The sequence below is a fragment of the Collinsella sp. OM08-14AT genome (genome assembly GCF_003438115.1).
GTDB lineage: Bacteria > Actinomycetota > Coriobacteriia > Coriobacteriales > Coriobacteriaceae > Collinsella.
The window spans coordinates 1-57,671 of sequence record NZ_QSTE01000015.1 but is presented as its reverse complement, the minus strand read 5'-3'; the positions used below and the strand labels follow the sequence as shown (position 1 = coordinate 57,671).

Sequence of the window (57,671 nt, the reverse complement as noted above, 5' to 3'; positions counted from 1 at the left end):
ACGTTCAAAGACGGTCATGTTGAGGACGCAACCAGCTACAGCGGCTATTTCGCAAATAAACTGGATAACGGCACCACTGATGTCCACAAGACCTGGCCGTTCTCGCAAGTTTGTGACACAGACAAGATTGCAAGCGTACAAATTGGCGATACGGTCATTCCCATGAATTCGTAACGCTACGCGGCTCGTATATGCACCCGGTTCCGCACTTCGCGTCTAAAGATGCGCTGTCATCGAGCAGCGTGAGCGCAAGGCCGCCCGTATGGTCGGCTGGGAACACCTCGTTGCGCTAAAAACCACCACGAAGGGGACCGGCACCTTTGTGGTGGTTTTGCTGACTCGTCCGACCTGTCCCAACGGTTTGTCTCAATCTGTAACAGGTAGGGCCCAAATAATCGGTTAGCTGTTACAGATCGAGACAGACCACGGATGCTCGGCCGAAAATCTCAATCTGTAACAGGTAGGAACGATTTTGCCCCTTAGATGTTACAGATTGAGATATTTGACAGCTTGAATCGGCATCGCCTACAGCGCGGCGACGACCTTGTCGCCCATCGTCGTGGTGCCGAGGATCTTATCTGCCGGGGTGTTGACATCGGCGATGTCACGGGTGCGCCAGCCCTCGTCGAGCACGCGCGCCACGGCGCTCTCGATCCACGCGGCTTGCTCGCCCATGTCGAGCGCGTAGGTCAGCAGCATCGCCACCGACAAGATTTGAGCCAGCGGATTGGCCACGCCGAGCCCCGCGATGTCAGGAGCGCTGCCAGCGCTCGGCCCAAACAGCGATACGCCATCATCCAGCGAGGCAGAGGCAAGCATACCGAGCGATCCGGTAATCTGAGCCGCCTCATCGGACAGGATGTCGCCGAACATGTTCTCCGTCACCACGACGTCAAAGTCTGCCGGTCGACTGATGAGCTGCATGGCGGCGTTGTCGACGAGCAGGTCCTCAAGCTCCACGTCGGAGTACTCCTCGTCTTGCACGCGATGCACGATCTCGCGCCACATGCGGCTCGTCTCCAGCACGTTGCGCTTATCAACGCTCGTCACCTTGCCGCGACGTTTGCGCGCCGCCTCAAATGCCTGGCGCGCAATGCGCTCAATCTCGTACTCGCGATACTCCATCACGTCGACCGCACGCTGACCGGCCGCACCCGCAGCGCCCGCGCAGGTCACGGATGCGGGCGCCAAAGTCCCACGGCATGTTGTAGCCCATCGTATCGGGGATGTTCACGACCGTGGCACCGGCCTTTACGGCCGCCTCGATAATGCGCACCAGAAACTCCTGATCGGAGCGGCCGGCATCCTCGGCATAAAACTCAACATCGTCAACGAACTTGCGAGCATGTTTGACGGCATGGATCGCTCACTCAATTGCCCTTTCCTCAGTCATATGGAGCTTGTCGCGCAGGTGACTGGTGCTCACACCCAGCCCTGTATGGATACGGGGCCTCTGGGCCGTTTTGAGCGCCTCTGCAGCCACTTCGATATCCCTGTCGACAGCGCGCGTCAGGCCGCATACCGTGCATCGGTCGCCCGCAATCTTGCCAATCTCCTGTACGGAGCGAAAGTCACCAGGACTCGAGATGGGAAAGCCCGCCTCGATAACGTCCACGTTCATGCGCACCAGCTGGCGGGCGATGAAGAGCTTTTCCTCGGTATTCATGCTGGCGCCCGGCGACTGCTCACCGTCGCACAGGGTGGCGTCAAAGATTGTGATTTTGCGGCTTATATGTTCCTCCTGATTGACCGTTTTATGACAGATGGCTTTCAGGAGAGAGAGAAGGCCTAGAGATAGAAAAATACCCATGTCGCTCATCACGCCTGAAAGCGGCAGACGATAGCGCACCCGGGTACAACAAATCGTTATAGCGAGATTACAACCCTAGCGCGCTATCCAATCTAGTAGCGCTAGGCCTAGGAGCTGTTGCGTGTTCTTAAACATGTTGGGCTCCCTTCGGCCTCGGGTAGAACTACATCGCGCTAAAGTACAACACAAGTAAAACCACCACAAGGGTGTCTGTCCCCTTCGTGGTGGTTTCGTTGACTCAAAAGCAAGAAACCCCGTCCCGCGCGAGGCAGAACCGGGTTTCTTTAGCAATGCTTGCTTTGTTCAGGCAGTAACTAGCAGTTACTCAGCCAGGAAGTCACGCTGGACAGCGGGATCGACCTTGACGCCAGGGCCCATGGTGGAAGACACGGAGATGGACTTGACGTACTTGCCCTTAGCAGAAGAGGGCTTGACACGCAGGATCTCGGTGTACAGGGCGGCGTAGTTCTCGACGAGCTGCTGCTCAGAGAAGGACTTCTTGCCCAGGGGCACGTGGCAGATGCCGTAACGGTCGGCACGATACTCAACGCGGCCGGCCTTGAGCTCGGAGACCATCTTGGCGACGTCCATGGTCACGGTGCCGAGCTTGGGGTTCGGCATGAGGCCACGGGGACCAAGAATCTTACCGATGCGGCCAACCTTGGCCATCATGTTCGGCGTGGCGATAGCGGCGTCGAAATTGATCTCGCCCTTCTGGATCTGGGCGACGAGCTCGTCGGAACCGATGATGTCGGCGCCGGCAGCCTCGGCCTCGCGGGCCTTCTCGCCCTCGGCGAAGACGGCAACACGAACGGTCTTGCCGGTGCCGTGGGGCAGGGAGATGGAACCACGGATGTTCTGGTCAGCCTTACGAGTATCGATGCCCAGACGGAAGTGGGCCTCGACGGTCTCGTCGAACTTGGCGGTATCAAGCTCCTTGATGAGCTTGGCAGCCTGAAGGGGGGTGTAGAGCGTGGCGCGGTCGATCTTCTCGGCAGCGGCGTTATAGCTCTTACCATGCTTAGCCATGTGCATTACCTCCTGTGGTTAAACGGGCGTGAGCCCTCCCACATCGTATCGTGTGCCCTATTGCACACATATAACGGGCGCCCCGGTCGGAGCACCCGTCATTACCTAAAGAAATCGCTACTCAGCGATGGTGACGCCCATGGAGCGGGCGGTACCGGCGATGATCTTCTTGGCGGCATCAATGTCGTTGGCATTGAGGTCCGGCATCTTGATCTCGGCGATCTTGGTGAGCTGCTCCTGGGAGAGCTGACCAACCTTGTCGGCCTGGGGCTTAGCGGAACCAGACTTAAGGTTCAGCTCCTTCTTGATGAGGTGAGCCGCCGGCGGGGTCTTGGTGATGAAGGAGAAGGACTTATCCTCGTAGACAGAGATCTCAACGGGGATGATGTCGCCCTTCTTGTCCTGCGTCTCGGCGTTAAAGGCCTGGCAGAACTGCATGATGTTCACGCCAGCAGCGCCCAGGGCGGGACCGACGGGAGGAGCGGGGTTAGCTGCTCCAGCAGGAATCTGGAGCTTAATGACGTTGGCAACCTTCTTCTCAGCCATGGTCATTCCTTTCGAATCACGAGTGTGAAGTACTTGCTATATCGTAAGCACGCACGTGTTAGAAGCACTCCTGAGATGAGCAGTCACAGAAGAAGCACGCTCGCGCGAACGGACGATAACTTAAGCGATGACAGCGACCTGGTTAAAGTCGAGCTCGACCGGCGTCTCGCGGCCAAAGATCATCAGCGTGACCTTGAGCTTGCCAGCCTCGGTGTTAACCTCGGAGACCTTGCCATCAAAGTCGGTAAGCGGGCCATCGGTGACGCGGACGGACGTGCCGACCTCAATATCAACCGAGGTGCGCTTGGGCGAATCGCCCTTACCGGGACGACGAGTCATCTTGTTGTACTCGTCGCGAGAAAGCGGAGCGGGCTTGCCGTTGCCGCCCAGGAAACCGGTGACGCCAGGCGTGTTACGAACGCACGTCCAAGCATCGTCATCCATCTCCATGCGGACCAGGACATAACCCGGGAAAATCTTGGAATCCTTGGTCTCACGCTTGCCACCCTCTTTAATCTCGGTGACGCGCTCCATAGGAATCTCGATATCAAAGATACGGTCCTGCATGCCCATAGTCTCGATGCGATGCTCGAGATCGGACTTAACACGGTTCTCGTATCCAGAGTAAGTGTGAACGACGTACCAACGCTTAGACATGGTTTAGCCCCTCAATCCAGAGAACAGAGCAAGAGCCTCGCCAAAGCCAGCATCGAGCAGAGCGATGACGACGCCGACGACGATCAGAGAAGCGCAAACGACGACCGAGTAGTTCACGAGCTCCTTCTTATCGGGCCACGTGACACGCTTCATCTCGGACTTGACCGAAGCGAAATACTTCTTGGTGCGGGCGAAGAAACCAGGCTTCTCGTTCTTCTTGGACTTCGCAGCCTTCTCGTTCTTCTTGGCAACGGCCTTCTTGGCCTCAACCTTGGAGTTGGCGGCAGCGTTGTTGGCAGGTGCCGGCTGCTGAGCCTTCTTCTTGTTCTTCTTGTTGGCCATTTGGGTTACCTCCGCGCAATGCGCTTATACATGAGTAAACCGTAAGCCCCCAATTGGGAGCTTACGGAATAATGACTGGCACGCCAGGAAGGACTCGAACCCTCAACACTCGGTTTTGGAGACCGATGCTCTACCAATTGAACTACTGGCGTATGTGACTAGAGACTAGCGAGTCTCTTTGTGCAGCGTGTGGTGACGGCACCAGGGGCAATACTTCTTGATCTCCATACGATCAGGCATGGTCGACTTGTTCTTGGTGGTCGTATAGTTGCGGCGCTTGCACTCAGTGCACGCAAGAGTAACTAGAGTACGCATGTATCCTGAACCTTTCATTTCCGCCCCGTACGGGCACGAGTTGTTACTTTATCAGCTCCACGTAAGTGCTGTCAATGAAAACCTCGAGTCAATTGGTTCTCGGTGGATCCATTCATATTTGGAACACATCAATGAAGCCATCGAGAGCTAATCGACGGTGCATCCAGGACCATTATCAATCCTCTCGACACCAGCAACGGCTCAATATCCATCGCAGAAAAGAACCCGGCACCCATATAAGTGCCGGGTTCTCTAAGTCAGCTATATCAAAGAGCTAATTTACTCAATGATCGTGGAGACGATGCCAGAACCGACGGTGTGGCCACCCTCGCGGATAGCGAAGCGCAGGCCCTCCTCCATGGCGATCGGGTGGATGAGGTCGCCCTCGATGGTGATGTGGTCACCAGGCATAGCCATCTCGGTGCCCTCGGGGAGCTTGACCGTACCGGTAACGTCGGTGGTACGGAAGTAGAACTGAGGACGATAACCATCGAAGAACGGGGTGTGACGGCCGCCCTCCTCCTTGGTCAGAACGTAGATCTCGCCGGTGAACTTGGTGTGCGGGGTAACCGAACCGGGCTTGCAGAGAACCTGGCCGCGCTCGATGTCCTCGCGCTTGATGCCGCGGAGCAGCAGACCGACGTTGTCGCCAGCCTCGCAGAAGTCCATGGACTTACGGAACATCTCGATACCGGTAACAACGGTGTTCTGGGTATCCTTGATGCCGACGATCTCGACGGGCTCGTTGAGCTTGAGCTCACCGCGCTCGACACGGCCGGTAGCAACGGTACCACGGCCGGAGATGGTCATAACGTCCTCAACGGCCATCAGGAACGGGAGGTCGTTGTTACGAGCAGGCGTCGGGATGTACTCGTCGACAGCGTTCATGAGCTCGCGAATGGCGTCCATCCACTTGGCGTCGCCCTCGAGAGCGCCCAGAGCGGAACCACGGATGACGGGGATGTCGTCGCCGGGGAAATCGTACTCGGAGAGAAGCTCACGGGTCTCCATCTCGACGAGGTCGATGAGCTCGTCATCGTCAACCATGTCGCACTTGTTCAGGAAGACGACGATGTAGGGAACGCCGACCTGACGGGCGAGCAGGATGTGCTCGCGAGTCTGAGCCATGGGGCCGTCGGTAGCGGCGATGACCAGGATAGCGCCGTCCATCTGAGCAGCACCGGAAATCATGTTCTTGACGTAGTCAGCGTGGCCCGGGCAGTCAACGTGAGCGTAGTGACGGGCAGCAGTCTCGTACTCGACGTGGGAGACGGAGATCGTAATGCCGCGCTCGCGCTCCTCGGGAGCCTTGTCGATGTTCTCGAACGCAGTGAAGTCAGCCTTGCAGCCCTCGGTCTCGGAGAGAACCTTGGTGATGGCAGCGGTCAGCGTGGTCTTGCCGTGGTCGACGTGACCAATGGTGCCGATGTTAACATGCGGCTTAGTGCGCTCAAACTTCTCTTTGGCCATAAAGCCCTCCTCTTAACAGGTCGTCCCCGGACGGGACTTTGCCTTTATACCATAGTGGCCTCTCAACATACTATTGAGAAGCCACCGTGTTACCTATGGTAGCGGTGACTGGATTCGAACCAGTGACGCCACGGGTATGAACCGTGTGCTCTAACCAACTGAGCTACACCGCCGGATGGAGCCTGCAACCAGACTTGAACTGGTGACCTCTTCGTTACCAACGAAGTGCTCTACCGACTGAGCTATACAGGCACTTGACGGGTGGGAGCTATAGGATTCGAACCTATGTAGGCAGAGCCAACGGGTTTACAGCCCGTCCCCATTAACCACTCGGGCAAACTCCCAATCGTTCAAGTATCCGCAGGTTCTTTGGTCTTTTGGACCGCCGCCCCCGCGAACGAAAAAGATAATACGATGCAACCTTGGGGGCTGTCAACGAAAACCTCTAGATACACGGTTCCGGGCGTATCTATATACCTTTGACCTGCGGTTTTGTTGAGTTTAGATATGAAGGACGGTGGATTTACATGTAGCGGTGACATTTCCCGAGGGAACACTTTGTCACGGTGGAGTGAGCCTACAGGATATTACTTCGGTAACGACTCATTTGCACCTATATATAGGTCGAGATCGGGCTTCCGCGGCAGATTCGGGTGTGGATGGTTAAGGCCGGTCCGGCCTTTGTCTCGATCTGTAACATCTAGAGAACATTTTCTCCCCTATCTGTTACAGATTGAGATATTACGCAGAGACCCCAGCTCGCGTCTCATCCTGTAACAGTAAGAACGGTTTTCCGCCCCTTCGTGTTACAGATGGAGACATTTCTCAGCTAACCCGACTCTATATCTCAATCTGTAACATCTACGCCAGTATTCTGCTTCTACCTGTTACAGATTGAGACAAATGGGCAGGGCCCATTCTTTCATCTCGATCCGTAACAGGTGGGAGCGAATTGGTCGCCTTGGTGTTACAGATGTAGATGAACCAAAGACGGGATGGACGACTAGTCCGAAGGCGCATCGACCTAAAAGAAACAGGCCCGAGCCTTGAACATACCGAACTTGAGTCTCGAATCGACGACTGGCAGACCGCTGCGCAGGCAAACAAATTCCCGAGCGATAAGATTCACCAGCGACGCCATTTTGATTTGACCGGCAGCAGATCTTCAACGAACCGACCGGTCCATTCATTTGGCTCCAATCCGCGAATCTCGAAGATAGCCTCGAAATCCTCCTTGCTGAGACGATGGCCAAAACGTGTATTCAACCACATCTCGGATTCTGCCCGCCAGTTTTTTTCGCGAGCCGGAGTCATCGAGCGAACAATCTGGGAAGACACGTCGGCCCACTCTCCATCGTCATCCTCATATCGCTCTCTACCGAGAATGCTTTCGACCTGGGGGTCGAGCATGCCGAAGAGACTCGAAATGTCACGTCGCCCGCTCGGCCGCTTGACGGGAACAGGGATAACATCCTCGGCAAAAAGCTCATCAAGCGGAATATCGACCCCATCCCAGCCGAGACCGATAAAAGGGCGCTTCGAGATATCATCTGGGTCCGAGAAGCGGATATGCAGGCACTCAGTCTCGAGGACCCAATTGCCCACCAAGACAAGCTTCCCGTAATGTGGCATCGGAGAATCCAGCCACGCCACCGCGTAACGTCGTTCTTCGGTCGACGGAAACTGATCGATATCGATAATTGTCGGCATCTCAACGCCCCAATCAGAAAGCAACTGGAATCTGGGGCTACTCCGTTCCCTGGATCACGGTCAGCAAATCCTCATAGCTGTGCACCACGTCATAACGCACGTCCTCGTCCGAGAACTCATTGAAGAGCTTGCGGGCGCAGGCGATCTTTCCGCGCTCGATATCGCGCAGCGTGAGGCTGTCCATGCTGCCCTTGGTCTCCGCGACGAAGAACACGTGGCGCACGCTCCCCTTCTCGAACGCGATGGCCCAGTCGGGCGCGTAGTTGCCCACCGGCGTCGGAATCTTGAAAGACCGTGGGAGCTTGGCGTAGACCGCGACCTTGCCCTCTGCAGAGTCGAGATCTCGTGCGAAATCGCGCTCACCCTCGGAATCCCAGAACACGTAGTCCTGGATGCAGCGGCTCGTCTCCAGCGCACGGCCGACGTTCTCGGGCATGCGCTCGGCAAAGATGGTGGAATCGTACCGCTCGTCAAGCTTGTGGTACGCAATGTGGTCGACCACCATCGTCGCCTTCTCGGCAAGGATGCAACGGGAGACCTTGGCGATAAACTCCTCGGGGTTATCGCGGAACATGCGGAACTTGACGGGGGCGATGCCCTTCAGGATCGCCGCTGCGCTTCTGCGCGTAATGCGCGCAGCGGTCGCGACTTCGCCCAGCAGGTCGTACGTCACGCCAGAGGCGTCCTCGCCCACCTCGTAGTCGCGCCTCGTGGTATCGCCGAACGATTCGCCGCGCTCAAGATTCTCCCGCGTCTGGGTCGAGCGCTGCGCGGCGGTCGTCATGACGTAGGACGCCTTGGCCACAAACAGTTCGCGGTTAATGCGGTCGATCGCCTTGGCGCGCAACTCCTCATCATCGAAATCGACGGTGTAGGAATGTTTGGAGTTGATCTTGTTCCACAGCTCCTGGAACTCCGCCCGCGCGAAGTTGGCGTTGAGCGGGTTTTCGCGAACCTTGGGCTCGTTGCCGTTACGGATGTAGTCGTCGAGCGCATGCTCGTCGTAGACGCTCATCACCAGCGCTTCGATATCCTTGCGATAGGCATAGAGATGCTCGGGCAAGTCGTCATCGGTAACGGACGTGAGCCCCGATTCCTTGAACTTTTGCGTGGGCACGCCCTCGCGATCGATGAGGCCGTGCTGTACGAGCGCGAAGTAGACATCGTGCGCGTCTTCCTGCGTGAGCGCATAAGTCTTCTCCTCGTCCGCCTGAACGGCAAAGCCCTTGAGGAACTCCTCCGTGACCGCCTTGGGACGCTCACGCAGGGCATCGTTGATGTCCTTCTGCAGGGACTTCGTGAAGTCGCTGTAGCTCTCGCTGGCGATGACGGTGAGCGTGTTGACGCGCTGCACCTCCTGCTCGCCCAGCGCCTCCAGGTCCTGTCGCTCGCCCTCCCGGTTCACGCACAGGCGCAGGCCGCGGCCCACCTCCTGGCGCTTACCGGTCTCGGAGTCGGAATGCTTGAGCGTGCAAATCTGGAACACGTTGGGGTTGTCCCAGCCCTCGCGCAGGGCGGAGTGGCTAAAGATAAAGCGCGTGGGCTCATCGAACGACAGCAAGCGCTCCTTGTCCTTGAGGATGAGATCGTAGGCGCTCTCGTCATCGGACTCATCGCTGTTGCGCTTGAGCTTGGAGTCGATCAGGCGACGACTCCTCTTGTCAATGGAGAAGTATCCCTTATGGGTCTCATGTGCATCGATGCCGCGCAGCCATTCCAGATAGCGACGGCGCGCCTTCCCGAGACCCGCATCGAGCGAGGCGTCAAGGTTCTGCTGCCCGCGGCCGTACTCGTCGATGGCGCGCGCGTACTCCTCCTCAAAGATTCGGCCGTACTCGCCCAGGCCCTCCTCGCCGTCATCATCGTAGACACGGTACTTGGCGACCTCGTCGATAAAGAAGAGCGACAGGCACTTGATGCCGCGCGCGAACAGCGCCTCCTCCTTCTCCAGATGGCTTTTGATGGTCTCGCGGATCTGCACTCGGCGCATGTCGCGATCGGAAGAATCGCCGTAAACGTCGCCGCGGCAGAGCTCGATGCCGTTGAGGAACTTGACGTAGCCCAGCTGAACATCGCTGTCCGGGACGATCTCGGACACGGTGAACCCGTCGCGGTACGCCTCGAGCTCGCCGGACGCGGGATAGATGTCGTCCTGCTCGTAGAAGCCCTGCGCACGTTTGGAGATGGACCCCGAGGCGTTGAGTTTCTTGAACTCGATGACCGCCTGGGGCGGCTTATTCTTGGAAATCTTGATGTCCTGAAGATACAGGTAGCCGTCGGTTCCGCGCATGTTCTTGAGTTCGAAGCCCTTGACCTCGATGCGCTTGACCAGGCGCTGGTTGAATGCGTCAAGCGCATCCAGCACGTAAACGGCATCATGGGTAACCTTGTGGGTGGCGGAATAGTTGAGACACGCGATGGGACGGAAACGGGCGATGCCGGCCTGGGTGGCATTGCCGCCCATCTTCTGCGGCTCGTCCAGGATGACGATGGGGTTGTTGGCGGCGATCACGTCGATGGGGCGACGGCTCGCGAACTCATCGCGCTCGGAATACATGATACGGGCCTCCTTGGAGCGCCCGCCCTCCTTCATGGACGTATTGAACGCCTGCATGTTGATGACCATGACGTTGATATCGGAACTCGCCGAGAACCGGTCGATGTCGCCCAGGCGAGCGCTGTTGTAGACAAAGTAGCGGATGGCCTTGCCGTACTGCTCAAAAAAGTGCTGCTCGGTATTCTTGAGAGACTTGTAGACGCCCTCGCGAATGGCAACGGACGGCACCACGATGATGAACTTGGTCCAGCCATAGAGACGGTTGAGCTCGAGCATGGTCTTGGTATAGACGTAGGTCTTGCCCGTGCCCGTCTCCATCTCCACGTCAAGGTTTACCGGAGCGGGACCAGTGGCAAGCGACGAAGACTCGACGATCCGATTGCGGCGCTGTACCTTGTGAATGTTCTCGAGCAACGTGGCGGACCCAAGGGCGATGGGGGCATTCGCGTAGCCTTCAGATGCCTGGACCTGCGTCTCAAAGCCCGGCAGCGCCTCGGTGCCGTCGCCGTCCGCCGCGCGACCAAGGTCGCGCAGATAGGGCGAGGCGCCAGAGTTAGGCTGACCGGCGAAGACATCGGTCACCGCACGAGCAGCCTCAGTCTGATAAGGCTGGATTTTAAACTTGAACTGCATCCGGATCTCCTAGATCACCTTACGGATGGTGTCGGGACTGAAGGTTTTGAAGAGCTCCTCGAGGTTTGCCACGGCGGCATCGTTGGAAAAGCATGCGTCGCGGAAGACGGCGTAGAGCGGGCGCTCCTTGGCGATGGCCTCCAATGCCACGGTATCGACATCCTCGTCAAAACAGGCGATAAGCTGGCCGCCGTTGACGTCGAAGCACGCCTTGCCGCCGATTTCGCGCTCGACGATCTTCGCGGAGTACTCGATGCGAAACGCCGGCAGGACCTGGAAGAGGAGGTCAAGCGGCAGGGCGTCCTCAGCGGAGTTGTCGGTGAAGAGGTCGAGCGCGGCTTGCTCGTACTGCCCCGGCGCGGCGTACTCGTCCTTGAAGCAGGACTCATCCACGCGCAGCACACGGAAGCCGATGTCGGGCACGGGCTTGGGCTCGGCGCCAAGCTCAAGCTGCCTGCTGGCCTCATCGACCTCGGCCCTGATCTTCTCGCCTGCGCGGCGGATGCGCTCCTCGCCGACGTTACAGATCGTGGTGTAACCTTCCTTTCCTGCTTCGGTTGCTTCATCAACAACCTCCGGAAGCTGGACCATAATGAACCGACGCTTGCCACCGTCAGCAGCGTTCAAAGACATGACGGCATCGGCCATAGTCGCTGAACCAGAAAAGAAGTCCATTACCAAGGAGTCTTTTGAAGAGCCGATTTCAAGAATGCGGTTCATGAGAGCAGGGGGCTTGGGAAAGCTCATAACGTTCGATCCAAATAGCTCTTTAATTCGCTTCTTTCCATAGTCGTTGTTAAACTCCGCATCAGCCTGAAGTGACTTTGCCATCGTGAAGGCGGCAGAACCTTCCTCAAGATAATCCTTACGATACACACGCCACTCATTACCACACGGTTCGCCGAATAAATAGTTATTCTCTGATTGAATTTTCGATTTTGACCAAGTCCAACAAGTTGGAGTTCCGTCTGCGGCAAGCGGGAGACGTTCTACTGAGTGAGCTTCATCTTTCTCAAGGGCAACCGAGCCATCAGCCGGGGATATCCATAAAGGAAAGTAGAGGTTTGGACGTGTTTGCGGATTAAAGCTTTGATTTCGATTTCTTAAACCAATTGCCCTATATGAGCCCTTGTCATCTTTTCGGTCGTACTCAGACAACATCCTGGAATCTTTGGGGATTAGGTTTAGCGAGTTTCCACATGTATAGTTTTTGACCCAGATAAGGACCGGCTCGATTGTTTTAGCAATATAACGGTCAAGATTTCTACCACGAGGATTGACCTGCACATACAGCTTTCCCACATAATTGCCCGAGCCGAACAGTTCGTTACCTATCTTAAGCAGATTTTGCTCCTCGTTGTCATCAATCGAGATGAAGATCGCGCCATCATCGCTCAGCAGGTCCCTGGCCAGCATCAACCTGGGGTACATCATTGAGCACCAGTCGGAGTGGAAGCGGCCGTTTGACTCAGGGTTGGCCACCAGGCGGCCGCCCTCCTCGTCGTACTCGCCGCTCTCGGCATCGTATTCCGCGCGTGTCTTGGAGAAGTCGTCGTCGTAGACGAAGTCGTGGCCCGTGTTGTAGGGTGGGTCGATGTAGATCAGCTTCACCTTGCCGGCGTAGGTCTCGCGCATGATCTTGAGGGCCTCGAGGTTGTCACCCTCGATGTAGAGGTTCTCGGTGGTGTCCCAGTCCTTGGACTTCTCGGGGCAGGGGCGCATGGTCTTCTTGATGGGGCGGCGCGCTTCGAGCTTGGCCTCGCGCTTGCCGGGCCAGGTGAACTGGTAGCGTTCCCGCGGACCGTCAACGACCTCGCCGGAGAGGTCATCGCGCAGGGCATCGAAATCGACGGCAAGCGTGACCTTGCCGTCTGCGTCCATAGCTTCGGTCACCGCATCGGGGAAGAGCGCAGCGATCTTGGCGATGTTCTCCTGCGTGAGGTCGGGAGTCTCCTGACTGATCTTATCCATGACTGCTACTCCTCCTCAAGCCGTCTAAGCTCGGCCTGTTTCCGTTTCATCTGTGCAAACAGCTCGTTCTTTCGAGCTATTTGACGTTCTCTGCGGACCTTGGTATCGAGCGCGAAGACCTCAGCGCGCAGCCCGTCTATTTTCTCACGGCGATCAATTCTCGCCCAGACGTCGTGACCATCGAATTCTCCCAAAGCGACTTGAGCGAGCATGGAATCCCACACCATGTCGAGGTCGAAACCGTTCAAGGCAAGACGCTCGATATCCCGTGTCTCCAGCAGACGGCCCTCCTCGCAAATCGCGATATCGCCGGATCCGCTGTCGACAATCACTGCCTTGTTGGGCGTCGCGTTGCTCACCAGGCGCACGGCGCGCTCGGGCACCCGCTCGCCTTTGGGATCGATCCTTAGCACGAGTATCTCGTGCACCGCCTTGCCGTCGGCGATATTGGTCGTTGCCGGTTTGATGGAGTTTGCGACGACAATCGCCGCCACGCCGCCCGTAAGGTCGCGCCGGGTGGCGGCATCGACGTCCATGTGGCGGTAGAAGGCCTCTTTGGGCAGACGCCTGCCCACCTCGGTTGTTGCCGGAAGTCCTAGCATGGTTTTTTCACCACCAGGAAGCACACCAGCTCAAAGTCGTCGATACCCTCGATGTCGTTTTCCAAAAAGCCGGTCGTCCCGCCGCTGAAAAAGCTGTCGATATCGGACTCGTTTTTGCCCTCGACGATGGAGCCGATCGCACTTGCCAGCAGATCTGTTTGGGCGGCCATGTCGCGCCCGTCTTCGGTCTGGGCATTGTAGGCACGGCACAGGTCTTCGACCGGCTCCTTGACGCCTCGGCAGATTCGCCTCATCTCGTCCAAGATGTCCTTGGGCGTGGCGTAGCCATGCAGAATCGACCCATCCTCGCCAACGTACACCAGGTAGAAGGGGTGGATGGGATTGCCGGAAAGGCGATCGATGTTGCCGTTCGCGTTGCGCAGCACAAATATCGTGCCCGGCTCTTCGCCGGCGGCGACCGCCTCGATGCCGTATGGGACGTTTTCGATATCGGGATGCTCCTTCCGGTACTCGACCAAGTCCATACGGAAGTCGTTGAGGCCGAGGTCGGTGATGGAGATACCACTCTGCGCGTCCTCAAGGTCGACGACCTCGTCCTTCATGCGCTCGAGCTGCTGGCGACGGTATTCCAGGTCGCCCTTCTCGTCCTCGTTGATGTAGTCGTCGTCGCCCGTCGACGCCATAACCAACGCATGCATCTTGTTCTCCACGCGCGCCTTGAGGTTGATGTACTCGTCGAGCTCAACATCGGGCCAGAAGTTGATGAGCTGGATGCAGGCGTTCTTGGAGCCGATGCGGTCGACACGGCCAAAGCGCTGCACGATGCGCACCGGGTTCCAGTGGATGTCGTAGTTGATGACGCAGTCGCAGTCCTGCAGGTTCTGGCCCTCGGAGATGCAGTCGGTCGCGATGAGCACGTCGATGTCCTTGCCCTTGAGCCTCGGATACGCGACGTCGCGGTCCTTCGACACGGGACTGAAGCAGGTGATGACTTCGTTCATGTCGTTGCGGACGCCCTCGACCGAGCAGCGGGCGCTCTGCGAGCCGCCGGCGACCTCCGCCACCTCGAGCCCGTAGCGATCCTCGACATAGGCGCCGATGTTCTCGTAGAGGTAATCCGCCGTGTCCGCGAACGCCGTAAAGATCAGCAGCTTCTTGTTGCCCGGGTTTATGGGGTTCTCGACCTTGTCCGCAATAACGCGCCTGAGCTCGGCCAGTTTCGCGTCATGCTCGGCATCGATGGGAACGATGAGCTGGCGGATGTCCTCGAGCGCCTCGAGGTCCTTGAGCATATCGCGCTCCCAGCTGATCCAGTCCATGTCCTCGAGCGAGAACCTGCTCTTGGTGCCGACCGTGAAGTCGGTGTCCCCCTCCTCATACTCAAAGGTCTCGACGCCCTCGACCGACGCGCCGGACGCGCCGGCGCGATAGCCCTCAATAACCTTTAGATTGTGCCTAATGACCTCGATGATCTTGCCCAGCGTGATCTCAAAGGCGTAGACGGAGCTCTCCAGGCGCTTGAGCAGAATGGAGGACATGAGCTTGACCATTCCCTGCTCGCGGCCGCTGGTGGGAGGGCGACCATGCTCATCGGCGTACTTGGGCGCCGCGCTGGGATGGAGATAGACCGTGGGCAGGTAGACCGCGAGCGTGAGCGAGGCGAGTGTGTCGGCTATCTGCGAGTAGGTGCCCGCCTCGTCCGAGGTGGCCAGACTCGGCCGCAACGATACCGGCTTAAGCCTCTTGGGGAACGGGCCGATCGCGGATACATCGTAGTAGCGCTGCACATGTCTGCGCGAGCGCGCGACGGTAACGCGGTCGAGAATCTGGAAGAAGTTGAAGTCGAGCCGATCCGTCAGCGCCGTCGTGGTCCTATCGGCCGCGGGCAGCTCGGACCAGTCGCGAAACGCCCCCTGCGCATCGCGGAATACCTGATCGACCGGCTTGTCGAGTCCGAGCTTCTTCGACCACGCATCAGAATCGCCCTGATAGGCGAGCTTGAGCTGGTTGTGCAGATCGCGGAACCTGTTGTTGACGGGAGTGGCCGAAAGCATCAAGACCTTCGTCTCGACTCCGTCCTTGATGACCTTGTTGAGGAGCCTCTCAAAGCGATTGCCCTGCGTCTCGTCCTCGACCTTGGACGAGGTGTCTGCACCGTTGCGGAAGTTATGGGACTCGTCGATGACGACGAGATCGTAGGCGCCCCAGTTGAACTTCTCGAGGTCGTTGCCCTCGACCGTCAGTCCCTTGTCACGGGACAGATCGGTGTGGTAGAGCACGTCGTAGCGCAGGCGATCGGCGGCGATGGGGTTGTTGACGTAGTTCTTTTTGTATGTGAGCCAGTTGTCGGAAAGGCGCTTGGGGCAGAGCACGAGCACGTTGCGGTTGAGCAGCTCATAGTACTTAATGACCGCGAGGGCAGTGAACGTCTTGCCCAAGCCGACGCTGTCTGCGAGGATGCAGCCGTTGTAGGTCTGGAGCTTGTTGATAATGGCAAGCGCTGCGTCCTGCTGGAAATCGTAGAGCAGGTTCCAGACTTTGCTCTCCTTGAAGCCGGTCCCCTCTTTTGCAAGGTCATCCACCGAGACGTCCTCGAGGAACTCACTGAAGATACGGTAGAGCGCTGCGTAGTAGACCAGCTCGGGCGGGTTCTCGCGATACATTGTGGAGATGGAGTCGATTACCGCTTGGGTAACGTCCTCAAGCTCGCCCGAATCCCAGGCGGCATTGAACTGGCACAGGTACTGGCGCGCCATGTCCCCCGGGATACCCATAGTCATGGTGAGCTGCTTGCTGGGCGTTGTGCCCAGGGCGGACGTCGTCAGGCCCTCGATAGGCTGGAACGCCGCAGGCTCGGCACTGTCAACGACGAGATAGCCACCGGCCGCGCGATTGGCGTCCCGGTATGAGCGAAACTCTGCCTTCTGCCTGATCCACTCGGCACATTCGCGAGCGACGGCCTTCTGCCTGAGTTCGTTTTTGAGCTTGATCTCGAGGTCCGTGCCGCCGATGCTGCTCTCGCGGCCCATGCGCGGGATGTAGTATTCACGCTGCTCCTTTTGGGCCTTGACGGATAAGAACGTCGGCTCCGTATAGATAAATCGAAAGGAATCGCAAGACTCCAGCTGCTTCTTGAGCTCGCCATATCCATAAATCGAGAACAGTGCCGCGGCAACCGAAATACGGTCACCGTTATTGATTGCTTCAATAAGACCATCTTTAAGCAGCTCGTTTTGGTTATCAAAGCTCTTCAGGTTCATAAAACGCCTTTCGAATGCAGCGTCTGGGAACAAAATGCTCGGCGCCGCTTCTTGCATCGCTGTCGAGCCTTATCGGCACTTAAGCTATCAGTCTAAACCGAGACATGCAAAACGCCTTGCGGGGATGTCAATTATTCGGTCAGCGCGGTACCACAAGTATGGGGATTGGCGTGCGACTTTCATCTCAATCTGTAACACCTAGACCGATATCCCTCTCCTGTCTGTTACAGATCAAGATAAATGGACCGATCCTCGACCTTTCGTCTCGATCTGTAACAGCTAGAAACGATTAAGCCGTCTTGGCGTTATAGATTGAGACAAATTGGGGAACGAGACGGACGTCGAGCCCGATAACTCACCAAAATAAGAAACGGGCTCTGCTCCACAAGGGAACAGAGCCCGAAACTCTCATGGAGCCAGTGACAGGAATCGAACCTGCAACCCACTGATTACAAATCAGTTGCGCTACCGTTGCGCCACACTGGCACGCTTGGCGCTTTCGCGCGAAGCCAGTTAAGAATAAAGGAATTACGGACGGGGCGCAACAGACCCTTCGACCGATCACATCTCAAAACTATTCGTCAGAACGAATAGTTTTAATTACAATGGAATAGAAAAACTATTCGTTCTGGCGAAGGGTTTCGCGATGTTAACTACAAAGGAAGCAGCCGAGCTGCTCGGCATCACCCCGCGCAGGGTGCAGGAGCTCATTAAGAACGGCGCGCTGACCGCCCGCAAGGCTTCTGGCGTGTGGCTTATCGACAAAGACAGCGTAGACACGCGACTCCGCTCCGCAACCAAAAGAGGGGGACGGCCTCGTCGCGGGCATGGGAAAAGCGAAATCGCATTTACCCTCATGAACCGCACGCACGAAGTGGCCCAGCTGGTCTACAGCAGATCACGGAAAGACTTCACCCACATCGGCGCCGACGTCGATCGTGCCCACGCCCCTATTGGAGTTTTTACTCCCAGCAAACCTGTATCGCTCGACTCCTTCCGCATCTGGTGGCGCGGCCGCGGTATCCCGCTCGCACGCATTGGGCTAGCCTCCCTGCTTGCAGAAGCCGCAGTTGATGTTCCCGATGAACTCGTACAGCGAAATCTTGGCCTCTCCTTATCCGACCAGTATTGGATTAGACCCCAAGGCTCCGGTCTCGCGTGGAAAGATATTAACTTCTTCAATAATGCTTTTGACGACGTCTCTCTGTCCATCGCGCCCTTCGCCCCAGAGGGTAAGGCAGCTGCTGCAAAGCCCGACAACACCTCGGACGGCAATCTTCAAAAGTATTGGACGTGCGAGGGTGACCGTCGAATCCTCCACAAAGCAGGTGCACATCTAAACCAGGAACCTTATAACGAGCTGGTGGCGACTGCACTTCACCGTCGCATCCTAAACGCTTGCGATTATGTACCCTATTCGCTCGAAGGCGCAGGTACTTCTGCCCTGAGCACATGCGATGTCTTCTTAACTGACGAAGAAGAATATGTCCCTGCGTTCTATGTAAACCAGCACGCAAATGCGGACGACCGGATAACCGACTACGAGCGATATGTAGCAAACTGCGAAGAGCTCGGGGTGACAGGCGTCAAGGATGCCCTTGACCGCATGATTGTATGCGACGACATCATCGCCAACTATGACCGCCATTGGCGTAACTTTGGCCTTGTACGAAACGTCAACACGCTAACCTGCAGACCTGCCCCCATCTTCGATTCGGGCTCATCGCTCTGGTGCAACATTTCTCTTGAGGAGCTTCGGGCAGGAGAGCACAGTTTTACCAGCGCGCAGTTTCATTCAAGCCCCGCGAAACAAATGCTGCTTGTTGAGGATATGAGCTGGTTTGACGGCGACAAACTCGAAGGCTTCGTTGACGAGGCACTCGAGATTCTGTCCAGAAACGACGCGCTCACGGCAAGGCTGCCATATCTAAAAGAGGCACTTACATGGCGCCTCCGTAGAATGATCGACATCGCTGAATGGAGTTAGCGAGACAGCGTCGCACCGTCAGCTCCCCTACCTCCCGCGGAGGGCCTTGAGCTTTGCCAGGGCATCGGGGCTCAGGCGGCTGCCCAGGGTCATCTTGATCTGCGGAGCTTCCTCTGCCTCGTGAACGTCGTTATCGATCTGCTTGATCTCGTCCACCAGCATGCGGCTCGAGATGCGCGTGACTCCCTTGCCCATGACGACGGCCTGGATCGTGCCGTCGCTCGACACCACGGAGCACGCGCGACCTTCCTCGCGCGCCTCAATGCAGAGCTTCTGCACCACGGTATCGGCAGAGACACCCGTCGGCGAAAACTCGATGCGCACGCCACGGGCCGGCAGGTTGGGGCGCTCGCTGGAGATATTGCCCGCACCGTCGAACACGATCACGGCCTCGTAGCGGCCCTGGGCAAAGGCGGCGACGTCGTTGATGAGGGCGGTGCGCGCCATATCGTGAACGTCGCTGGAATATGGATCGTCGGAATGGTCGTACACGAGCTTTTCGTAGCGCGGCGTGCAGTGGATCACGTTGTAACCGTCAACCACAAGCAGCTCGGGCTTGTTGGAGTGCACCGTCGAGACCGGATCGGCGATGGCCTGCGCAAACGCATTGCCGCCCACGCCATAGGTCGCGGCCGAAACAATCGGCTTGGCCGAGCCCTCGCCAAAGCGCTTGGCCTTGGACTTGGCGCGGTTCTTCTTGGACATGCGCTACTCCTCCCCCATGAGCTCGCCGGCGTTGCGACGCAGCCACTCAAAGCACAGCGCCGTGGTCGCCTGGGCAACGTTGAGGCTCTCGGTCATGCCGCGCTGGGGAAGCTTGGTTAAAAAGTCGCATTTCTCGAGCACCATACGCGAGATGCCATCACCCTCGGAGCCCATGACGAGCGCCACGCGGCCCTCGAAGGGAGCATCCCAGCAGCTGCCCTCGGCGTGCTCGGAAGCGCCGCCCACCCAAAAGCCAGCGGCCTTAAGATCGTCGAGCGCACGGGCGATGTTGGGCACCTGCGCGATAGGCAGATGCATGACGGCGCCGGCTGAAGTCTTGTAGCTGCCCACGGTCACGCCGGCGGCACGCTTGTTGGCGATGATGACGCCCGCGGCGCCCACGACCTCGGCAGAGCGCACGATGGCGCCAAAGTTACCGTCATCGGTCACATGGTCGAGCACGATGACGAGCGCCGGACTGTCGCCCGCGCGGTCGAGAATATCGGCGACATCGGCATAGGGGAAGTTGCCAACCTCGAGCGCGATGCCCTGGTGAGCGCCATGGCTCGACAGTGCGTCGAGCTGCGCGCGCTGCACATACTTAATGCGGACGCCCGCGGCGTTGAGGTCGTCGACCAGACGAGACAGAGCGGCATCGCGCTCCCCGCCCTCGGCAATGAGCGCGCACTTGACGGGAAAACCGGTGCGCAGCGCCTCGGCGGCAGCACGACGACCTTCGATAAACTCGCCCTTGGGAACCTGGACGTTATCGCGGCTACGCTCGCGCTGGCCCTTGGGAGCGGCAGCGCGGTCGTTGCGGCGAATCGGACGCGAGCCAGAAGCAGCCTGCTTGCCCCCACGCGATGCACGCTTGCGATTGTCGGCCATATAACGGCCTCCTTAAATAGATAACGAACAAGAATCGACCGTCCGAGCCACGGCACCTTGCCTTTCAATCGTCGGGCATGACCACCAGGTCTATGCCCTCCTCTTTCAAGGCAATCTGCCGCACCTCGAACGGTCGACAAATACTAGAGACTCTTAATACGGGTGCCAGCGGCAGTATCCTCGATCGTCAGCCCGAGGTCCTTGAGCTGGTCGCGGATGGCGTCGGCCAGATCCCAGTTCTTGGCGGCGCGGGCCTCGGCGCGGGCCTCGAGAATCTTGGCAGCGGCCTCGTCCACGTCGTCACCCGTGTAGGCGACTAGGCCGGCGGCAACGCCCAGCAGGCCCAGCGGCAGCTCGACCTTGGGCTCGGGAAGCTCAACGCCAAATGTGTCGAGCAGCTCGACCAGCGTATCGGCGGCGGCAAGCGCGGCGGCCTTGTCGGCAGCGTCGCCCGCCTGCTCCAGGTACTGGTTGCACTCGGTCACAAAGCCAAAGACGGCGCCCATGGCGCCGGCGGTGTTAAAGTCGTCGTCCATGCACTCCTTAAAGGTGGCACGGGTCTCGGCGGCCTTGGAGGCAAACGCCTCGGATGCTGCCTCATCGGCGTCGGCCGTCGCATGGTTCGCGGCCCAGCGCAGGTTCTCGACCGTACCGGCGATACGCGTGAGCGAGTTCTCGGCACCCTCCAGGCGCTCCCAAGAAAAGTCGAGCGGCGAGCGATAGCTCGTCTGCAGCATCAGCAGGCGCAGGGCGGCAGCGGAGTGCTGCTCGAGCACCTCGGCCAGCGTAAAGAAGTTGCCGAGCGACTTGGACATCTTCTCGCCGTCTACCAGCAGCATGCCCGTGTGCATCCAGGTGTTGGAGAAGCCCTGGTGCCAGGCGCAGGTGGCCTGGGCGCACTCGTTCTCGTGATGCGGGAAGGCAAGATCGGAGCCGCCGCCGTGGATGTCGATCGGGGTGCCCAGGTAGCGGTGCACCATGGCGGCGCACTCGGTGTGCCAGCCGGGACGGCCCTCGCCCCAGGGGCTCGGCCAGCTGGGCTCGCCGGGCTTGGCGGCCTTCCACAGGGCAAAGTCGAGCGGGTCGTTCTTGTCCTCGTTCTCCTCGATGCGCGCGCCAACCATAAGGTCGTCGATGTTGCGGCCCGAGACCTGACCATAGTTGGGATCGCTGCGCACGGCAAAGTACACATCGCCGTTATCGGCTGCGTAAGCGTGGCCCTGCTCGATAAGCGTCTTGATCATGGCGATCATGGGGCCGATCTCCTTGGTGGCGCGGGGGCGCACATCGGGATCGAGCACGTTGGCGGCGCGCATGACGCCGATGAACTTGTCGGAGAACTCCGTCGCGACCTCGGCAGCCGTACGGCCCTGCTCGTTGGCGCGCTTGATGATCTTGTCATCGACATCGGTGAGGTTCTGGGCGAACGTGACCTCGTAGCCGCTCGCGATGAGCCAGCGACGAATCACGTCAAAGCTGATGAACGTGCGGGCATTGCCGATGTGGATGTTGTCGTAGACCGTGGGGCCGCACACGTACATGCTGACCTTGCCGGACTCGATGGGCTGGAACTCTTCCTTTTTATGGGTAGCGCTATTGTAGATACGCATTCGTTACTCCTTAACGGTTTTCTGTAGCAGGCAGACGGCCCAGGCACCGATTCCCTCGCCCTGGCCTTCCCAACCGAGCTTTTCGGTCGTAGTGGCGGCGACGCCCACGTTTTCGACGTCAACGCCCAAGGCATGGGCAAGGTTGGCGCGCATGGCATCGCGGTGCGGGGTGATCTTGGGCTGCTGACAGGCAATGGTGCAATCGGCATCGACAAACTCAAAGCCCAACTCGCGCGCATAGTCCATCACGCGAGCGAGCAGCACCATCGAATCGGCACCCTCGTAGGCGGAATCGGTGTCGGGGAATAGCTTGCCGATGTCTCCCCCGCGGCAGGCGCCCAGAATGGCGTCGGCCAAGGCGTGCGCAAGCACATCGGCATCCGAGTGGCCCAGCAGGCCGCGCTCGTAGGGAATGTCGACCCCGCCGATGATACATCGACGCCCCTCCACCAAACGGTGGACGTCGTAGCCGTGGCCAATGCGCAGGTTACTGAACATGGGGAAGGTCCTCTCCCTCGGCCATACGGCCAAGCAGAATCGCGGTTACGGGGCGCAGGTCCTCGGGCACCGTCACCTTAAGGTTATCGCGCGGGCTCTGGACGCAGCGGACGCGCCCACCCATGCGCTCGACCAGTGACGAATCGTCGGTACCGATAAAGCCCTCGGCAATGGCTGCAGCGTGGGCGCGCTTCATAGCATCGACGCTAAAGATCTGCGGCGTCTGCGCGGCCCAATAGAGCTCGCGCGGCGGCGTCTCGACGATATTGTCGCCGTCGACGATCTTGAGCGTGTCGATCGCGGGCTGGCCGCACACGACGCCGTCGAGCGAGCGGTCACCCACAAGCACGTCGATCGCGTGATCGATGGCCTCGGTCGTGATGAGCGGACGGGCGCCGTCGTGGATGGCGACATATTCGAAACCCGCCGGTACCGCATGCACGCCGGCACGGGTGGAGTCCTGGCGGGTATCGCCGGCATCGGCAAAGCTGATGGGCGTGCTATACGAATACGGGCTGATGGCCAGGCGGCGCATCTCGACACGACGCTCGGCAGGACACACCACCACGATGTGACCGACCTTGTCGCTACGATCGAACGCACGGATAGACCAGCTCATGAGCGGACGGCCCGCCACGTTAACGAGCTGCTTGCCGCCGGGATTTCCAAAGCGCTGGCCGCTGCCGCCGGCAACGACCACGGCGCATACGGGAGCCATTATGCGTTCCCCTGTTTGGTGCCCTTCATGCGGTACAGGGAGTCCGCAAGAATGGCAGGGTTGTTAACGCCAAAGTCGCCCAGGCGCTCCGGATCCTCGCTGATGTCGTCCATGAGCTCCTGCAGCGATCCATACTCGTCGACGATTTTCTCGGCCACGCCGTCGCGCACGACGGACACGCGCGAAAGCGTGCGCAGGCCCAGCGGTGTCATGACGGAGTCCTCGTCCAGGTCGTCGTAACCCAGAACCGCCGCCACATGCTGTGGGTCGGACAGGTCCTTAGGTGTCATACGGCTTAGGTTGGCGCGAATCTTCTCGGCATTAGCCTCGGAAGAATCACTTGCGTAGTCGCGGATCATCAGGTCATACTCGGTATCCATGCTGGAGCCCGCGAGCTGCTCGAGCTGCATCTGCACGAGCTTGCCCTGGTTGCCCAACTTGACGATGCAATCCTTAAGCTCGGTCTTTGCCTGCTGCATGATCTCGAAGCTCGAGAAAATACCGGTAATGTCGGCGAGCGTAACGTAGTCGTCGAGCTCGAGGGCCGTCAGGCGCAGCAGGGAGCGGTCGAGCGACTGACGGGTAGTCTGGAGCGTGGCGACGAGCTGGTTGACCGAGCTCATGATGGTGGTGACGGGCTGGATCTCGTAGCTCTTGCCGTGAACGTACACGTTGACGACGGCACGACGGGCCGAGACCGAGATCACAATGGCATCGGTGAGCACCGACATGCGAGCGGCGGTGCGATGACGCATGCCCGTCTCGCTCGTGGCAAGCGAGGGATCGGGATTGAGATGGAAGTTGGCGCGCAGGATCTGGGTGAGGTCGCCGTCGATGACGATGGCGCCGTCCATCTTGGAGAGCTCGAACAGACGGTTCGAGGTGAACGAAATGTTGAGCGGGAAGCCGTCGTTACCGGCAGCGAGCACGTTTTCGGTGTCGCCAACGCAGATAAGGGCGCCCAGGTGACCGGCGATGATCATGTCGAGGGCAGTGCGGATCGGCTGACCAGGTGCCGTCAGACGGATGGCCTGTTCCATACGCTTTTGCAGCTCGTTCTTATCCAAGGCATCGCTCCCATCGTATACGCTCCATAAACGCTAAATAGTTTCTCACGGTTTGTCCCCGCGGCGCTCGCGAAATCCGATGCTTACAGAATGAGCGAACACCGCTAAGATAGCTAATTTGGGACGGGCTCTTTTGACTACCCACTCAACCATGTGCCAAGGTTAGTCTTTATGTTGCTCCCCCAAGAGGTACACGCGGGCCCGCCCGCAGAGAGGGAGCCAGACTATGGGACTCGCAGAGCTCGTGCTGCTCGCCGTTGGCCTTTCGATGGACTCCTTTGCCGTATCCATCTGCAAGGGCCTTGGCATGAAGAAGATCAACCTTAAGGTCACCGTAGTGCTCGGCCTGTTCTTTGGCAGCTTCCAGGCCGGCATGCCCGTGATCGGATGGGCGCTTGGCAGCCAGTTTATGGGCATCATCGGCCCCATCGACCACTGGATCGCCTTTATCCTGCTCGCCTTCATTGGCGGCAAAATGCTGTGGGAGGCCTCTACCGAGGACGAGGATGAAGGCGACGGCAAGGATGCCGAAAAGATTGACCTGGGCGAGTACCTGATCCTCGCCATCGCCACCTCAATCGACGCCCTAGCCGTAGGCATCTCATTTGCCGCGCTCTCGGTCGACATCATGCCCGCCGTGTCGCTCATCGGCATCACGACCTTTATCTTCTCCGTCGCCGGCGTAGCGATCGGCCACACCTTTGGCGCGCGCTACGAAAAGCCTGCCACCATCGTGGGTGGCGTCGTGCTCATCTTCATCGGGCTTAAGATCTTGCTTGAGCATCTGGGGATTCTCGCGATATAAAAAACGCCTCTCATAAGCTCAACGTCAATGTAGAGGTCTCATGCAGAGTTTTGCATAATGCCTTTTCGTGCAGACTTTTGCATGTCATACTGATATGCAAAAGTCTGCACGTTAGGAGATCACCATGGATACCCTTCCCATCACCACACCGCGGCAAGCTGGCATCTATGTGCGTCAGGCACGCGAGGCTCAGGGTCTCACCCGTGCCGCCCTCGCTAAAAAAGCCGGTGTTTCGGAGCGCCTGCTCGCATCGCTCGAGCTAGGAGACGCCACTGGCATTCGACTCGACAAGCTGCTGACGATTTTCAATGCTCTTGGACTAGCACTCGCCGCTCAAGGGGATATCGGCGAAGCAAAAAATGAGCGACCAGTCGACGCTCCGCATGCCAATCCGCTGCCTCGCAGCATCCCCAGGCGCCATCACACTCAACGTCCCCATCATCGCAACAGTCGTAGTACCGCCATTCCGGCTCTTGCAGATGCCCCCTTTACATCCGCACTTTACGACGAGATATTCGCCGATTTCGTCATGTCCAATCTCGGAGTCTCGATTGCCGCAAACGCATCTAACCAAACCAAGCCCGAAGGGAAATAGCCAATGGCCAGAACATCACTTCGGACCATTATTTGCGGCGTACCTGCGGGAACGCTCACGCAAGATGAGAACGGTCTTATCAGCTTTACCTACGATCATGACTATGACGGGCCAGCCCTATCGACCAACATACCCGTATCGAATCGCACATACGGACAACAGGTCATGAATCCGTACCTGTTTGGCCTTCTACCCGACAGCGAGGACCAGCGAAAAGCGATTGCCGCCGAATTCGACGTTAGGCCCAACAATCCCGTTGCGTTGCTCAGCCATATCGGACTCGACTGTCCGGGCGGAGTGCAGTTTTATGCCGAAGAAGATGCCGACGCCGTCCTGCATCGCGCTGGCGATTACCGCCCTATAGACGACCACGAAATTGCTCTCCGCCTCAAGTCGATCAGAGATGACCGCGATGCATCGTGGATGGGTCTAGATGAAAGTTGGTCACTTGGAGGCAACCAGGGCAAGTTCGCGCTCGCGTTCATTAACGGCCGCTGGTGCGAATGCATGGGCTCCTCGCCCACGACGCATATTTTCAAAAATGGCGTTAACGGATTTAAACTCGAGGCTCTCAATGAGTTTGTCTGCATGAAAAGCGCCCAGCGAGCCGGTATCGCAACGGCAAACGTCGAATATCGTATGTTTGAGGACGAACCTACCCTCATTGTTGAGCGCTATGACCGCGTGAAAGTCGAAGACGGAACGATCAGGCGCCTACATCAAGAAGACCTCTGTCAGGCACTTGGGGTGATGCCCGCCCAAAAGTACACGGCAGACGGCGGCCCGACCACACGCGACATTCAAGAGCTCCTCGTAACTACGAGCCACCATCAACTTAACCTGCATCTGTTTACGCAGATACTGTTCTTCAACGCCATTATCGGCGCACCGGATGCGCATGCGAAAAACTATTCCCTGCTCCTTGGAAACGACGGCGCAGCCATGATGGCTCGAATGTACGATGTCGCTTCGGGCTTGGCGTATGAGAGCATGCGACGTCGGGCACGCCTTGCTATGAGCGTTGGCGGCGAAAATCGTGTGGGGCGCATCGGTCCAGGTGCTATCCGCCGATACCACGGTATGGGCGACCCCGCGCTGGAGACGGCGCTCACCGATGCCGGGCTATCCGAGAAGTTTTGCTTTGCGACCATGATGGACCTCGCCTACGAGGTACCCATTTGCATGGAAGAGGTCATGGACGAATACGCCGACCTGCCCGGCATGGCGGACCTGCGCGATCATATGCTCGGCCCCGTCCGCGAAAACTGCCAGCGAACCCTCGACCTCATCAGGGCGGATATGGGCTAGACGCCAATCAATTTCCCATTTCTTAAAAGAAGAGAGGGGACACCTGTCGCAAAAGACCGGGTACCCCCTCTCGTAATGTCATTTGCAATCCGCTAGCACGTGGCTCGGACTGCTGCTAGCGCAACCTTTACGCAGCGAGACGCTTGAGGACGTCGATGAGCAGCTCGTAGAAGCGCTCGGCAGAAGCGAGTTCCATGCTCTCGTCCGGGGTGTGGACATCGGAGAGCGTCGGGCCCACGGCGATGGCGTCCAGGCCGTGCAGGGCCTCGGCAAACAGGCCGCACTCAAGGCCGGCGTGAATGGACTCGATGCGCAGCTCGGAGCCAAAGAGCTCGCGATAGCTCTCGACAAAGACGTCGCGGACCGGCGAATGCTCGGCATAGCTCCAGCCGGGATACTCGAACTCAAACTTGGCGTCGAAGCCCAAGACATCGGCCAACGTCTGCAGGCGGTCCTTGAACTCGTTCTGTAGCGAGGTGATCGAGGAGCGCGGGGACAGCATGATCTTGACCTGGTCGTCAGAGGTGGCGACCACGCCGATGTTGGAGGAAACCTCGACGGAGCCGTCGGTGGCGACGTTGCGGCGAATCACGCCGTTAGGGGCAAGACGCAGAGCGCGGATGAGGGCAAGCGCGGACTTCTGGTCCATGGCCTCGACCTCGGCGTCGTCGGCAATCTCGACGGTGCAGGTAAAGCCGGGGTCGAAGACCTCGAGCTCGGCAGTGACGTCGGCAATGATATCCTTTGCGATCTGGGCCGCGGCCTCGGCGGCAGCGTGGTCGGCGTAAACCAGCTCGGCCTTGCACTCACGGTTGATGGCGTTGTCCTTAGTGCCGCCGTTGAAGCTGACGATGGCGGGCTCGCCGGCGACCATCAGGCGGTCGATGATGCGGGCCATGATGAGGTTGCCGTTGCCGCGCTCCAGGTGGATATCGCTGCCGGAGTGACCGCCCAGAAGGCCGGAGATGTCGAGCGTGAGGGTGCTACCGGTCTTGTGCTCGCGCGCGATCGGGCAGGTGTAGGTAACGACGACGCCGCCGGCGCAGCTGACGGTGGCAACGCCCTCTTCCTCGGAGTCAAGGTTAATCATGGTGCGGGCGCTAATCTGGGACTTGTCGAGCGTCTCGGCGCCGACCAGGCCAGTCTCCTCGTCGGTGGTGAACACACACTCGAGAGCCGGATGGGCAATCGAATCATCGTTGAGCACGGTAAGCATAAGCGCGACGGCGATACCGTTGTCGGCGCCCAGAGTGGTGCCGTTAGCGGTGAGGACGCCGTCCTTGACGACCAGGTCGATACCGTCGGTCGTAAAGTCGTGCTCAACGGAACCCAACTTGTCGCACACCATATCGATGTGGCCCTGCAGCATCACGGTCGGGGCATTCTCGGCACCGGCAGATGCGGGCTTGCGAATGATGACGTTGTAGACCTCGTCCTGATACACATCGAAGCCGCGCTCCTTGGCAAACGCAACCAGGAAATCGCTGATGCCCTTCTCGTTGCCAGACCCACGGGGGATTGCGCTGACCTCCTCAAAGAAATGGAACAGCTGGGCGGGCTCGTAGCCGGTAATCTTGTAGTCCATGGTGCCTCCTTGGCGCAACTGGTTAGACAGTAAGACATGCGTCTTGTATATTCCCAGACTTTGCGTGCATAAACCAGTCGAAAACGCCGAGCGCCCTTGCATCATCGGCTAACGGCGGGGAAACGCCACTTTATTAAGATAAAGCAGGCTAGACGGGCCGTGCCGAAGGGGCGTTGGACCCTTCAACCAACCTCAACGCCTGTTGAACATTAATGCATACACCATTGGTATGTTTAATAAGATTCTTGTCCTCCGTCACAACGTAATCGGCATCAATGCGATTGGCGACGCCCAGCATCAGGTCGTCCTCAAAGTCATTGTGGTGGTACTTGAACACAAAGGAGTCGAAGACCTCGTCTGCACCGACCGGGGCGATGAGGGCTAGCTCGCGCATCTGTCGAACGCATGCCCAAGCCGTTTCGTCTGCCGCCGCAATGGCGTTAGCGCTCAGTGAGCCAGTCTTTCTTCGGCACTCCTGCTTGATTGCCGCCGAGACAAGATATGACACGTCTTTGACCGAAAGCGACGAGGCAAACAGGGCAATCCGCTCCGAGGCGTCGGCAATCTCGATCAGATGGACGACATTTGCCGTACGGTCGGACCTGCCAGAAAAATAATCCATCCATACGTTGGTATCGATTAACAGCTTGAGGACGCCTTCTGTGCTCATAGTTCCACCCACTCGGGATAGCGCTCCGCCATGGCCTCCTCATAGAGGTCGTCATAGTCTCCCGAGAACTCAGGGATGGGGATGCCGTATTTGAGGCACGAATCGCGAACGATATGGCTGCCTTGCGCGGCCCTTGACTCCATGCGCCGGGGCTCCACTCCGTCAGAAACCGGAGCCGCCGCGTCTCCCTTCGAGGGCATGCGTCCGTTAACGACCAGATACTCCCAAAGTGTCCGAACGGCTTGTGACGGCGTCATGCCAATATGAGTCAGGACGGCGTCTCCCGCCTCTTTGAGCTGGCGATCTATACGCACGTTCATCTGAACTGGCCGCGTGTCGAGTATTGACGTAGGCATATCAGCTCCTTTGCTATACTAAATCTCGATTTTAGTATAGCACGGCAGATTGAAGCGCATTTCAATAGAAATGAGGGCGCTTCCTTATCGGAAACGCCCCCGTTATACAAGGTATGTTTAATCCCTACAGCGCACCAGAGCCGGCTTGCATCATACCGCCGGGGCCCGAGGTCACGCCGCCGCTCACGGGCGCGGCGTTGCCGGTGTGCGGTGCCGCCGGGGCGGTATCGCCACCGAGCGTGCCCGCCGGACGCGGTGCCGGGATCTCGCCCGTGCCATGGCTAAAGACAAACTTGCCATCGGCCACGTCGCACAGGACGGTATCGCCCTCACCCCACTCGCCGGCCAGAAGCTCCTCGGACAGCGGGTCCTCGATGAGCTTTTGAATAGCACGGCGCAGCGGACGCGCACCGTTGGTGAGGTCGGTGCCCTCGGCCACGATCTTGTCATAGGCCGCATCGGTGAGCTTGATGTTCATGCCGTTGGCAATCAGGCGCTGGCGCAGATCGTCCACCAGCAGGTGAGCGATCTTGGTCAGGTTCTCGCCCGAGAGCTTCTGGAACACCACGATGTCGTCGATGCGGTTGAGCAGCTCGGGGCGGAACAGGCGCTTGAGCTCGCCCATCGCGCGGCCGCGGATCTCACTCGACGTGAGACCCTGCTCGCCGGTGGTGCCAAAGCCCACGCTCGCATCCTGCGCAATCTCGCGGGCGCCCACGTTGGACGTCATGATGATCACGGTATTGCGGAAGTCGACCGTCTTGCCCTGGCTATCAGTCAGGCGGCCCTCCTCCAGCACCTGCAGCAGGATGTTGAAGATGTCGGGGTGCGCCTTCTCGATCTCGTCGAACAGCACGACCGAATACGGGTGACGACGAACGGCCTTGGTAAGCTGACCGCCCTCGTCGTGACCCACGTAACCCGGAGGGCTACCGATAAGCTTGGAGACCTCGAACTCGCTGCCGAACTCCGACATGTCGAAGCTGATGAGCGCGTCCTTGCTGCCAAAGAGGTACTCGGCGAGCGTCTTGGCGAGCTCGGTCTTGCCTGTGCCGGTGGGGCCCAGGAAGATAAAGCTGCCGCCGGGGCGACGCGGGTCCTTGAGCGGCGAGCGGCTGCGGCGCACGGCCTTGGCGACGGCCTCGACGGCCTCGTCCTGGCCGATAATGCGGGTCTTGAGCACGCTTTCGGTCTGCAGCAGGCGACGGCTCTCGCTCTCGGTGAGCGAGGAAACCGGCACGCCAGAGGTCACGGACACGATGTCGGCAATCTGACTCACGTCGATGGTGAGCGGGCTGGCGTCGAGCTCGGCGGTCCAGGCGGCCTTGGCTTCGGCGAGTTCAATCTCGGCGGCCTTCTGCTGCTCGGTGATCTCGGCGGCCTTGTTCATGTCGTCGCTCTCGGTAGCCTCCTGTGCGGCAGCCTTGAGTTCCTCGATGCGATGCTCGGCCTCGCGCACCGGCTCGGGTGCGCGATTCGCGGCGATGCGAGCACGGGCACCGGCCTCGTCAATGAGGTCGATGGCCTTATCGGGCAGGAAGCGATCCTGAATGTAGCGGTTGGAGAGGTTCGCAGCGGCCTCGATGGCACCCTGCGTGTAACGCACGTGGTGGTGCTCCTCGTAGCGCGGCTTGAGCGCAGTCAGGATCTTGACCGTGTCCTCGACGCTCGGCTCCTCGACATCGATGGTCTGGAAGCGACGCTCGAAGGCTGGGTCCTTGGTGAGGTACTTGCGGAATTCCTCGGCCGTGGTGGCGCCGATAATCTGGAAGGCACCACGCGCGAGCACGGGCTTGAGCATTGAGCTTGCATCGATGGATCCCTCGGCAGAACCGGCACCGATGATGGTGTGCATCTCGTCGATAAACAGAATGACGTCGTCGGCCTCGGTCGCCTCCTGGATCACGTTCTTGAGGCGCTCCTCAAACTCACCGCGATACTTGGCGCCCGCGACAAGACCCGGCAGGTCAAGCGTCCAGATGTTCTGGTTCATAAGGTTCTCGGGCACATTGCCGGCAGCGATCTGCCGTGCCAGGCCCTCGACGATGGCCGTCTTGCCCACGCCGGGGTCGCCCAGGATAAGTGGGTTGTTCTTGGTGCGGCGCGAAAGAATTTCCATCATACGCTGGACTTCCTTTTCGCGACCAATTACAGGGTCGAGCTCGCCGTCGCGCGCCTTCTGCGTGAGGTTGGTCGCGAACTGCTTAAGCGTATCGGTGCCACTCCCCTTTTGCTGAGAGGCATCCGAGCCGCTAAAGAACGGCAGGCCCGCACCGGGACGACCAGCACCGGCGCCGGCGAGCGGACGCTTCTTGTCCTGGTCCTTGGCGGTGAGTTTCTCGATAGCCTTTTTGATGGAGGCGGACGACACACCCAAGCGCATGAGGATGTCCATGGCCATGCCGTTGCCCTCTTCGACGATGCCGATCAGCAAGTGCTCGGTCGACACGTAGGTCTGGTTGTTCTCACGCGCCACGCGGAATGAACGCTCCATCACGCTAATGACGAGCGGCGTAAAGGCGAGCTTAGCGGCCTCGGTCTCCTCACTGGGCTCGTGAACCGTGGTCTGGACCTCTTTGAGAGTATCCATGATGTCATCGTAGGAGATGTCGAGCGAACGCAGTGCCTCGGCGGCAATGCCCTCGTCCTCCTTGGCAAGCGCGAGCAGCAGGTGCTCGGTACCCACCTTATTTGAATGAAGATCGAGCGCCTCTTGCTTGGCCATGGACATGACCTTGCGCGCGCGATCGGTAAAACGGTCTAACATGCTAGTTCCTCTTAGACGAGCTAGTTTTTTCAAACGCAAAGCGCCGCCCCGCGGCAGCGCTTTGGTCTCTTTACCCATATGGAGTATATGTTAACCGTTGGGACCTTTCCTGCCCGTAGCCGCGCGACAACGTCTACAAAAAAGGAATCGCCAGGTGCTTCTGCATCGGCCCAACGAGCGTGGATTTTCGGACACCCATTCCATGAACGTGGATAATCTCCCGTTTTGAGCCCGTAAACAGGCCAAAAACGGGAGATTATCCACGTTCATGTTATGCGGATCAGTTTCACTTGCGCCAATTAGCTGGTGTGGCGCCAGCGAGGGTCGGTGAGTGTACGCGCCACGCCCAGGCCAACGGGCAGAAACGCCACGATGAGCACTGCACGCACAAACCAGCCGAGCATATTGACCGTGTCGAAGGTGCACATGTAATACATCGAGCGATACAGATACAAGCCCGGCACCATAATGACAATCGATGGCACCGTGAGGGCGATACGTGGGTAGGTGAGCCTGATTTCTGCCAGACTTGCCAGCAAACCCGATACGAGCGCCCCGATAAATGCAGCCGCCTCGGGAGGCATTCCCGCGCTGAGGCCCAGGAAGGGAAGCATCGTCGGCCCATCGACAAGGGTCAGACGAAGGGTATTGGACACGGCGCCGATCAGCCCAGCTGCCGCGGCCATCTTTACCGGGCTGTTGAACATCACCGAGAAGCCGAATACGCCAACGAAGCTCATCACCACGCGCAGGAGCGTAAGGGCAAGCGGCGAAAGGCCGAGCGGGGCAAAATCATCCGGTGCCAGCCCCACACACTCGGCAACCATCCAGCCCACAAGGGTCGCCATCACAATAATCGACACGGCATACGAAAGACGCTCAATGCCGCTTCGCATATCGAGCTTAGCGATGTCGAGGCCTGCCGTAATGAGGGGAAAGCCGGGAATCACAAAGAGCATGGCGCCGATATAGCCTTCTTGGTGCGACATTGCCCCCGGTACGACCTGGCCAAGGCCGAGCAATGCCAGCAGATACGAAACGCAAGCGAGCGCAACGCCAATCGTCAGCGCGCTAAACTGGCCAAGACCCTGCTTGAGAATATGAGAGCGAGCATAGTTGCCAACACCAGCGCCTACGAATGCGCAGGCCATCTCGATAGGGCCGCCGCCGAGCAAAAAGACGAAGGCGCCGCAAGCACAAGCTGCCGCAAGGCCCTGTTGCCAGGGAGAGTAATCGGGTTTTGAACTCTCAACGGTCTTGAGCATCTCGTGGTATTCGTGCACGGTAAACCGGCGCCCATACGTCTCGATTTCCTTTAGGAAGCTCTCCATCATCCAAATGCGATGAGTATTGACTCCCGTTGTGGGTAGGCTGACGACCTCGTTAAAGCAGTGGCCGCCTTCGATGCAGGTGCACTCAAACGACAGGAGACTCAGGTCGACGTGAATCGTGACGCCGAGTACGGCAGCAACACGATTCATGGTATCGCGCACGCGCCAGGCACCTGTTCCGCTTGCCAGCATAAGCATGCCGGTGCGGCAGATGATGGATGATTTATCGGTGAGCGGCGCATCGACGGCAAGCTCATCGCCTGCCGTCACGATCTGGTGCCAATCAGTTTTCATATGGAGCGCGCCGGCACGAACGCCGTGGTGCATAGGGACTCTCGAGAATAGCGAATCGGGGCGCGAAGGCTGTGGGGGTTCCGTCGATTCATTCTCAACCTCATCAGCCCCTTCACCCACTAGGTCAAATGAGTCAAGCGATGCCGGCTCGCGACGGTCGATCGGCTCCTCGTCCTCATCATCAAAATAGTTGAACTGATTGAGCATGTCCTCTTCGATTGCACGATCGCTCGCGTCGTCCATACAGACGCTCCCTTCCTACCGACTAACCCCCATCCTAGGCAGCGACGGCTAAAGGAAACATAAAAGAGACGACTGTCATGCACGGAAGGCGTAAACCCCCAATGCACCGGTAGACCCCAGGCGGCTAGGACCGTCCCCAAGTGCCGGCACAAGAGGAACGTCCCTAAGTGCCAACCAGGGCAACGCCGCAGGTAGAGGACGGACAGCGAAAGCCCGCCAGAGCGAGCAAGGTGCCTTCAAGCAAAATGGCGCCGCAGGTTGAGCATAAGTCAGCGAGCGGGTCGCATTTGAGGCAAGGTGGCGTGAAACGAAAGGGCGCTGACCTTCTGGTCGCGCCCTTGAAGTTGAACGTCAGATTGCCCAAATGCGGCCCGCGCAGCGTCGAGCCGTTACGCGGTTCGTAGAACCGCGTAACTAGTTAGTACATCTTTGCGCCGGCAGGGATGGAAGCGTCGAGCTGAATCAGGTTGAGGCGCTCCTCGCCCTCCTCCTCGTGGATGGCGCTGATGAGCATGCCACAGCTGGGGATGCCCATCATCTTGCGCGGAGGCAGGTTGGTGATGGCGAGCAGGGTCTTGCCGACCAGGTCCTCGGGCTCGTAATAATCGTGAATGCCGGAGAGGATGGTGCGGTCGGTGCCGGTGCCGTCATCGAGCGTAAAGTTCAGCAGCTTCTTGGACTTCTTGACGGCCTCGCATGCCTTGACCTTCACGGCGCGGAAGTCGCTCTTGGAGAAGGTATCAAAGTCGACGAACTCCTCAAACAGCGGCTCAACGGCAATCTTGGAATAATCAACCGTGGGCTTAAGCGGCTTGACGAAGGGGCTCGCGGCGTTGCCGGCCTCGGCGGCCTTGGCAGCAGCGGCACCGGACTGGAAACCCTTCTCGGGCTTCATGTGCGGGAACAGCAGCACGTCGCGGATGGAAGCCTGGTTGGTGAGCAGCATGACCACGCGGTCGATACCGATGCCGATGCCGCCCGCGGGAGGCATACCGTACTCGAGGGCACGCACGTAATCCTCATCGTACTCCATGGCCTCATCGTCGCCGCCGGCCTTCTCGGCCATCTGGGCAGCGAAGCGCTCGGCCTGGTCGACCGGGTCGTTGAGCTCGGAGAACGCGTTCGCGTACTCGTGACCGGCGATGACCAGCTCAAAGCGATGGGTCAGGCGCGGATCATGCTCAAAGCGCTTGGCAAGCGGGCTAACCTCGATGGGGTAATCGCACACGAAGGTGGGGTTGACGATGGTGTCCTCGCCCAGCTCGTCATAGATCTCGGCGATAATCTTGCCGGCGGTCCACTCGGGCTTAATCTCCAGGCCCTTCTCGCGCGCGGCGGCAGCAAGCTCCTCGACCGGCGTGTCGATGGTGACCTGCTTGCCGAGCACGTCGGAAACGATGTCGGTCATGGGACGGCTGGCCCACTCACCAGAAAGGTCGATGGTCTGGCCCTGGTACTCGATGACCTCGGGGTTGCCGATGGCCTTGTTAGCCGCCTTAATGACACCCTGGGCGAGCGCCTTCATGCCCTCGAGGTCGGAGAAGGCACGATAGGCCTCCATCGTGGTGAACTCGGGGTTGTGGGTAAGGTCCATGCCCTCGTTACGGAAGATACGGCCGATCTCGAACACGCGCTCAAAACCGCCGACGATGCAGCGCTTGAGGTGCAGCTCGGTAGCAATGCGCAGGTAGCACTCCTGATCGAGCGCGTTGAAGTGCGTGATGAACGGCTTGGCAGTAGCGCCGCCCTGGATGGTCTGCAGGATGGGGGTCTCGACCTCCATGTAGCCGTCGGACTCCATAAAGCGACGGAAGGTGGAGAGAATCTGCGAACGCTTACGGAACGTCTCGCGAACGTCGTCGTTGGCGATCAGGTCAACATAGCGCTGGCGATAGCGGGTCTCCTTGTCGGAAAGACCGTGGAACTTCTCGGGCAGCGGACGAACGGCCTTGGCAAGCAGGGTCGCGCTCTTAGGGGCAACGGAAAGCTGGCCGCGCTGGGTGCGCACAACCACGCCGGTCACGCCCAGGATGTCGCCCAGGTCGAGGGACTTGAGCGTATTCCAGGCAGCCTCGTCCATGTCGTTGATGCGGCAGAACAGCTGAATCTCGGCAGTCGCATCGCGTACGACGATGAACATGATCTTGCCCTGACCGCGCTTGGCGACCACACGGCCGGCGATCTTCACGACGTCCTCGGTGTCCTCGCCATCGGCAAGCTCGGCGTACTTAGCCTCGATATCGGCAACGTAGTCCTCAAGCTCAGAGTGCTCGGGATAGGGGTTCTGGCCCGCCTCGAACAGGGCGGCGCGCTTGGCCAGGCGGGTGGCGCGCTCGTCGTTGAGCGTCGATGCCTGATCTGCGGCGTTCTGGTTCTCTGCCATAAGTTAACTCCTCAAACTAAAACGCTCCCCAGGATTCGGTCCCAGGGAGCGAAAACATACCTTTACGCGGGACCGTGGTCTAGCGTGCAATCTTGGCGATGGTGTAGACGCGAGTCTTGCCGGAAGGCGTAACGACCTCGACGGAGTCGCCCTCGCCGTGACCGATGATGGCGTGACCGACCGGAGACTCGTTGGAAATCTTGTGCTCGAGCGAGTTGGTCTCGGTGGTACCGACGAGCGTGACTTCCATGACCTCACCGTTGGGATCAATCAGAGAAACGGTGGAACCGATGGAGACGGTCAGATCACCTGTGGTGGCAGCAACCTGAGCGTTGGCAAGGATGGCCTGGATCTCGGCAATACGAGCGGCGTTCTGGGCCTGCTTGTCCTTAGCGGCGTCGTACTCGGAGTTCTCCGAAAGGTCGCCGAACGCGCGGGCTTCCTTGATGTCCTCGACGATCTCCTTGGCGTAATCGCCCTCACGCCAAGCGAGCTCCTCGACGAGCTTCTGGCGGCCCTCAGCGGTCAGTACGATCTGGCTTGCGTCCATACGGATATCTCCCCAACTCTGATCAAACAATCAACTGTCAACAAAACGAAAAAGACCGGCTAGCCTGCGGGCAAGCCGGTCAGGTGCTCACCCCAAAGGGATGGGACTACTCTGCGTCCGCGTCGCTGTCCTCTGCCTGCTTCTTCTTGGCAGCAGCGAGCTTGGCCTCGAGCTCAGCGATCTCCTTGTCCTCCTCGGACTGCTCGACCACGACCTCCTCGGCCTGCTTGGTCTCGGCCTTATCGTCGCCCTCCATACCCTCGCGGATATTCTTGACGGTAGAGCCGAGGGACTTGCCGAGCTTCGGCAGGTTCTTGGGCCCGAAGATAATCAGGACAACGACGAGAATAATGATGAGCTCAGGAGCCCTCAGTCCAAACATGTAGACCTCCACAATACAGCGAGACAAGCTCGAATGAGTATACCGCGGGTATCGCGGTATCACAACAATAGCTAAAAAAAGGGACCGCAAGAAGCGGTCCCTCCTCATGCTCTGGTCGGGTTGACTGGATTTGAACCAGCGACCCCTGCGTCCCGAACGCAGTGCTCTACCAAACTGAGCCACAACCCGTTAGCTCGACTATAGTAACAAAGATTTCCGTCGTGTGCTAGAGAAATTTTTACTTCTTTGGCACTTCGATGCGAACCGTGTTGGGAATGAGCTCCGTCGCGCAGGCCCACCAGCCGTTTTGCTGGGCAGCGTCGGCAAGCCTTTCGGCCGTGGCAGCGGTGTCGCAAATGGCAAACGAGCAGGCGCCCGATCCGCACACATCTACAGCAACGGTGCCGTCTTGTTTACGCAGACAATCGAGAACCGTTTGTATCTGCGGCTCCATCTGTGCGGAAATGACACCCAGGTTGTTATGGATGAGCGCATATGCCGTCTCGGCATCACCAGCACGCAAGGCAGAAGCTATCGCGCCGGGCTTGTCCGCAGGCACCGGGGCCTCGTCAAAACGTCGATAGGCTTCAATTGTCGAAACACTTGCCTCGCGCGGCTTGACCAACACGACGGGCGTTGCGGGCAGCGCAGGGTACTCAGTTGCCAGCACGTCTCCCCCACCTACGTAGAACGCAGGGCTCGCGTGCAAAAAGAACGGGACGTCAGCACCAATGCCCCGCGCAATGTCGTCGAGCGCGGGGTCGGAGCGATCAATTCCCCAGAGCTCCGCCAAGGCGACAATGACCGCGGCCGCATCCGTCGAGGGACCGCCCAAGCCGGCGCACAATGGAATGCGCTTCTCAATCGTCACGCAGATGTTTGCCTCGCGACCATAATGCTCGGCCATAGCAACCGCAGCCCGATACGCCGTATTCTTTTGCATGGGAAAATCTGATGCCGGAACCGTTTGGACGGTCAGCGCCTGCGCCGGCGTGACCGTCACGGCATCGGAAAGACCGACGGCTACCATCAGGGAATCGACCCTGTGGTAGCCGCGGTCATCGCGCTCGGTATGAACCCCCAGGTAGAGGTTAATCTTTGCCGGCGCGGAAAGAGTCAGGGACCGATCGGTCACCGTTAATGCTCCTCGAGCTGATTGCCGAGCGGGGTAAAGATATGCTCGCCGCTCTCGGGATCGAACAGCTCGACCTGACCGGTGAGGACATCGATATACTGGTAGGACTGACGCGACTTGCGCCCGCGGCGCTCGTCGACCTCGACGATAAAGACGGCGGGGTGGACGCTCTTGATGGTGCCCATGCGCTCGACGACGCGGGTGCGGCCCATGTTGGCCTTCACCTTGACGCGATCGCCCACCATATCGGTCAGCTTCTCGTGGATGTCGTCGACGTGATTGACTTCCATCTCTTCCATGAACAGGGCCTCCAGAAGGTGCAATTCAAAAAGGGGATAATACCCCTAAGATAGACAAAACTCTAATACTATAGCACCCTGTTACAAACACGCGCAAGTAGCTAATTTGGCTACTTACAGATTGTCGGTATCGAGGACGATGGTGAATGGGCCGTCGTTGACGAGGTCGACCTTCATGTCGGCGCCAAAGATGCCGTGCGCCACGTGTTCGACATCTTGGCGAACGAGCGTCAGGAAGTACTCGTAGAGCTCGTTGGCGACATCGGGGGCGCCGGCATCCGTAAACGATGGGCGGCGGCCGTGACGGCAATCGGCGAACAGCGTGAACTGCGACACTACGAGAACCTCGCCGTCGACATCGGCAAGTGCCAGGTTGGTCTTGCCGTTCTCGTCCTCGTTAATGCGCAAGCCCCGGAGCTTGCCCCACAGTTTATCGGCCTCGGCGCGCGTGTCGCCGTGGCCCACGCCCAGCAGCACCAGATAGCCGCGCCCAATTTTACCCACGCACTCGCCGTCGACCGTCACGCCGGCGTTGAGTACGCGCTGCACCACCGCACGCACGGCTTACTCCTCGCCCGTCAGTTTGGCGGACAGATGCTCGAGCGCATGGAATCGATGGCTGATGGCGTTCTTCTCGTCCGCCGTCAGCTCGGCCATGGTCTTGCCCGGCGTGTCGACCGGCAGGAACAGTGGGTCGTAGCCAAAGCCATGATCGCCGCGGCCCTCGTGTGCGATAGCGCCCTCGCAGGCGCCCTCGCCATAAGTGACCAGGCCGTCCGTGTCGATAAGCGCGACGACGCTCATAAAACGCGCGGTGCGGTCCTCGTCGGCCACGCCCTCCAGATTCACGAGGAGCTTGGCGTTGTTGGCGGCATCGTCGCCGTGCACGCCCGCATAGCGTGCGCTGTACACGCCCGGCTCACCGTCCAGGGCATCAACGACCAGGCCCGAATCGTCGGCGATGGCCATAAGCCCCGTCTCCTCTACCGCGGCCTGCGCCTTGATGATGGCGTTCTCCAAAAACGTCGTGCCGTTTTCCTCGGGGTCCTCAAAATCACCCAGCTGACCCAACGCCACAAAGCGAACCTCGGGCATGACCTTGCCCAAAATGGCCTCGATCTCGGTGAGCTTATGGGCATTGCCCGTTGCCACGACGATGGTCGCCGCCGGGTCGAGGGTGTCGATATCGATCTTCTCTAGTGCCATGACTGGCTTCCTTGTCTCTATAGCAATGCCGCCCAAGGGAAACTGGCCTCGAGCCCTCTCCCCTCCCTGGCGACAGAAACCTTATACTTCGACGTTTTCCCAGATAAAACCTACCAAAATTAACATCCCTTTTTGGCAGGTTAGGCGAGGGCTTGGCGCTGAAGCTCGATGAGCTCGGCAACGCCCTTGTCGCCCAGGTCGAGTAGGGCGTTGAGACGCTTACGGTCGAAGGGCGCCTGCTCGCCGGTACCCTGAAGTTCGATCATCTCGCCGGTGTCGGTGGCGACGAGGTTCATGTCGACTTCGGCGTGGCTGTCCTCGGAATAATCGAGGTCAAGCAGCGTATTGCCGTCGACAACGCCCATAGAGATGGCAGCCACCTGGCCGGTAAGCGGGATGCGCTCGATCTTGCCTGCCTCGACCCACATGGCGAGGGCGTCGTGCAGCGCCACCCAGGCGCCGGTAATGCTCGCCGTACGCGTACCGCCATCGGCCTGGATCACGTCACAGTCGACGGTGACGGTGTACTCGCCGAGCACCTTCATGTTGACGACGGTACGCAGGCTGCGACCAATGAGGCGCTCGATCTCCATGGAGCGGCCTTTGCGGTTGGCGTGCTCGCGCTTGCAGCGCTTGCCGGTCGACGTCGGCAGCATGGCGTATTCCGCGGTCACCCAACCGGCCTTAGCTCCCTTTCGCCAGCCCGGCACGCCCTCCTCGATAGTGGCGGCGCACAGCACGCGCGTGTCGCCGAACTCGGCCAGGCACGAACCGTGGGCGTGCTTCATGACGCCACGGGTGAGCTTAACGGGGCGCAACTCGTTGGCGGCGCGGCCGTTGGCGCGGTTGACCTGCATGTACTCCATAGAAAGATCCTTTCGGCAAAAATGTGGCGAAGGCTTTGGCGGCGGCCTTACATCTATTTCAGCTCATCGATATCGATATGCTCAATGCTCTTGAGCGGCTGACCAAAGATAAAGCTGCCCGCCACCGCAAACTCGGCAATGTTATCGGCCGTCGTGGCAAAACGATGCTGCGGCTCGGCGGCGTCGCCCGCCAGCTGCTCGCGGCGCGTGAGGATATCGGTCAGCTCGCGCGTGGTCTCCTCGGCGGAACTCACGACGCGCACCCCAGGCCCCAGCGCATGACGGATAGGTCCCACCAACAGCGGAAAATGCGTACAGCCGAGCACCACGGTATCGATACCGTGGTCGCGCAGCGGCTCAACCGTGGCACCCACCAGCGCACGCACGGCAGGCGTATCGAAGATGTCCTCGTTCTCAAGCCACTGCTCTTGCAGATGCGCACCCGAGGCGAGCTCGTGTTCGACAACCTCGACAAAGCTCGAGGCGGGGCAGCCGTATACGTCGACGCCGGCATCTAGGTCCTGAATGGCGCGCGTGTAAGCGCCCGAGCGAATGGTGAGGTTGGTGGCGAGCACGCCCACGCGACGCGTGCGGGTGCTGTTGATTGCCGCACGGGCACCCGGCGCGATCACGCCGATCACGGGAACGTCGAGCACCTGCTGGGCCAGACGCAAGGCCGCAGCTGTCGCCGTGTTGCAGGCGATGACCATAATCTTGACGTCGTGCTTCGACAGCCAACGGCCCGCCTGCAACGCAAACGAGCGCACCTCATCCTCGGTGCGCGTGCCGTAGGGGCAGCGTTTGGTGTCGCCGAAGTAGTAGACGGACTCATGCGGCAGCGCCGTCGCGATGGCGCGCGCAACCGTCAGACCGCCCAAACCAGAATCGAACACGCCAATCGGGCGCGTGTCGCCTGTCGGATTCTCGATATCGGACATTACCTCACCAGTCTCTCTCGAAAAGACATGTCCAAGTGCGGCGACGCCGCGCTACGAACGCGCCGCGACCATCAGCTCTGCCGTCGCCGCCCAACCGTCGACAATTTTGCCGCGCGTAACGAAAGCGTTCTCGCAAGCAGCCAGGAACTCGGGCGCGCCGGCGCTCGTCAGGCCATTCTCGACCAGACAGAACGTGCCCACGTGATCGGCCATGTAGAAGTCGGACTCGGAGTCGCCGAGCGCGAGCGTCTCCTCGCGCTCGATCCCCAGGTGCTCGCAGAAGCGCGCAATGGCGACGCCTTTGTTGAGACCCGCGGGGTTGATGTTGAACGCGCGACCGTCCTCGACGCGATCGAGCTCGAGCGTCGTCGGCTTGGACAGATGCGTCAGGTGACCGTTACAGGCCCACACCAGGCCGCAGCCGGCCTCGTCGAGGATGGCCTGGACCTCATCGTCGGGCACATCGCCGCGCATGCCGACGGTGACCTCGCGGTACTTGTAGCCGGTCGACATGTCGTTGTGATACTCGATCTTGTGCGGCCAGCGGGCGAGGATCTTCTCGCACACGCCGGTCTGCTCGATCACCTGGTGCGGAGTAAGGCCGCAGACGGGGTCGTAAGGCATGTCGCCAGTCAGATACTCCCAATCGTTGGCTTTGAGGTCGTACATGACCAGGCCGCCCATCTCACCAATGTAAGAGTTGAGGCCGAGCACGCGCGCGTCCTCGTGGATCATGGTACGGTTGCGGCCCGAGGTGGGAACCACCTGAATACCAGCGCGGGCAAGTGCCACGACGGCCTCGACGAGTTTGGTCGAGGGGTTGCCGTCGTTGTCGCACAGCACGCACGAGCCGGGTGCGAGCATCGTGGCATCCAGGTCGGTAAAGACGTACTTGACCTTGGCCAAGCGCTCGCGCATCTCGCCCGAAAGCTCGGCAACGGTCGGCAGGGTGTTGTGGGACATGGTTACTCCGTTTACGTAGAAGGGTTTGGACTTGGACGGCATGTTTTGATTGAGGGAACACGTTTATGGCGACAGCGCACTCAGGGCGCCTTCGCCATCATGGTTCATTAGTCAAACTGGGTAACATCGATCAGGCGATTGGCCAACGAAAGGTCGCTCTCGATGGGCACGAACTCGTCGCCCACGTGCATGAGCTCCTCGTCACCCTTTGCCAGCAGCAAGACAATGGTGGGAGCATTGGGGTTGACGTACTCCTCGCGCGCCGCCTTGAACGCCGCATGCACAGCGGCTTCACGGTCGAGGATGATCTCGTTCGGCGTATCGTCGGGAACATGCTCGGCAAGCTCGCGACAGACCTTCATCGGGTCCTCGTGAGCCGGGTCCTCGTTGGCAAAGATCATCAGGTCGGAATATGGTGCGGCCTCGCGCGGAAGCTGCTCGCGGCGCTCCTGCGCCTTGCCGCCGGCAGCGCCAAATACTGCGATGACCGGGCTGGCGGGAAACGCGCGCTTGACCGACGAGAAAAGCGACCGGAACGAAAGCTGGTTGTGAGCGTAGTCAACGACGCAGATCACGCGGCCGTCCTTCGACTCCACGACCTCCATACGGCCCGGCACACGCAGTTTGGAGAGGCCCTTCTTGATAGCCTCGATACCGATGCCGATCTCGCGCGCAGCGGCGATAGCGACCAGCGCGTTTTCCACGTTAAAGTCGCCCGCGATGCCCAGCAGGACCTTCTCCCCCGCCTCGGACTCGTCGGCACACAGGCCATGCAGGTTAAACTCGATGTTAAAGCCGACCATGCGCACATCGCTCGCCCACAGGCTTGCCTCGGGATGCTCGACGCCAACGGTCACCAAGCGCTCGGCCGTCGACGCTGCCTCCAACACACGGTCAACCTCTTCGGTGCCCAGGTTCACCACGGCGGTCTTTGCCTGGTCAAAGATCCTGAGTTTGCTCTCAAAATAATCCTCAAACGTGGGGTGTTCGATCGGCGAGATGTGGTCACGCCCGATGTTGAGGAAGCACGCCACGTCAAACGGCAGATTCTCGACGCGTTGGTACTTGAGCGCCTGGCTCGAGACCTCCATGACCATGGACTGGCGACCGGACTCACGGCAGTTGGCGATATGGCGCCAGACCTCGGGGGCCTCTGGCGTGGTATTGGTGCTCTCGTAGCACTCGATGCCATCGTCGGTACTCACCGAGCCGATCATGCCGCAGGACTCGCCCGCCGCTTTAATAATCGACTGGAGCATAAAAGCGGCCGTGGTCTTTCCCTTGGTACCGGTGATGCCCACGATCTTGACGTCGTGGTCGGGACGGTCGTAGACCTCCGGCGGCAACAGGGCCATGGCCGTGCGAACGCTATCAACAACCAGCATCGCAGCACCGCTCTCCTGCGCCAGCGGCTCCAGAGACTCGACCAGCGACTCCTCGCACACAAATGCGACGGCGCCCGCATCGAGCGCCATGCTCAAAAACGCGGGCTTAAAGGCAGCACCTTTGCAAAAGAACACGTCACCTGCCGAGACCGCGCGCGAATCAAACGAGCAGCCGGTCACGGCACGCTCGTCAACCTGCTCTGATGCGCGCAGCTCACCGCACACATCGAGAAGCTTGGCAAGCGTATCGACCGTGGTCACGGTCGCGGAATCCGAATGGTGCATCTTTCACCTTTCTCAGCCATTTGGCAGGGACGGTTTTTATAGTAACTGAAACGCACCCACGCAAAAACGGCTCCCGGAGGAGCCGTTACGCGCAGGCGTTCGTAAGCCGAGGCTAGGCAGCCTGAACAGCGGGCTGGTCCTCGTCGATAAAGAAGCGCTTGTACCACACCAGGAACACGAGCGGCGTATAGATCTTGCGCTGGAAATCGCCCTTGCCCGCAAAGTGCAGATCGAGCAGGTGCATGAGCTCGTCGGTATCGAAGAACTCGCTTGCCCACGGCGCGGTGAAGTACTCCTTGACATAGTCGTACCACTTTTGCTCGCGCAGCCAGTAGACAATCGGCACCGGGAAGCCCACCTTGGGACGGGTGGCCCACTCATCGGGCAGCGACTTGTTGGCAGCGTGGCGGAGTACCTGTTTGTTGCCGTTCTCGTTGATGCGGTAGCGGTCGGGAATATGCTCGGCGAACTCCATGACTTTGCGGTCCAGGAAGGGCACGCGCAGCTCCAGCGAGTGCGCCATGCACATCTTGTCGGCCTTGAGCAGAATGTCGCCCGGGAGCCACATGTTCATGTCCAGGTACTGCTTCTTGACCAGCTCGGGCTGACCTTTCACGCGCGCATAGATGGGAGCGGCAAGCTCGAAGGCGCCATCGCCGGTGTTGTACTCGGGCTTGAGCACGCCGTCGACCTCGCGCTCCGGCCATACCAGAGCCTGTCCCAGGAACGACTTCTCGGGGATCTCGGCACCCTTGACCAGGAAGTTATGTCCCTTGAAGTACGGCATATGCAGCGCCAGGTTACCGAGCGCGCGACGGATGGGCAGCGGCACCATCTTTTTGTACTTGCGGACTGGGACCGTGTCCTCGTAGTAGGCGTAGCCGCCAAAGAGTTCGTCGGCGCCTTCGCCCGAAAGCACGACGGTGACGTCCTTGCGGGCCATCTCGGCCAAGAACCACAGCGGCACGGAAGACAGGTTGGACTGCGGCTCGTCCATGTGATACTGGATGTCCTCGAGCGCACCGAAGAACTCGTCGGCGGTTATCATCTTGCGGACATTCTCGACGCCGAGCTTGTCAGAAAGTTCCTTGGCGTAGTTGGTCTCGTTGAAGTTCTTGTAGTCAAAGCCCACCGAGAAGGTCTTGTCGGGCATGAGGCAAGCGGCGATGTAGCTGGAGTCGACGCCGCCTGAGAGGAACGACGCGACCTTGACGTCGGCGATGCGATGGGCCTCGACGCTCTCGTGCACGACCTCGTCCAGCTCGTCGACGTACTCCTCGAACGGCTTCTCGACGGCAGAGTAATCGCAATCCCAGTAGCGCTCGATGTTCATCTTGCCGGTCGGAATATCGACGGTAAAGTAGTGCGCCGGCGGCAGCTTGTAGACACCCTCGAAGAAGGTCTCCTCAGTCGCCGAATACTGCAGCGTCATGTACGGACGCAGGGCCTTTTTGTTGACCGCCTTGTGGAAGTGCGGGTAGTCCAGGAAGCTCTTGATCTCGGAACCAAAGAGCACGCCCGGAGCGCCGTCGCCCGCATCGGCCATGGGATAGTAGTAGAGCGGCTTGATGCCAAAGATATCACGGGCGCCAAAAAGCTTGTTCTTCTTCTTGTCCCAGATGACGAAGGCGTACATACCGCGCAAGCGATCGAGTACTGCCTCGCCCCACTCCTCGTAGCCGTGCAGAAGGCTCTCGGTGTCGGCGCCGCAGTGGAACTTGTAGCCCTTGGCCTCGAGCTCGGAACGGAGTTCTTGGAAGTTGTAGATCTCGCCGTTGAAGACAATGACGACGCTACCGTCCTCGTTGGCCATAGGTTGGGCGCCAGCCTCGGTCAGGTCGAGGATCGACAAGCGGCGGAAGCCGAGGGCAACGCGGCCGTCGATAAACTGACCGCCCATGTCGGGACCACGATGGACGATGCGGTCCATCATCTTGGTGAGCACCTCGGATTGGTTATCCGTCCCACCGACAAAACCGACAAAACCGCACATATACTATCCCCTCTGCTGTTGCTGGGCATCAAATCGAATCAGTAGCTTTTGAGTATACCCGAGGGCGTAAAGAGGGGCGGAATGTTCAGGCAATCTCAACTGAATCAGCTCCGCTGTGACACGCGTCGGTTACCTTTAATGGATATGAGGTGAATGAGGCGATTGTTTTGCTATACTCTCTCCGCACGGGCGATTGGCGCAACGGTTAGCGCAGGTGCTTTACACGCACAAGGCTGGGGGTTCGAATCCCTCATCGCCCACCATTGAATTGGAAACGGTCCTCGCAAGGGGACCGTTTTTGTTTGGGCCCAGCGCATGGGATTCGAACCCGACAGGGTGCGAAGCTGAGGAAACGCGAAACGTTTTCCAGCGCAGCACGCGAGGGCCGCAGGCCCGAAGCGAAAGCGGGCGGCGTCAGCCGCACGCGACATCCCTCATCGCCCACCACTGATTTGATAGGCTCCCAGCTATGGGGGCCTTTCTTTTTTGGGCCCAGCGCATGGGGTTCGAACCCGCCAGGGTGCGGAGCTGAGGAAACGCGCAAGCGTTTTCCAGCGCAGCACGCGAGGAGCGGAGCGGCGAAGCGGGGCGCGGGCGGCGCCGGCCGCACGCGGACATCCCTCATCGCCCACCACTGAATTGTTAGGCCTCCAGCGATGGAGGCCTTTCTTTTTTGTGCCCAGTGCATGGGATTCGAACCCGCCAGCACGTCTGTCACAAAGGCCGTGGCCAGAAAATGGCAAAAATGAGTACTGCTACCTTGCTTACAACATATCAAAAGATAGTATTTGCTTAAGTTACGCAACATATGTCCATTATAAGGACTAATAATTGGATCAAAATCGTACATTCATCGCCATTTCGACTAGCTATCTGGCCTTATTAGTCCAAAATTGCTGCTACCAAATCGATAACAGTACTCATATTTGATGTTTTTTGACCAGCAGGTCTCCCCGCCTTAGCAAATCTAAGGCAAAACGGGCTCCAGACCGCTGAATCATGCCACATAGGGCACGTCCGCAGTCCGGAACCCGGTCAAAGTTAAGTTATTTCGCTGTGTTAGGCCAAAACGTCCGACAGGATCTCGATCAGACTGTCCACGTCGGATTCCTCGCAGACGAGCGGCGGCAGGAAACGCAGCGTATGGGCACCCGTAGCGTTAATCACGGCACCAGCCCCCAATGCACGGGCCACAACGTCGTGTGCATCACCCGCAGTATCGTCCAGATCGCAGCCGAGCATCAAGCCGCGGCCACGCACCTCGGTCACGTTCGGCAGCTTGGCGAGCTTTGCCTCCATATAGGCGCCTACCTTGGCAGCGTGGTCGGCATAATCGCCGCGCACGAGTGCGGAGAGCGTCGCGGCACACGCCGCGATGGCCAAGCAGCTACCGCCAAACGTCGAGCCGTGGTCGCCCGGCTTAAACACGTCGGCAATCTCCTTCTTTGCCACGACGGCACCCATGGGCACGCCATCAGCAATGCCCTTGGCAAGGCTCATGATGTCGGGTTCCACGCCATAGGCTTGGAATGCAAACGGCTTGCCGGAGCGGAAGATGCCGCACTGGACCTCGTCGGCGATAAGCACGGCGCCCACTTCGTGTGCCAGGTCGCGCGCTGCCGCCATAAACTCCTCGGTCATGGGGTGCACACCGCTCTCGCCCTGGATCGGCTCGAGCATCACGGCACAAATTTCGCTCCCCAGCTGCTTAAAGATCGCACGCAGTTCATCGATATCGTTGGGCGTGCAGGCCACAAAGCCACCCGGCAGCGGGCGGAAACTATCCTGCAGCCAATCCTGCATGGTGGCGGCAATGGTCTCGAGCGTACGGCCGTGGAAGCCGCCGCGCATGCACACGATAGTGTTGCCGCCGTTACCGGCACGCTTGGCGTACAGGCGCGCGAGCTTCATCGAGCCCTCGTTGGCCTCGGCGCCGGAGTTGGCAAAGAAGGTCTCCCAAACCTGCTCATCCGCAGCCGGGGCACCAAGAGCAGCTGCCGTGGTCTCATCGCCGGCGGCAATGGCATCGGCAAGCACGCGTGCACCATCTAAGTCGTCGTTGGCAAGCTTGGACAGCAGCGCCGCGACCTGTCCACGCTGCTCGATGTAGAAGTAATTGGAGACATGCATGAGCTTTTTGGTCTGTGCCTCGAGCGCCGAGAGCACAGCCGGGTCGCCATGACCTAGGCTGCACACGCCGATGCCGGCAAGAAAGTCGAGGTACTCACGACCATCGTCGCCGGTGAGCTTCATGCCGTGACCCTCGACAAACTCGACCGGAGAGCGGCCAAAGGTATGCATAACGTAATGGGATTCAAGCGATTGCTGAGCTGCAAGTGACATGGGATGCCTTTCGTTGGGCGCCAGACGGCGCAGGCCTATGGGTGCAGGAATGGGGCGGCTGCGAGTCAGTTAGACCGTCTGAAGCTTCTCGACCTCGTCGAGGTTCTCGGTCAGACGCGCAGCAAACGTCGAAAGCGGATGCGGATGCGTATCGAACTCGTAAGCCGTCTCGGTGGAATGGATCACGGTACCGACGCCGGCATCGGTCAGCAGCTCCAGCAGCAGCGAATGCGGCGTGGTGCCGTTGATGATGTGAGCGCGAAATACGCCGCCGGCAAGCGCATCGACGGCCGCACGCAGCTTGGGAATCATGCCCTTATCGACCTCGCCGCCGTAGAGCATTTCGTTAACCTCGTCGAGCGTTAGGTTGGAGATGAGTGAGTCTTTATCGCTAAAGTCCTTGTACAGGCCGTCGACGTCGGTCAAAAAGATCGCCTTATGCGCATGCAGCGCCGCCGCAACGGCACCGGCGGCGGTATCGGCGTTGATGTTGAAGAAACCGCCGTCCTCCCCCGCCGCGACGGTAGCGATGACGGGGATGTACTCGCTATCGAGCAGGCGCTCGATATAGTCGGTGTTAACGTGCGTGACCTTGCCTACGCGGCCGAGTTCGGGGTCGAGCGGCTCGGCGATGAGCGTGCCGGCATCGCTGCCCGACACGCCCACGGCCAGGTTGCCGTGGTGGTTGATGGCAGCAACCAGCTCCTGGTTAACCTTGCCGCCCAGCACCTCGCGCACGATATCCATCGTCGCCGGCGTGGTCACGCGCTGGCCGTTCTTAAACTCGACGGGAATATCGTAATGGCTCAGCGCCTCGTTAATAGCCTTGCCGCCGCCGTGCACGATGACGGGGCGCATACCGATGATCTTGAGCAAAACGATGTCGCTCATCACGTCGCGGCGCAGCTGCTCATCAACCATGGCGGCTCCGCCATATTTGATAACAACCGTCTTGCCGGTCAGGTTCTTAATCCACGGCAGCGCTTCGAACAGCAGCTGCGCGGTTGCTTCGTTGGATTCGCTCGAACGACAATCGCGTGCGAATTTCATAATCTGCCTCGTCTTTCATATCGTTATCGCGCCGTGCTCCGCTGTCCGCAATCGCGGCAAGATGCGCAGCGTGCCCGGAATCTAGGAACGGTAGTCGCCGTTGATGGAGATGTACTCATGCGTGAGGTCGCAGGTCCACACGGTCGTTGCCGCGTCGCCTGCGCCCAGGTCGGCCGAGATCACGATCTCGGGCGCCTCGAAACGTCGTAGAGCCTCGTCCTCGTCAAAGGGAACAGTCAGACCGTCGCGACAGACAGGCATGCCCATCATGTCGATGGAAACGTCTTCCTGATTAAACTTCACGCCGCACTTGCCAAGCGCCATAGCAACGCGGCCCCAGTTGCAGTCGTGGCCGGCGATGCAGGTCTTAACGAGCGGCGAGTTGGCAACGGCACGGGCGGCGATATCGGCCTCCTCGTCGTTCACGGCGCCGGTAACGTTGACTGTAACAAGCTTGGATGCGCCCTCACCATCGGCGGCAATATTGCGCGCCAGGCTCTCGCACACCTCGTGCACGGCAAATGCCAACTCGTCAAAAGCATCGGAGCCCTCGACGATAGGCTCGGCATCTGCGGCAGCGGCACCGGAGGCAAGCATGATGCAGGTGTCGTTGGTCGAGGTGTCGGAATCGACCGTTACCTTGTTAAAGGTCTGCTTGACGGTCGAGAGCAGCAGGGCATGAAGTGCCGCCGGCTCGACGGGGGCATCGGTGGTGATAGCTGCGATCATGGTGGCCATGTTGGGCATGATCATACCCGAGCCCTTGCACATTCCGCCTACCGTATAGACATTGCTCGCATGACCCGCAGCCTCACTGACGTAGGACACGGCGTACTCCTTGGAGTGCGTGTCGGTCGTCATGATGGCGCGAGCGGCATCGGCGCCACCGTGGGCGGAGAGCGCCTCGTAGGCAGCAGGAATGGCGGTCTCAAACGTGTCGATCGGCAGAATCTGGCCAATCACACCCGTGGAGGCAATCAGAATCTGCTGGGGCTCGCAGCCGATGACCTGCGAGGCGATGTTGCAGGTCTCGCGCGCGCAGGCAAGACCGGTCTCACCCGTGGCGGCGTTGGCATTGCCAGAGTTGACCGAAACGCCGGCGATGATACCGTAGCCCTTGTCGGCACCGCCCAGGTGGGCACGGCTCACCTGCACGGGCGCCGCGCAAAAGCGATTGGTGGTAAACACGCCGGCACCGGGACAGGGTTTATCGGGCACGACGAGCGCGTAATCCAGGCGCTCGGGATTCTTGCGGAACCCAGCGTGGATGCCTGCAGCTTTAAAACCAGCCGCAGCCGTAACGCCACCCTCGACGGCGCGAATCTTGATATCAAACAGCTCGGTATTCATCGTCTTTATGACTCCTTATGTCAAACAAAAAAGGGCATCGGTTGGTGCGCCATGCCAGCCACAATCATGAGACCAGCTTAAGAGTGGCGCCCCACTCGATGCCCGACTACCAAATCGTTAACAATCGAATGTGCTACACCGGGCACGCCACTGTGGGCAAGCCTCGTCGCTCGTCAAAACCAAAGACGATGTTGGCGCACTGGACCGCCTGACCGGCAGCACCCTTGCACAGATTGTCGATCGCTCCCGTCGCCACCAGCACGCCCGCGCGCTTGTTGAGTGCAAGGCCGATCTGGGCAGCATTGGTGCCGACGACCGAGGCCGTCTTGGGCTGCTCGCCGGCATCGAGCACGCGCACAAAGGTGCGACCGGCGTAGAACTGTCTGTAATGGTCGACGACATCCTCAAGGGTCAAGGTATCGATAGCCTGCGGCGTAAGCGGCATCGTCACCGTAGAGAGCAGACCGCGCTTGAGCGGTGCCAGGTGCGGGGTGAAAACGATGTGGTCGGCTAGGCCAAGAATCTGCTCGATCTCGGGCGTATGGCGATGTTTTCCTGCGCCATAGGCCTCCAGGTTCTCGTCTGCACTGCAAAAACGCGTACGGGCGTTGCAGGACTTACCGGCACCCGTTACACCGCTGATAGCGTCAACGATCACGGGTCCGCTCTGGGCAACCCAGCCGGCGCGCACGGCAGGCGCGGCGGCAAGGCTCGTTGCGGTGGGATAGCAACCGGCGCAGGCGACCAGTACGGGCTTGCCGTCGGCGTGGTCGGATGCAGCGGTCTCCAAATCCTGGCAGAATAGCTCGGGCAGACCAAAGGCGCGGCTCTTGAGTAGCTCGGGGCTCGTGTGCTCGGCGGCATACCAGGCCTCAAAGGTGGCCGGATCGCTCAGGCGATAGTCGGCCGAGAGGTCAATGCAGGAGACTCCCGCGGCAAGCAAGGCGGGCACCTGTGCCATGGCGGCCGTGTGCGGCACGGCCAAAAAGACCGCGTCGCAGTTCTTGAGCTCGTGGGCATCATGCGTCGTAAAGGCAAGATCGCTTACGCCGGTGAAGCTCGGGTACACCGCAGACAGCGGCTGGCCGGCATCGGCGTTGGACGTAATGGCAACAAGTTCAAACTCGGGATGACCGAGGACGAGGTGAATGAGCTCGGCGCCGGCATATCCAGCCGCACCGACGATTCCAACCTTTACAGACATATCAGACTCCTTGTCTGCAGTTATGCACCAATACGCATCCTGCAGCCGTCGTTATGAAGTAGGTTGAAACTTTAGCACCAGAAGATGCATTTATACGCAAATCTTTTGCATATTCATGCATTGAAACAGTCACGACACATTCACTCAAAGGAGTTGACAAATAAACACGGACCCCATATTGCCCAGTGCGCCTTGCGGTGACGTTGCAATGTGGGGCCCGCTACATGCGAGAATTTGAATTGTCGAAGCTTGCTGAGAGACTCGTTTAGAGCTCGACCGGCACCCATTCGTCATGGTTGCAGATAAAGGCCTCGGGTTCCTCCACGCTAAAGAAGACGAGCGTGGGATCGTTAGGCCCCTCATAGTGCTCGCCCAGGCGCTCTAGATGCTTCCACCCAGCTTCGCGCATTTCGCCTAAAGCCCGGTCATCCAAGCCGGCACGCCCGCGCAAGATGAGCCAGCCATGGCCCGGCCACCAACTCGTGGCCTCAAAGCGCTGGTTTTGCAGCAGCTCTTGCCACACATCTTTGGTGCGCGCTGTTACAAACCACAGCTTGCCGTCCTGGATCTGCGCAAACGAAAACGGACGCACATGAGGCTGTCCGTCAACGCTCGTCGCCAAATACCATGCCGGCACCGACGTCAGATACTCCAACACCGTATTCAATCCGTCCATGTGTCCTCCTGGCGCTAGCTAATTCGGAACGGGTAGTTAATTTGAGACGCTCTAGAGCTCCAGGCGCTCCTCGCTGCCGTCGATATCACAGAAGCGCGCGGCAATGTTGCGGACCGAAAAGAAAGCAAGGCGGCCGTCGTTGGCACTCTCGTGTTCCTCGCCGATGCCCACCATGTGCTTAAAACCCGCTTGACGCACCTTGTCGCTCGCAACCGCGTCGTCCTCAAGTGCGGCCTCGCCGGTCAACACGATCCAACATTCCCCCGGCTTCCAGCCCGAGAGCTCAAACTTGGGATTCGCACTCAGCTCCGCCCACACATCCTTGTCGCGCGACGTGCAAAACCACAGCTTACCGTCATCGACCATGGCAAACGAAAACGGCCTCACGCGAGGCTGATGCCCGTCGGTCACATCGGTCGTGGCCAGATACCACGCCGGAATGCGCCTGAGATACGAACAGGCGCGCTCAAGCTGAGCCGTGCGGTCGTTGTCGGTCATAGGGACCCCTTTCTTGCGCTCGAATCGCGCCTAAACAAGTTGAAGGTTGACGACGATGACACACGCAAACAGCAGCATCGTCACAACCGCAGCCAGCGCATCCCCGCGGCGAAATGCAAGTGCATGCAGACGCGTGCGGCCCTGCTCGCCGTGATAGCAGCGTGCATCCATGGCGGCAGACAACGTCTCGGCATGACGGAACACGCCCGTGAACAGTGGAATCGCCACACTGCCGAGCATACGCACGCCGCCGAGCGGGCCACCCGTTACGCGTGCACCGCGGCTTGCCTGCGCGTCCGCCGTCTGCTTCATCTCGGTGGCAAACTGCGGCATAAAGCGCAACGCGATGCCCATGATCATGCCGAGCTCATGCGCAGGGAGCCCCACGCGCGCAAACGGTGCGAGCAGACGCTCAAAGCCCGCGGTGAGGTCGAGCGTAGGCGTGGTGAGCGTAATGGCGCTCATGCCGGCCATCATCAAGCTCAGGCGGCACGCCATAAAGGCGGCGGAATGCAGCGAGCCCTCGCTTATCTGCAAAAAGCCAAGCTGCCACAGAATGCGCCCGCTCTGGTCGGAAAACAGGTTGAGCACTGCGACCACCACGACAATCGCCAGCAATGGTGCCATCGATGATAGGACCCGGCGCAACGGCACCCGGGACACGGTATAGATCAGGACAACGAAGATTGCGACCGGGGCCAGTCCGCGGAAGCTGCTGACCGTGAGCGTCGTGATCAGAAACACAAAGCCCAAGAGCAACTTAGTTCGCGGGTCCAGGCGGTGGATCGCACTATCGCCGGGATAGTAGCTGCCAAACGAAAACGCCTCCATTAGCAGCCCTCCTCTCGCGCGACCATCTTGGATTTAGCAATGTCCGCGACGTTAGAAGGACCGTCTGAGCGACCGATCAGCAAATCTGCCAACTCGTCGGCCAACGACTCAACCGTATAGAGCCCACCGCGACGCAGCGGCACGCCCGCCTCCGTAAGCGCCAGCGCCATACGCTGGGCGGCGGGAACGCCCAAGCCGATCGACTTGAGCTCATCGGCACGCGCAAACACCTGCGCGGGGGTTCCCTCGGCAAACACCGCGCCTTCGTTCATTACGACGATACGGTCGCAGCAATTGGCCAGGTCATCCATGCTGTGCGAAACCATGACAACGGTCAGGCCATCGCGGTGAAGTCGATCGATAAGCTCAAGGAAATCCCTGCGCGCAGCCGGATCGAGCCCCGCCATGGGTTCATCGAGCACCAGGACTTCGGGCTCCATGGCGAGCACGCCGGCGAATGCCACACGCCGTTGCTGACCGCCCGAAAGCTCAAAGGGACTCTTGTCGCCGACCGTGGAAAGATCGAGGCCCACGCGCGTAAGCGATGATGCGACACGGCGTGCGACCTCGTCTTGTGGCAGGCCAAGGTTGTGCGGACCAAACGCCACGTCCTGCGCCACGGTTTCGGCAAATAGCTGGCGCTCGGGATACTGAAACACCACGCCAACCTTGGCCTTAACCGTAGCGGCGTCTTTCTTGTTTGACAGATCGAGCCCCAGCGCGCGAACGGATCCCTCCTGGGGGCGAATCAAACCGTTGAGATGCTGGACCAGCGTCGACTTACCCGAACCGGTATGACCTGCCAAGCCCAGGAACTCGCCGCGACGCACCGCCAGCGATACATCGCGCAGCGCCCACGGGCTGCTGGGGTCGTTTCCCCAGAGGGCCTGTTTGTTCGATTTGCCCGCAGTGGCCGAGCGCTTATGCCAGCGGCGGCGCTCGCGGGCGCTCAGCGAGTAACTATGCGAGAGGTGCGAAATCTCGATGACGGGCTCCGACGCGGCTGTCCCGTCGGTTGCAGAGGAGGCGTTGTCGAGCACACGAGAATCGGATGCAGAAGGCCGCCCTGCGGTGTCTTCCCCACTCCGGTCGGCATATGCCTGCGCAATCTCGGCGACCATATCCACCTCGCGCACCTGCGCATGAACGGGCACGCCCTTCGCACGAAGCGCCGTGCCCAAGCAGCACGACGCCGGCATATCCAAGTTGAGCTGCGCAAGTTCGTCCGCCCGTGTCAAGATTTCCTCGGGCGTACCGAGCATGGCAACGCGCCCCGCCCGAAATACCGCGACACGATCGGCCTCGGCGGCCTCTTCCATAAAGTGCGTAATCATCACGATGGTCATGCCGCGATCGTGCAACGCGTGGCAAGCCTTCATGAGGCCCTTGCGTCCACGCGGATCGAGCATTGAAGAAGCCTCGTCCAATATGAGCACGCGCGGTTCCATGGCGAGCACACCGGCAAGCGCCACACGCTGCTTTTGACCGCCCGAAAGCGCATGGGTCTCGTGGCGCTCAAAGCCCACCAGGCCCACGCCCTTCAGCGCCTCGCGTACCCGCTGCGCAATTTGTGCCGATGGCACGCCAAGGTTTTCGGGACCAAACGCAACGTCATCTTCGACAAGCGTTGCCACCAGCTGGTCATCTGGATTTTGGAATACCATGCCCGCGGTCGAACGAATGTCGTAGACCAGCTCGGGGTCGGACGCATCCATGCCGTTGATGCGTACCGTGCCCGCATCGGGCTGCAACAGTGCATTCAGATGCTTGGCAAACGTCGACTTGCCCGATCCATTGCCACCGAGGATGCAGAAAAACTCCCCGTCCTCGATGTTCAGATCGACGCCGTCGAGTGCCGGTACGGCACCGTCATAGCTAAAGGAAACGCCCCGACACTCAATCATGCGCGGCCTTTGACCTGGTCCTTTTTAGGCGTGATGAGGTTGGAGACCGCCTTGTACACTGCAAGCGTCAATACCGAGTTAAGGACAGTCTTGATAAGGTTGAACGGCAGCACGGCGGGAATCATGAGCGGGGCGATCACATCGACCGAGCCATACCAGAACCAAACACCAATGGTAAGGTTTGCGACCATAGACAACGCCGTAGCGGCAATGACGCCGAGCGCTAGGCCAATCACGGCACCCTTATAGGTATGCATCTTCTGGTAGACGATAGCCGCGGGCAGAATGTAGCCCAGCGTGGCAACCAGGTTCATAAGCGCGCCGACCCAGTCACCCGTGGTGAGCGCATGGATAACGATCGCCATGGCGGCAACAGCAGTGCCGGCGCCAGGGCTATACGCAAAACCGCACACCATCGCCGGCACCAGCGACGGGTCATACGTCAAAAACGGCGCCGAGGGAAGAATGGGCAGCTGCACGTACATAAACAGGGCGCCCAAGGCGCACATCAGCGCCATGGTAACGAGCTGTTTGGTGCTCCACCTATTCGTGTTCTCAAAATGGATATGCTGCGACTGTTCAGACATAAGATCACCTGCCTCTTTCATCCGGACTCTAACCGTTGGTACTGGAATCTCACCAGTTCAGCCGGCATGCGAACCAACACACGCTCGGGTCGCGGACTCATCGGCTCGGTCGCAGACGCCTCGCCTGCTCCGCGGCACCCCTTTGGCACCGCCCGATTTACCGCCAGTGGGGAATTCCACCCCGCCCTGAAACAGCACTTGCAAGTGTAGCACGAGCAATCGTTCGCGCAAGTATGCCGAGGGTAATTTGTGGTGGGGATCAGTTGCCACAACAACCACGTTCCCCACCCATCCCAAAGTAGCGCGCCTTTCGCGCAAAGCGCGAAACAGCGAAGGGGACAAGCCACTGCAACAACCACATCCTCCACTCGCCCCAAAGCGGCGCGCCTTTCGCGGCAAAGCCGCGAAACAGCGACCGGGACACGTATTCCCAACAACCAAGTCCTCCGCCCACGCCGACCTCAAGGCCGTAAACGCAGGGAATCCGGGGGCGTGACGGGGGCTTCCCTCCGGAACATTCCGCACTGATATCTTCTGTATTGAAGACGTCGAT

General features: G+C 59.5%; 49 protein-coding genes, 7 tRNA genes, 1 pseudogene and 1 riboswitch (1 of these 58 running past the window's edge). Of the genes and pseudogenes, 6 read left to right on the top strand and 51 right to left on the bottom strand.

The genetic code is table 11. From position 1 onward, the window contains the following. Positions 1 to 174, top strand: the 3' portion of a protein-coding gene (locus DXC18_RS08585; protein ID WP_117583100.1) for a DUF4179 domain-containing protein. Its footprint begins 957 nt before the window's first position; only the last 174 of its 1,131 coding nucleotides appear in the window; the start codon falls outside the window, past its left edge; the stop codon is at positions 172 to 174. Positions 175 to 525: 351 nt separating this feature from the next. Here DXC18_RS08585 and DXC18_RS08580 read toward each other — a convergent pair whose 3' ends face one another. The 18 genes and pseudogenes from DXC18_RS08580 to DXC18_RS08495 all read right to left on the bottom strand — a co-directional run bounded on the left by DXC18_RS08580 (position 526) and on the right by DXC18_RS08495 (position 17,349). Further along, on the bottom strand, positions 526 to 1,191 hold the full coding sequence (locus DXC18_RS08580; RefSeq protein ID WP_226790685.1) for an isocitrate/isopropylmalate family dehydrogenase: 666 nt from the start codon (positions 1,189 to 1,191) through the stop codon (positions 526 to 528). Beyond that, positions 1,100 to 1,666 (bottom strand): annotated as a pseudogene (locus tag DXC18_RS08575) (hypothetical protein). Before DXC18_RS08575 ends, DXC18_RS08580 begins: the two are co-directional and overlap by 92 nt. 465 nt (positions 1,667 to 2,131) lie before the next feature. Next, the gene (gene rplA, locus DXC18_RS08570; protein WP_022093892.1) at positions 2,132 to 2,839 is read right to left on the bottom strand and encodes a 50S ribosomal protein L1; all 708 of its coding nucleotides are present in this window, start codon (positions 2,837 to 2,839) and stop codon (positions 2,132 to 2,134) included. Positions 2,840 to 2,956: 117 nt separating this feature from the next. Then, complete coding sequence (gene rplK / locus DXC18_RS08565) at positions 2,957 to 3,385, bottom strand: 50S ribosomal protein L11 (RefSeq protein WP_022093893.1); 429 nt, start codon at positions 3,383 to 3,385, stop codon at positions 2,957 to 2,959. Positions 3,386 to 3,505: 120 nt separating this feature from the next. Further along, positions 3,506 to 4,042: a transcription termination/antitermination protein NusG gene (gene nusG / locus DXC18_RS08560; protein WP_099432095.1), complete on the bottom strand. Its 537-nt coding sequence runs from the start codon at positions 4,040 to 4,042 to the stop codon at positions 3,506 to 3,508. A 3-nt stretch (positions 4,043 to 4,045) separates the two neighbouring features. Continuing rightward, positions 4,046 to 4,384, bottom strand: a complete 339-nt coding sequence (secE, locus tag DXC18_RS08555) for a preprotein translocase subunit SecE (protein ID WP_117583102.1) — start codon at positions 4,382 to 4,384, stop codon at positions 4,046 to 4,048. Positions 4,385 to 4,460: 76 nt separating this feature from the next. Further along, positions 4,461 to 4,536, bottom strand: a tRNA-Trp gene (locus DXC18_RS08550). 13 nt (positions 4,537 to 4,549) lie between these two features. Beyond that, complete coding sequence (gene rpmG, locus DXC18_RS08545; RefSeq protein ID WP_022093895.1) at positions 4,550 to 4,699, bottom strand: 50S ribosomal protein L33; 150 nt, start codon at positions 4,697 to 4,699, stop codon at positions 4,550 to 4,552. A gap of 279 nt (positions 4,700 to 4,978) precedes the next feature. After that, the gene (gene tuf / locus DXC18_RS08540) at positions 4,979 to 6,169 is read right to left on the bottom strand and encodes an elongation factor Tu (protein WP_117563790.1); all 1,191 of its coding nucleotides are present in this window, start codon (positions 6,167 to 6,169) and stop codon (positions 4,979 to 4,981) included. Between the two features lie 96 nt (positions 6,170 to 6,265). Then, positions 6,266 to 6,342: transfer RNA gene (locus DXC18_RS08535), tRNA-Met, on the bottom strand. A gap of 3 nt (positions 6,343 to 6,345) precedes the next feature. Continuing rightward, a tRNA-Thr gene (locus tag DXC18_RS08530) sits at positions 6,346 to 6,421 on the bottom strand. Between the two features lie 10 nt (positions 6,422 to 6,431). Next, positions 6,432 to 6,513 (bottom strand) — tRNA-Tyr (locus DXC18_RS08525). 781 nt (positions 6,514 to 7,294) lie between these two features. Beyond that, on the bottom strand, positions 7,295 to 7,879 hold the full coding sequence (locus tag DXC18_RS08520; protein WP_117583103.1) for a hypothetical protein: 585 nt from the start codon (positions 7,877 to 7,879) through the stop codon (positions 7,295 to 7,297). Positions 7,880 to 7,916: 37 nt separating this feature from the next. Further along, entirely contained in the window at positions 7,917 to 11,069 is a 3,153-nt protein-coding gene (locus DXC18_RS08515; RefSeq protein ID WP_117716893.1) for a type III restriction-modification system endonuclease, read from the bottom strand. Positions 11,070 to 11,078: 9 nt separating this feature from the next. Then, positions 11,079 to 13,040, bottom strand: coding sequence for a site-specific DNA-methyltransferase (locus tag DXC18_RS08510; RefSeq protein WP_117583105.1), 1,962 nt, complete (start codon positions 13,038 to 13,040; stop codon positions 11,079 to 11,081). A gap of 5 nt (positions 13,041 to 13,045) precedes the next feature. Next, on the bottom strand, positions 13,046 to 13,642 hold the full coding sequence (locus DXC18_RS08505) for a DUF4391 domain-containing protein (protein WP_117583106.1): 597 nt from the start codon (positions 13,640 to 13,642) through the stop codon (positions 13,046 to 13,048). After that, positions 13,636 to 16,863, bottom strand: coding sequence for a helicase-related protein (locus tag DXC18_RS08500; protein WP_199408858.1), 3,228 nt, complete (start codon positions 16,861 to 16,863; stop codon positions 13,636 to 13,638). Before DXC18_RS08500 ends, DXC18_RS08505 begins: the two co-directional genes overlap by 7 nt. Positions 16,864 to 17,274: 411 nt before the next feature. Further along, positions 17,275 to 17,349 (bottom strand) — tRNA-Thr (locus DXC18_RS08495). 160 nt (positions 17,350 to 17,509) lie between these two features. Here DXC18_RS08495 and DXC18_RS08490 point away from each other — a divergent pair. Next, positions 17,510 to 18,850 (top strand): DNA-binding protein, encoded by a 1,341-nt coding sequence (locus tag DXC18_RS08490; protein WP_117716892.1) that lies wholly within the window; start codon positions 17,510 to 17,512, stop codon positions 18,848 to 18,850. 27 nt (positions 18,851 to 18,877) lie between these two features. Here DXC18_RS08490 and DXC18_RS08485 read toward each other — a convergent pair whose 3' ends face one another. The 6 genes from DXC18_RS08485 to disA form a co-directional block, all read right to left on the bottom strand. Further along, positions 18,878 to 19,555 (bottom strand): NYN domain-containing protein, encoded by a 678-nt coding sequence (locus DXC18_RS08485; RefSeq protein WP_006234978.1) that lies wholly within the window; start codon positions 19,553 to 19,555, stop codon positions 18,878 to 18,880. 3 nt (positions 19,556 to 19,558) lie between these two features. Continuing rightward, entirely contained in the window at positions 19,559 to 20,443 is an 885-nt protein-coding gene (gene rlmB, locus DXC18_RS08480; RefSeq protein WP_117716891.1) for a 23S rRNA (guanosine(2251)-2'-O)-methyltransferase RlmB, read from the bottom strand. 143 nt (positions 20,444 to 20,586) lie between these two features. Beyond that, positions 20,587 to 22,053 (bottom strand): cysteine--tRNA ligase, encoded by a 1,467-nt coding sequence (gene cysS / locus DXC18_RS08475; protein WP_117716890.1) that lies wholly within the window; start codon positions 22,051 to 22,053, stop codon positions 20,587 to 20,589. A 3-nt stretch (positions 22,054 to 22,056) separates the two neighbouring features. Beyond that, on the bottom strand, positions 22,057 to 22,551 hold the full coding sequence (ispF, locus tag DXC18_RS08470; protein WP_117716889.1) for a 2-C-methyl-D-erythritol 2,4-cyclodiphosphate synthase: 495 nt from the start codon (positions 22,549 to 22,551) through the stop codon (positions 22,057 to 22,059). After that, positions 22,541 to 23,269: a 2-C-methyl-D-erythritol 4-phosphate cytidylyltransferase gene (ispD, locus tag DXC18_RS08465; RefSeq protein WP_117716888.1), complete on the bottom strand. Its 729-nt coding sequence runs from the start codon at positions 23,267 to 23,269 to the stop codon at positions 22,541 to 22,543. Before ispD ends, ispF begins: the two co-directional genes overlap by 11 nt. Then, positions 23,269 to 24,309: a DNA integrity scanning diadenylate cyclase DisA gene (gene disA / locus DXC18_RS08460; protein ID WP_369831362.1), complete on the bottom strand. Its 1,041-nt coding sequence runs from the start codon at positions 24,307 to 24,309 to the stop codon at positions 23,269 to 23,271. The genes ispD and disA overlap by 1 nt, the downstream gene beginning before the upstream one ends. 253 nt (positions 24,310 to 24,562) lie before the next feature. Between disA and DXC18_RS08455 the strand changes: the two genes are divergently transcribed. The 3 genes from DXC18_RS08455 to DXC18_RS08445 all read left to right on the top strand — a co-directional run bounded on the left by DXC18_RS08455 (position 24,563) and on the right by DXC18_RS08445 (position 27,044). Beyond that, entirely contained in the window at positions 24,563 to 25,141 is a 579-nt protein-coding gene (locus DXC18_RS08455; protein ID WP_117716887.1) for a manganese efflux pump MntP family protein, read from the top strand. A gap of 124 nt (positions 25,142 to 25,265) precedes the next feature. Continuing rightward, positions 25,266 to 25,736 carry a helix-turn-helix domain-containing protein gene (locus DXC18_RS08450; RefSeq protein WP_117655053.1) on the top strand — a complete coding sequence of 157 codons (471 nt, stop codon included), beginning with the start codon at positions 25,266 to 25,268 and terminating at the stop codon, positions 25,734 to 25,736. Between the two features lie 3 nt (positions 25,737 to 25,739). Next, positions 25,740 to 27,044 carry a type II toxin-antitoxin system HipA family toxin gene (locus tag DXC18_RS08445; RefSeq protein ID WP_117716886.1) on the top strand — a complete coding sequence of 435 codons (1,305 nt, stop codon included), beginning with the start codon at positions 25,740 to 25,742 and terminating at the stop codon, positions 27,042 to 27,044. Positions 27,045 to 27,171: 127 nt separating this feature from the next. Here DXC18_RS08445 and DXC18_RS08440 read toward each other — a convergent pair whose 3' ends face one another. The 18 genes from DXC18_RS08440 to asnB form a co-directional block, all read right to left on the bottom strand. After that, positions 27,172 to 28,629, bottom strand: coding sequence for an aminoacyl-histidine dipeptidase (locus DXC18_RS08440; protein ID WP_117716885.1), 1,458 nt, complete (start codon positions 28,627 to 28,629; stop codon positions 27,172 to 27,174). 148 nt (positions 28,630 to 28,777) lie between these two features. Continuing rightward, a complete protein-coding gene (locus tag DXC18_RS08435) occupies positions 28,778 to 29,299 on the bottom strand; it encodes a PIN domain-containing protein (protein WP_117716884.1) in 522 nt (173 codons plus the stop codon). Further along, the gene (locus DXC18_RS08430) at positions 29,296 to 29,619 is read right to left on the bottom strand and encodes a type II toxin-antitoxin system RelB/DinJ family antitoxin (protein WP_199412250.1); all 324 of its coding nucleotides are present in this window, start codon (positions 29,617 to 29,619) and stop codon (positions 29,296 to 29,298) included. The genes DXC18_RS08435 and DXC18_RS08430 overlap by 4 nt, the downstream gene beginning before the upstream one ends. A gap of 160 nt (positions 29,620 to 29,779) precedes the next feature. Next, positions 29,780 to 32,422, bottom strand: coding sequence for an ATP-dependent Clp protease ATP-binding subunit (locus DXC18_RS08425; protein WP_117716883.1), 2,643 nt, complete (start codon positions 32,420 to 32,422; stop codon positions 29,780 to 29,782). A gap of 299 nt (positions 32,423 to 32,721) precedes the next feature. Next, positions 32,722 to 34,290 (bottom strand): threonine/serine exporter ThrE family protein, encoded by a 1,569-nt coding sequence (locus DXC18_RS08420; protein ID WP_199412249.1) that lies wholly within the window; start codon positions 34,288 to 34,290, stop codon positions 32,722 to 32,724. Between the two features lie 418 nt (positions 34,291 to 34,708). Next, the gene (gene lysS, locus DXC18_RS08415) at positions 34,709 to 36,673 is read right to left on the bottom strand and encodes a lysine--tRNA ligase (protein WP_117583116.1); all 1,965 of its coding nucleotides are present in this window, start codon (positions 36,671 to 36,673) and stop codon (positions 34,709 to 34,711) included. A gap of 79 nt (positions 36,674 to 36,752) precedes the next feature. Continuing rightward, positions 36,753 to 37,223 carry a transcription elongation factor GreA gene (gene greA, locus DXC18_RS08410; RefSeq protein WP_006234960.1) on the bottom strand — a complete coding sequence of 157 codons (471 nt, stop codon included), beginning with the start codon at positions 37,221 to 37,223 and terminating at the stop codon, positions 36,753 to 36,755. A gap of 106 nt (positions 37,224 to 37,329) precedes the next feature. Continuing rightward, the gene (tatA, locus tag DXC18_RS08405) at positions 37,330 to 37,605 is read right to left on the bottom strand and encodes a twin-arginine translocase TatA/TatE family subunit (protein WP_022094895.1); all 276 of its coding nucleotides are present in this window, start codon (positions 37,603 to 37,605) and stop codon (positions 37,330 to 37,332) included. A 112-nt stretch (positions 37,606 to 37,717) separates the two neighbouring features. Then, positions 37,718 to 37,794 (bottom strand) — tRNA-Pro (locus tag DXC18_RS08400). Positions 37,795 to 37,843: 49 nt separating this feature from the next. Beyond that, positions 37,844 to 38,740 (bottom strand): 4-(cytidine 5'-diphospho)-2-C-methyl-D-erythritol kinase, encoded by an 897-nt coding sequence (ispE, locus tag DXC18_RS08395; RefSeq protein ID WP_233509048.1) that lies wholly within the window; start codon positions 38,738 to 38,740, stop codon positions 37,844 to 37,846. A gap of 2 nt (positions 38,741 to 38,742) precedes the next feature. Continuing rightward, positions 38,743 to 39,039 (bottom strand): Veg family protein, encoded by a 297-nt coding sequence (locus DXC18_RS08390; RefSeq protein WP_006234957.1) that lies wholly within the window; start codon positions 39,037 to 39,039, stop codon positions 38,743 to 38,745. A 114-nt stretch (positions 39,040 to 39,153) separates the two neighbouring features. Next, complete coding sequence (gene dtd / locus DXC18_RS08385) at positions 39,154 to 39,600, bottom strand: D-aminoacyl-tRNA deacylase (RefSeq protein ID WP_089572532.1); 447 nt, start codon at positions 39,598 to 39,600, stop codon at positions 39,154 to 39,156. Between the two features lie 3 nt (positions 39,601 to 39,603). Beyond that, complete coding sequence (gene rdgB, locus DXC18_RS08380; RefSeq protein WP_089572533.1) at positions 39,604 to 40,245, bottom strand: RdgB/HAM1 family non-canonical purine NTP pyrophosphatase; 642 nt, start codon at positions 40,243 to 40,245, stop codon at positions 39,604 to 39,606. 140 nt (positions 40,246 to 40,385) lie between these two features. Continuing rightward, on the bottom strand, positions 40,386 to 41,111 hold the full coding sequence (rph, locus tag DXC18_RS08375; protein ID WP_117716882.1) for a ribonuclease PH: 726 nt from the start codon (positions 41,109 to 41,111) through the stop codon (positions 40,386 to 40,388). A gap of 53 nt (positions 41,112 to 41,164) precedes the next feature. Beyond that, positions 41,165 to 42,049 carry a glutamate racemase gene (gene murI / locus DXC18_RS08370; protein ID WP_117716881.1) on the bottom strand — a complete coding sequence of 295 codons (885 nt, stop codon included), beginning with the start codon at positions 42,047 to 42,049 and terminating at the stop codon, positions 41,165 to 41,167. Between the two features lie 51 nt (positions 42,050 to 42,100). Continuing rightward, positions 42,101 to 43,012 carry an HAD family hydrolase gene (locus DXC18_RS08365; protein WP_117716880.1) on the bottom strand — a complete coding sequence of 304 codons (912 nt, stop codon included), beginning with the start codon at positions 43,010 to 43,012 and terminating at the stop codon, positions 42,101 to 42,103. A 107-nt stretch (positions 43,013 to 43,119) separates the two neighbouring features. Beyond that, positions 43,120 to 44,682: a Mur ligase family protein gene (locus DXC18_RS08360; RefSeq protein WP_117716879.1), complete on the bottom strand. Its 1,563-nt coding sequence runs from the start codon at positions 44,680 to 44,682 to the stop codon at positions 43,120 to 43,122. 112 nt (positions 44,683 to 44,794) lie between these two features. Beyond that, positions 44,795 to 46,675 (bottom strand): asparagine synthase (glutamine-hydrolyzing), encoded by a 1,881-nt coding sequence (gene asnB, locus DXC18_RS08355; protein WP_117563808.1) that lies wholly within the window; start codon positions 46,673 to 46,675, stop codon positions 44,795 to 44,797. A 187-nt stretch (positions 46,676 to 46,862) separates the two neighbouring features. Here asnB and DXC18_RS08350 point away from each other — a divergent pair. After that, positions 46,863 to 46,938: transfer RNA gene (locus tag DXC18_RS08350), tRNA-Val, on the top strand. Between the two features lie 796 nt (positions 46,939 to 47,734). On the opposite strand, the gene DXC18_RS08345 is transcribed toward DXC18_RS08350, so the two are convergent. The 9 genes from DXC18_RS08345 to DXC18_RS08305 form a co-directional block, all read right to left on the bottom strand. Next, positions 47,735 to 49,018: an aminotransferase class III-fold pyridoxal phosphate-dependent enzyme gene (locus DXC18_RS08345; RefSeq protein ID WP_117583121.1), complete on the bottom strand. Its 1,284-nt coding sequence runs from the start codon at positions 49,016 to 49,018 to the stop codon at positions 47,735 to 47,737. A gap of 69 nt (positions 49,019 to 49,087) precedes the next feature. After that, complete coding sequence (argB, locus tag DXC18_RS08340) at positions 49,088 to 50,068, bottom strand: acetylglutamate kinase (protein WP_117583122.1); 981 nt, start codon at positions 50,066 to 50,068, stop codon at positions 49,088 to 49,090. 81 nt (positions 50,069 to 50,149) lie between these two features. Further along, positions 50,150 to 51,418, bottom strand: coding sequence for a bifunctional glutamate N-acetyltransferase/amino-acid acetyltransferase ArgJ (gene argJ, locus DXC18_RS08335; RefSeq protein ID WP_199408861.1), 1,269 nt, complete (start codon positions 51,416 to 51,418; stop codon positions 50,150 to 50,152). Positions 51,419 to 51,551: 133 nt separating this feature from the next. Continuing rightward, positions 51,552 to 52,622, bottom strand: coding sequence for an N-acetyl-gamma-glutamyl-phosphate reductase (gene argC, locus DXC18_RS08330; protein ID WP_117716878.1), 1,071 nt, complete (start codon positions 52,620 to 52,622; stop codon positions 51,552 to 51,554). Between the two features lie 265 nt (positions 52,623 to 52,887). Continuing rightward, positions 52,888 to 53,298, bottom strand: a complete 411-nt coding sequence (locus tag DXC18_RS08325) for a pyridoxamine 5'-phosphate oxidase family protein (protein WP_117583125.1) — start codon at positions 53,296 to 53,298, stop codon at positions 52,888 to 52,890. A gap of 51 nt (positions 53,299 to 53,349) precedes the next feature. Continuing rightward, on the bottom strand, positions 53,350 to 53,796 hold the full coding sequence (locus DXC18_RS08320; RefSeq protein WP_117563813.1) for a pyridoxamine 5'-phosphate oxidase family protein: 447 nt from the start codon (positions 53,794 to 53,796) through the stop codon (positions 53,350 to 53,352). Positions 53,797 to 53,826: 30 nt separating this feature from the next. Then, entirely contained in the window at positions 53,827 to 54,627 is an 801-nt protein-coding gene (locus tag DXC18_RS08315) for an energy-coupling factor transporter transmembrane protein EcfT (RefSeq protein ID WP_055252301.1), read from the bottom strand. Next, complete coding sequence (locus DXC18_RS08310) at positions 54,627 to 56,531, bottom strand: energy-coupling factor transporter ATPase (RefSeq protein ID WP_117716877.1); 1,905 nt, start codon at positions 56,529 to 56,531, stop codon at positions 54,627 to 54,629. Before DXC18_RS08310 ends, DXC18_RS08315 begins: the two co-directional genes overlap by 1 nt. Beyond that, on the bottom strand, positions 56,528 to 57,118 hold the full coding sequence (locus DXC18_RS08305; protein ID WP_117583127.1) for an ECF transporter S component: 591 nt from the start codon (positions 57,116 to 57,118) through the stop codon (positions 56,528 to 56,530). The genes DXC18_RS08310 and DXC18_RS08305 overlap by 4 nt, the downstream gene beginning before the upstream one ends. A 5-nt stretch (positions 57,119 to 57,123) precedes the next feature. After that, a riboswitch (FMN riboswitch) is annotated at positions 57,124 to 57,316 on the bottom strand. Between the last annotated feature and the right edge of the window lie 355 nt (positions 57,317 to 57,671).

Coding starts and splice junctions, on each gene's coding strand:
- DXC18_RS08445 (WP_117716886.1), top strand. CDS start 25,740: ATGGCCAGAACATCACTTCGGACCATTATTTGCGGCGTACCTGCGGGA.
- DXC18_RS08440 (WP_117716885.1), bottom strand. CDS start 28,629: ATGGACTACAAGATTACCGGCTACGAGCCCGCCCAGCTGTTCCATTTC.
- DXC18_RS08490 (WP_117716892.1), top strand. CDS start 17,510: ATGTTAACTACAAAGGAAGCAGCCGAGCTGCTCGGCATCACCCCGCGC.
- rlmB (WP_117716891.1), bottom strand. CDS start 20,443: ATGGCCGACAATCGCAAGCGTGCATCGCGTGGGGGCAAGCAGGCTGCT.
- DXC18_RS08305 (WP_117583127.1), bottom strand. CDS start 57,118: ATGTCTGAACAGTCGCAGCATATCCATTTTGAGAACACGAATAGGTGG.
- DXC18_RS08315 (WP_055252301.1), bottom strand. CDS start 54,627: ATGGAGGCGTTTTCGTTTGGCAGCTACTATCCCGGCGATAGTGCGATC.
- rph (WP_117716882.1), bottom strand. CDS start 41,111: ATGGAGTACATGCAGGTCAACCGCGCCAACGGCCGCGCCGCCAACGAG.
- disA (WP_369831362.1), bottom strand. CDS start 24,309: ATGGAACAGGCCATCCGTCTGACGGCACCTGGTCAGCCGATCCGCACT.
- DXC18_RS08510 (WP_117583105.1), bottom strand. CDS start 13,040: ATGGATAAGATCAGTCAGGAGACTCCCGACCTCACGCAGGAGAACATC.
- murI (WP_117716881.1), bottom strand. CDS start 42,049: ATGTCCGATATCGAGAATCCGACAGGCGACACGCGCCCGATTGGCGTG.
- secE (WP_117583102.1), bottom strand. CDS start 4,384: ATGGCCAACAAGAAGAACAAGAAGAAGGCTCAGCAGCCGGCACCTGCC.
- DXC18_RS08455 (WP_117716887.1), top strand. CDS start 24,563: ATGGGACTCGCAGAGCTCGTGCTGCTCGCCGTTGGCCTTTCGATGGAC.
- cysS (WP_117716890.1), bottom strand. CDS start 22,053: ATGCGTATCTACAATAGCGCTACCCATAAAAAGGAAGAGTTCCAGCCC.
- DXC18_RS08345 (WP_117583121.1), bottom strand. CDS start 49,018: ATGTCACTTGCAGCTCAGCAATCGCTTGAATCCCATTACGTTATGCAT.
- DXC18_RS08485 (WP_006234978.1), bottom strand. CDS start 19,555: ATGTCCAAGAAGAACCGCGCCAAGTCCAAGGCCAAGCGCTTTGGCGAG.
- tatA (WP_022094895.1), bottom strand. CDS start 37,605: ATGTTTGGACTGAGGGCTCCTGAGCTCATCATTATTCTCGTCGTTGTC.
- ispD (WP_117716888.1), bottom strand. CDS start 23,269: ATGGCTCCCGTATGCGCCGTGGTCGTTGCCGGCGGCAGCGGCCAGCGC.
- nusG (WP_099432095.1), bottom strand. CDS start 4,042: ATGTCTAAGCGTTGGTACGTCGTTCACACTTACTCTGGATACGAGAAC.
- DXC18_RS08325 (WP_117583125.1), bottom strand. CDS start 53,298: ATGGACGGATTGAATACGGTGTTGGAGTATCTGACGTCGGTGCCGGCA.
- DXC18_RS08420 (WP_199412249.1), bottom strand. CDS start 34,290: ATGGACGACGCGAGCGATCGTGCAATCGAAGAGGACATGCTCAATCAG.
- argC (WP_117716878.1), bottom strand. CDS start 52,622: ATGTCTGTAAAGGTTGGAATCGTCGGTGCGGCTGGATATGCCGGCGCC.
- DXC18_RS08450 (WP_117655053.1), top strand. CDS start 25,266: ATGGATACCCTTCCCATCACCACACCGCGGCAAGCTGGCATCTATGTG.
- DXC18_RS08515 (WP_117716893.1), bottom strand. CDS start 11,069: ATGCAGTTCAAGTTTAAAATCCAGCCTTATCAGACTGAGGCTGCTCGT.
- rplK (WP_022093893.1), bottom strand. CDS start 3,385: ATGGCTGAGAAGAAGGTTGCCAACGTCATTAAGCTCCAGATTCCTGCT.
- asnB (WP_117563808.1), bottom strand. CDS start 46,675: ATGTGCGGTTTTGTCGGTTTTGTCGGTGGGACGGATAACCAATCCGAG.
- argB (WP_117583122.1), bottom strand. CDS start 50,068: ATGAAATTCGCACGCGATTGTCGTTCGAGCGAATCCAACGAAGCAACC.
- DXC18_RS08320 (WP_117563813.1), bottom strand. CDS start 53,796: ATGACCGACAACGACCGCACGGCTCAGCTTGAGCGCGCCTGTTCGTAT.
- DXC18_RS08500 (WP_199408858.1), bottom strand. CDS start 16,863: ATGAACCTGAAGAGCTTTGATAACCAAAACGAGCTGCTTAAAGATGGT.
- rdgB (WP_089572533.1), bottom strand. CDS start 40,245: ATGGCACTAGAGAAGATCGATATCGACACCCTCGACCCGGCGGCGACC.
- DXC18_RS08310 (WP_117716877.1), bottom strand. CDS start 56,531: ATGATTGAGTGTCGGGGCGTTTCCTTTAGCTATGACGGTGCCGTACCG.
- DXC18_RS08520 (WP_117583103.1), bottom strand. CDS start 7,879: ATGCCGACAATTATCGATATCGATCAGTTTCCGTCGACCGAAGAACGA.
- DXC18_RS08505 (WP_117583106.1), bottom strand. CDS start 13,642: ATGCTAGGACTTCCGGCAACAACCGAGGTGGGCAGGCGTCTGCCCAAA.
- greA (WP_006234960.1), bottom strand. CDS start 37,223: ATGGACGCAAGCCAGATCGTACTGACCGCTGAGGGCCGCCAGAAGCTC.
- rplA (WP_022093892.1), bottom strand. CDS start 2,839: ATGGCTAAGCATGGTAAGAGCTATAACGCCGCTGCCGAGAAGATCGAC.
- DXC18_RS08435 (WP_117716884.1), bottom strand. CDS start 29,299: ATGAGCACAGAAGGCGTCCTCAAGCTGTTAATCGATACCAACGTATGG.
- DXC18_RS08425 (WP_117716883.1), bottom strand. CDS start 32,422: ATGTTAGACCGTTTTACCGATCGCGCGCGCAAGGTCATGTCCATGGCC.
- lysS (WP_117583116.1), bottom strand. CDS start 36,673: ATGGCAGAGAACCAGAACGCCGCAGATCAGGCATCGACGCTCAACGAC.
- DXC18_RS08430 (WP_199412250.1), bottom strand. CDS start 29,619: ATGAACGTGCGTATAGATCGCCAGCTCAAAGAGGCGGGAGACGCCGTC.
- argJ (WP_199408861.1), bottom strand. CDS start 51,418: ATGAATACCGAGCTGTTTGATATCAAGATTCGCGCCGTCGAGGGTGGC.
- ispF (WP_117716889.1), bottom strand. CDS start 22,551: ATGTTCAGTAACCTGCGCATTGGCCACGGCTACGACGTCCACCGTTTG.
- tuf (WP_117563790.1), bottom strand. CDS start 6,169: ATGGCCAAAGAGAAGTTTGAGCGCACTAAGCCGCATGTTAACATCGGC.
- DXC18_RS08390 (WP_006234957.1), bottom strand. CDS start 39,039: ATGGAAGAGATGGAAGTCAATCACGTCGACGACATCCACGAGAAGCTG.
- DXC18_RS08365 (WP_117716880.1), bottom strand. CDS start 43,012: ATGTCCCACAACACCCTGCCGACCGTTGCCGAGCTTTCGGGCGAGATG.
- rpmG (WP_022093895.1), bottom strand. CDS start 4,699: ATGCGTACTCTAGTTACTCTTGCGTGCACTGAGTGCAAGCGCCGCAAC.
- DXC18_RS08360 (WP_117716879.1), bottom strand. CDS start 44,682: ATGCACCATTCGGATTCCGCGACCGTGACCACGGTCGATACGCTTGCC.